At 70.1% G+C, this 57,216-nt stretch carries 47 protein-coding genes (2 of these 47 running past the window's edge); 35 read left to right on the top strand and 12 right to left on the bottom strand.

The window, feature by feature from the left end:
* On the bottom strand, positions 1-977 hold the 5' portion of the coding sequence (locus ACWTPI_RS04880) for a YjgN family protein (RefSeq protein ID WP_020204531.1). 97 nt of this gene lie to the left of the window's left edge; only the first 977 of its 1,074 coding nucleotides appear in the window; its start codon is at positions 975-977; the stop codon falls past the left edge of the window.
* 1,259 nt (positions 978-2,236) lie between these two features.
* On the opposite strand from ACWTPI_RS04880, the gene ACWTPI_RS04875 reads away from it, so the two are divergent.
* From ACWTPI_RS04875 to ACWTPI_RS04810, 14 genes are all read left to right on the top strand, one after another.
* The gene (locus ACWTPI_RS04875; protein ID WP_020204530.1) at positions 2,237-2,422 is read left to right on the top strand and encodes a Flp family type IVb pilin; all 186 of its coding nucleotides are present in this window, start codon (positions 2,237-2,239) and stop codon (positions 2,420-2,422) included.
* Between the two features lie 110 nt (positions 2,423-2,532).
* Complete coding sequence (locus ACWTPI_RS04870; protein ID WP_454731070.1) at positions 2,533-3,060, top strand: A24 family peptidase; 528 nt, start codon at positions 2,533-2,535, stop codon at positions 3,058-3,060.
* Positions 3,061-3,208: 148 nt separating this feature from the next.
* On the top strand, positions 3,209-4,060 hold the full coding sequence (gene cpaB / locus ACWTPI_RS04865; protein WP_059410725.1) for a Flp pilus assembly protein CpaB: 852 nt from the start codon (positions 3,209-3,211) through the stop codon (positions 4,058-4,060).
* Between the two features lie 68 nt (positions 4,061-4,128).
* Positions 4,129-6,036: a type II and III secretion system protein family protein gene (locus tag ACWTPI_RS04860; RefSeq protein ID WP_454731069.1), complete on the top strand. Its 1,908-nt coding sequence runs from the start codon at positions 4,129-4,131 to the stop codon at positions 6,034-6,036.
* A 14-nt stretch (positions 6,037-6,050) separates the two neighbouring features.
* Positions 6,051-6,371, top strand: a complete 321-nt coding sequence (locus ACWTPI_RS04855; protein ID WP_020204526.1) for a hypothetical protein — start codon at positions 6,051-6,053, stop codon at positions 6,369-6,371.
* A gap of 87 nt (positions 6,372-6,458) precedes the next feature.
* Entirely contained in the window at positions 6,459-7,670 is a 1,212-nt protein-coding gene (locus ACWTPI_RS04850) for an AAA family ATPase (RefSeq protein WP_059410723.1), read from the top strand.
* Between the two features lie 67 nt (positions 7,671-7,737).
* Positions 7,738-9,093 carry a CpaF family protein gene (locus tag ACWTPI_RS04845; protein WP_020204524.1) on the top strand — a complete coding sequence of 452 codons (1,356 nt, stop codon included), beginning with the start codon at positions 7,738-7,740 and terminating at the stop codon, positions 9,091-9,093.
* A gap of 31 nt (positions 9,094-9,124) precedes the next feature.
* Positions 9,125-10,099, top strand: a complete 975-nt coding sequence (locus ACWTPI_RS04840; protein ID WP_020204523.1) for a type II secretion system F family protein — start codon at positions 9,125-9,127, stop codon at positions 10,097-10,099.
* Between the two features lie 31 nt (positions 10,100-10,130).
* On the top strand, positions 10,131-11,087 hold the full coding sequence (locus tag ACWTPI_RS04835; protein WP_020204522.1) for a type II secretion system F family protein: 957 nt from the start codon (positions 10,131-10,133) through the stop codon (positions 11,085-11,087).
* Between the two features lie 69 nt (positions 11,088-11,156).
* A complete protein-coding gene (locus ACWTPI_RS04830) occupies positions 11,157-11,636 on the top strand; it encodes a TadE/TadG family type IV pilus assembly protein (RefSeq protein WP_020204521.1) in 480 nt (159 codons plus the stop codon).
* On the top strand, positions 11,636-12,274 hold the full coding sequence (locus tag ACWTPI_RS04825; RefSeq protein ID WP_020204520.1) for a TadE family protein: 639 nt from the start codon (positions 11,636-11,638) through the stop codon (positions 12,272-12,274). The genes ACWTPI_RS04830 and ACWTPI_RS04825 overlap by 1 nt, the downstream gene beginning before the upstream one ends.
* A gap of 34 nt (positions 12,275-12,308) precedes the next feature.
* A complete protein-coding gene (locus ACWTPI_RS04820) occupies positions 12,309-13,772 on the top strand; it encodes a vWA domain-containing protein (protein WP_020204519.1) in 1,464 nt (487 codons plus the stop codon).
* Positions 13,773-13,829: 57 nt separating this feature from the next.
* Positions 13,830-14,510, top strand: coding sequence for a methyltransferase family protein (locus ACWTPI_RS04815; RefSeq protein ID WP_059410722.1), 681 nt, complete (start codon positions 13,830-13,832; stop codon positions 14,508-14,510).
* 121 nt (positions 14,511-14,631) lie between these two features.
* A complete protein-coding gene (locus ACWTPI_RS04810; RefSeq protein WP_454731068.1) occupies positions 14,632-15,420 on the top strand; it encodes a metallophosphoesterase in 789 nt (262 codons plus the stop codon).
* A gap of 140 nt (positions 15,421-15,560) precedes the next feature.
* On the opposite strand, the gene groL is transcribed toward ACWTPI_RS04810, so the two are convergent.
* Positions 15,561-17,204: a chaperonin GroEL gene (groL, locus tag ACWTPI_RS04805; RefSeq protein WP_059410720.1), complete on the bottom strand. Its 1,644-nt coding sequence runs from the start codon at positions 17,202-17,204 to the stop codon at positions 15,561-15,563.
* 38 nt (positions 17,205-17,242) lie between these two features.
* Positions 17,243-17,533 (bottom strand): co-chaperone GroES, encoded by a 291-nt coding sequence (gene groES / locus ACWTPI_RS04800; RefSeq protein WP_017225479.1) that lies wholly within the window; start codon positions 17,531-17,533, stop codon positions 17,243-17,245.
* Positions 17,534-17,870: 337 nt separating this feature from the next.
* On the opposite strand from groES, the gene ACWTPI_RS04795 reads away from it, so the two are divergent.
* From ACWTPI_RS04795 to ACWTPI_RS04785, 3 genes are all read left to right on the top strand, one after another.
* The gene (locus ACWTPI_RS04795; protein WP_454731067.1) at positions 17,871-18,941 is read left to right on the top strand and encodes a zinc-dependent alcohol dehydrogenase family protein; all 1,071 of its coding nucleotides are present in this window, start codon (positions 17,871-17,873) and stop codon (positions 18,939-18,941) included.
* 616 nt (positions 18,942-19,557) lie between these two features.
* Entirely contained in the window at positions 19,558-20,256 is a 699-nt protein-coding gene (locus ACWTPI_RS04790) for a hypothetical protein (protein ID WP_454731066.1), read from the top strand.
* Between the two features lie 47 nt (positions 20,257-20,303).
* Positions 20,304-21,245 carry a GGDEF domain-containing protein gene (locus ACWTPI_RS04785; RefSeq protein WP_020206764.1) on the top strand — a complete coding sequence of 314 codons (942 nt, stop codon included), beginning with the start codon at positions 20,304-20,306 and terminating at the stop codon, positions 21,243-21,245.
* Here the strand turns inward: ACWTPI_RS04785 and ACWTPI_RS04780 are convergent.
* From ACWTPI_RS04780 to ACWTPI_RS04770, 3 genes are all read right to left on the bottom strand, one after another.
* On the bottom strand, positions 21,242-22,174 hold the full coding sequence (locus ACWTPI_RS04780) for a LysR family transcriptional regulator (RefSeq protein WP_454731065.1): 933 nt from the start codon (positions 22,172-22,174) through the stop codon (positions 21,242-21,244). The two genes, ACWTPI_RS04785 and ACWTPI_RS04780, sit on opposite strands and share 4 nt — an antisense overlap.
* An 82-nt stretch (positions 22,175-22,256) precedes the next feature.
* Positions 22,257-22,937 carry a 2OG-Fe(II) oxygenase gene (locus ACWTPI_RS04775; RefSeq protein ID WP_454731064.1) on the bottom strand — a complete coding sequence of 227 codons (681 nt, stop codon included), beginning with the start codon at positions 22,935-22,937 and terminating at the stop codon, positions 22,257-22,259.
* A 141-nt stretch (positions 22,938-23,078) separates the two neighbouring features.
* Positions 23,079-23,363: a winged helix-turn-helix domain-containing protein gene (locus tag ACWTPI_RS04770; RefSeq protein WP_020206761.1), complete on the bottom strand. Its 285-nt coding sequence runs from the start codon at positions 23,361-23,363 to the stop codon at positions 23,079-23,081.
* A gap of 628 nt (positions 23,364-23,991) precedes the next feature.
* Between ACWTPI_RS04770 and ACWTPI_RS04765 the strand changes: the two genes are divergently transcribed.
* The 4 genes from ACWTPI_RS04765 (at position 23,992) to ACWTPI_RS04750 (ending at position 31,368) form a co-directional block, all read left to right on the top strand.
* Positions 23,992-25,497 (top strand): efflux transporter outer membrane subunit, encoded by a 1,506-nt coding sequence (locus ACWTPI_RS04765; protein ID WP_454731063.1) that lies wholly within the window; start codon positions 23,992-23,994, stop codon positions 25,495-25,497.
* A 34-nt stretch (positions 25,498-25,531) separates the two neighbouring features.
* The gene (locus tag ACWTPI_RS04760; protein WP_454731062.1) at positions 25,532-26,764 is read left to right on the top strand and encodes an efflux RND transporter periplasmic adaptor subunit; all 1,233 of its coding nucleotides are present in this window, start codon (positions 25,532-25,534) and stop codon (positions 26,762-26,764) included.
* Positions 26,761-29,958: an efflux RND transporter permease subunit gene (locus tag ACWTPI_RS04755; RefSeq protein ID WP_454731061.1), complete on the top strand. Its 3,198-nt coding sequence runs from the start codon at positions 26,761-26,763 to the stop codon at positions 29,956-29,958. Before ACWTPI_RS04760 ends, ACWTPI_RS04755 begins: the two co-directional genes overlap by 4 nt.
* Before the next feature lie 241 nt (positions 29,959-30,199).
* Positions 30,200-31,368 (top strand): IS3 family transposase gene (locus tag ACWTPI_RS04750; protein WP_454732439.1). Its coding sequence is split into 2 segments (ribosomal slippage): positions 30,200-30,458 and positions 30,458-31,368, totalling 1,170 coding nucleotides; the frame shifts between segments, so codons are not numbered across the junction.
* 689 nt (positions 31,369-32,057) lie between these two features.
* Here the strand turns inward: ACWTPI_RS04750 and ACWTPI_RS04745 are convergent.
* Both ACWTPI_RS04745 and ACWTPI_RS04740 read right to left on the bottom strand, forming a co-directional pair.
* The gene (locus ACWTPI_RS04745; protein ID WP_454731060.1) at positions 32,058-32,429 is read right to left on the bottom strand and encodes a cupredoxin domain-containing protein; all 372 of its coding nucleotides are present in this window, start codon (positions 32,427-32,429) and stop codon (positions 32,058-32,060) included.
* 43 nt (positions 32,430-32,472) lie between these two features.
* Complete coding sequence (locus tag ACWTPI_RS04740) at positions 32,473-33,357, bottom strand: metallophosphoesterase family protein (protein WP_454731059.1); 885 nt, start codon at positions 33,355-33,357, stop codon at positions 32,473-32,475.
* A 191-nt stretch (positions 33,358-33,548) separates the two neighbouring features.
* Here ACWTPI_RS04740 and ACWTPI_RS04735 point away from each other — a divergent pair, with 191 nt between their 5' ends.
* Entirely contained in the window at positions 33,549-34,202 is a 654-nt protein-coding gene (locus tag ACWTPI_RS04735; protein WP_020206026.1) for an RNA polymerase sigma factor, read from the top strand.
* Positions 34,199-35,059, top strand: coding sequence for an anti-sigma factor family protein (locus tag ACWTPI_RS04730; protein ID WP_454731058.1), 861 nt, complete (start codon positions 34,199-34,201; stop codon positions 35,057-35,059). Before ACWTPI_RS04735 ends, ACWTPI_RS04730 begins: the two co-directional genes overlap by 4 nt.
* An 18-nt stretch (positions 35,060-35,077) precedes the next feature.
* Here the strand turns inward: ACWTPI_RS04730 and ACWTPI_RS04725 are convergent, their stop codons facing one another.
* On the bottom strand, positions 35,078-37,363 hold the full coding sequence (locus ACWTPI_RS04725) for a molybdopterin cofactor-binding domain-containing protein (RefSeq protein ID WP_454731057.1): 2,286 nt from the start codon (positions 37,361-37,363) through the stop codon (positions 35,078-35,080).
* A 10-nt stretch (positions 37,364-37,373) separates the two neighbouring features.
* Complete coding sequence (locus tag ACWTPI_RS04720; RefSeq protein ID WP_020206023.1) at positions 37,374-37,832, bottom strand: (2Fe-2S)-binding protein; 459 nt, start codon at positions 37,830-37,832, stop codon at positions 37,374-37,376.
* A 350-nt stretch (positions 37,833-38,182) separates the two neighbouring features.
* Between ACWTPI_RS04720 and ACWTPI_RS04715 the strand changes: the two genes are divergently transcribed.
* From ACWTPI_RS04715 to ACWTPI_RS04675, 9 genes are all read left to right on the top strand, one after another.
* The gene (locus tag ACWTPI_RS04715) at positions 38,183-40,168 is read left to right on the top strand and encodes a TonB-dependent receptor plug domain-containing protein (RefSeq protein WP_454731056.1); all 1,986 of its coding nucleotides are present in this window, start codon (positions 38,183-38,185) and stop codon (positions 40,166-40,168) included.
* A 27-nt stretch (positions 40,169-40,195) separates the two neighbouring features.
* Positions 40,196-41,536 carry an HmuY family protein gene (locus ACWTPI_RS04710; protein WP_454731055.1) on the top strand — a complete coding sequence of 447 codons (1,341 nt, stop codon included), beginning with the start codon at positions 40,196-40,198 and terminating at the stop codon, positions 41,534-41,536.
* A 22-nt stretch (positions 41,537-41,558) separates the two neighbouring features.
* A complete protein-coding gene (locus ACWTPI_RS04705; protein WP_454731054.1) occupies positions 41,559-42,593 on the top strand; it encodes a hemin-degrading factor in 1,035 nt (344 codons plus the stop codon).
* A gap of 20 nt (positions 42,594-42,613) precedes the next feature.
* Positions 42,614-43,453 carry a heme/hemin ABC transporter substrate-binding protein gene (locus ACWTPI_RS04700; RefSeq protein WP_454731053.1) on the top strand — a complete coding sequence of 280 codons (840 nt, stop codon included), beginning with the start codon at positions 42,614-42,616 and terminating at the stop codon, positions 43,451-43,453.
* Complete coding sequence (locus tag ACWTPI_RS04695; protein WP_454731052.1) at positions 43,453-44,442, top strand: FecCD family ABC transporter permease; 990 nt, start codon at positions 43,453-43,455, stop codon at positions 44,440-44,442. The genes ACWTPI_RS04700 and ACWTPI_RS04695 overlap by 1 nt, the downstream gene beginning before the upstream one ends.
* Before the next feature lies 1 nt (position 44,443).
* The gene (locus ACWTPI_RS04690) at positions 44,444-45,229 is read left to right on the top strand and encodes a heme ABC transporter ATP-binding protein (protein ID WP_020206017.1); all 786 of its coding nucleotides are present in this window, start codon (positions 44,444-44,446) and stop codon (positions 45,227-45,229) included.
* A gap of 66 nt (positions 45,230-45,295) precedes the next feature.
* Positions 45,296-45,910 (top strand): A24 family peptidase, encoded by a 615-nt coding sequence (locus tag ACWTPI_RS04685; RefSeq protein ID WP_454731051.1) that lies wholly within the window; start codon positions 45,296-45,298, stop codon positions 45,908-45,910.
* Positions 45,911-45,993: 83 nt separating this feature from the next.
* Positions 45,994-46,509 (top strand): hypothetical protein, encoded by a 516-nt coding sequence (locus ACWTPI_RS04680; protein WP_020206015.1) that lies wholly within the window; start codon positions 45,994-45,996, stop codon positions 46,507-46,509.
* A 198-nt stretch (positions 46,510-46,707) separates the two neighbouring features.
* Positions 46,708-47,298, top strand: a complete 591-nt coding sequence (locus ACWTPI_RS04675; RefSeq protein ID WP_454731050.1) for a biliverdin-producing heme oxygenase — start codon at positions 46,708-46,710, stop codon at positions 47,296-47,298.
* 155 nt (positions 47,299-47,453) lie between these two features.
* On the opposite strand, the gene ACWTPI_RS04670 is transcribed toward ACWTPI_RS04675, so the two are convergent.
* Complete coding sequence (locus tag ACWTPI_RS04670; RefSeq protein WP_059410700.1) at positions 47,454-48,902, bottom strand: sensor histidine kinase; 1,449 nt, start codon at positions 48,900-48,902, stop codon at positions 47,454-47,456.
* A complete protein-coding gene (locus ACWTPI_RS04665; RefSeq protein ID WP_029044243.1) occupies positions 48,889-49,557 on the bottom strand; it encodes a response regulator transcription factor in 669 nt (222 codons plus the stop codon). The genes ACWTPI_RS04670 and ACWTPI_RS04665 overlap by 14 nt, the downstream gene beginning before the upstream one ends.
* 939 nt (positions 49,558-50,496) lie before the next feature.
* Between ACWTPI_RS04665 and ACWTPI_RS04660 the strand changes: the two genes are divergently transcribed.
* From ACWTPI_RS04660 to ACWTPI_RS04650, 3 genes are all read left to right on the top strand, one after another.
* A complete protein-coding gene (locus ACWTPI_RS04660) occupies positions 50,497-53,886 on the top strand; it encodes a diguanylate cyclase (RefSeq protein WP_454731049.1) in 3,390 nt (1,129 codons plus the stop codon).
* Between the two features lie 489 nt (positions 53,887-54,375).
* Positions 54,376-55,686 (top strand): dicarboxylate/amino acid:cation symporter, encoded by a 1,311-nt coding sequence (locus ACWTPI_RS04655; protein WP_020206009.1) that lies wholly within the window; start codon positions 54,376-54,378, stop codon positions 55,684-55,686.
* A 207-nt stretch (positions 55,687-55,893) separates the two neighbouring features.
* Positions 55,894-57,216, top strand: partial view of a sensor histidine kinase gene (locus ACWTPI_RS04650; RefSeq protein WP_454731048.1) — the 5' portion only. 639 nt of this gene lie beyond the right edge of the window; only the first 1,323 of its 1,962 coding nucleotides appear in the window; the start codon lies at positions 55,894-55,896; the stop codon falls past the right edge of the window.

Raw genomic sequence — 57,216 nt, 5'->3', positions numbered from 1 at the left:
GCTGCCAGCATGGTCATGCTCTCGACCCGGTAGCGCGTCGAGCGCACCTTGGCGAACGGCATGAACAGGCCCAGCGTGAACACGGTGGCGATCAGGTTGGTGAAGAAGATGAAGAACAGCCGCCCGGCCCTGACCTCGCTGCGGAACGCATGCGGCGCCAGCGTGGTGTGGTTCCACACCAGGTTCTGCAGGCGCGCCATGAAGAACGGCCCGATCGACAGCAGCGCCACGTAGAAACCCGCCACCGCCGCCAGGAAGGCCATCGCCGCGCCGCCCGCGCTGCCGCCGAGGGCATGGCCGAGCACGCCGACGACGACCGCGGCGAGCACGCCCACCGCCACCATCATGCCGAAGGCGCGCAGGTACACGCCGTAGAAGCCGCCCGCGGCGGCATCGATGGCGAACGGCGCCGTGCCGAAGCGCGTGTGGTTGTGCTGGTAGCGCTTGAAGCGCTGGTGCGCCAGCGGCGCCAGCGCATAGAGCGTGAGCACTGCGAGCGCGGGCCACAGCAGGAACACCTTGTAGGCCTCGGCGTCGCCGCCGGTGAAGGCGAAGCGCAGGCCGCGGTAGCTGGAGTTCGCCATGCGAAAGCGCAGCGAGCGCACCAGCAGCAGCGGGAACACCAGCGCCAGCGCGAGGCCCAGCGCCAGCGACAGCAGCATGGAGACGTGGCCGGCGAGCTGGAACACCGCCGCCAGCGCGAACACGATGGCCCGGCCCTTGAGGATGGCCGTGGGGCGGCCGTGATAGTCGAAGCTGGCGTTGTCGAGCCGCGTGTTGCGGTAGAAGTACTGCATGGTGCGCACCTTGGCCCAGGGCGAGTAGATGCCCAGCGTGACGATCGTCAGCAGCGCATTGACGATCCAGATGCGGAAGTACTCCGAGCCCGAGCCGACGAACTCGAACCGCAGCGGATGCGGCTGCGCGGCGGGCGCGGCCGAGGCCGGCACCGGGAAATCGTTATTGCTGTCGTGCATTGCTGGCTTCTCCCTTGAATGCCGCAAACGGTACCCGTCGAGGCCCATGCGCCGGCGGAAAATCGGGCGACGATAGCCCACCGCCATCGTGGCGGCGAGCAATGTATCAGGACTGCAACCAAAATCGCCGTCACCGGGCCGATTTGTAAGAAGTTCCTGCCTCATCCAACAGAGCGAGAAAGCGCCGCCCCGGGCGTGCGCCGGCCCACGTTGGCCTGCCGCGCGACTACAGCGCGGCTACAGCTTTTGGCGCCGGCCTCATCCGGACGCGCGTTGCCCGCACCGCCGGCGGGCATGCGCGCGGCGCAGCGTGCGTTGGCCCACGCGGCCCGCTCCGGGCCCCGCCGTATCGCGCATGAAACCATTTGCGCGACGGTGCGGCGGCGGCTCCACCACCCGGATGCGCCTGCGCGCTTACCCGACCCCGCCGGGCACGATTTTGCCTGAAAACACGACGAGCGCGCCTTGTCATGCACTTGATCGCACCGCCAGGCGCCCGCCACGCCACTGCGCGGCCGGCCCGCGCGATCCGGCCGGGCACGGCAGCACCGCGCCACAGTAACACCAGGGAAACATCCTGTTACAAGAACCGCGTCAAGTTACAAGTAGCCCAAAAACATCACCAATCAAATCAATCACTTAAGTTCACTGGCATGTTCGTCGCTCTTATGCCCGTTACAAAGACCAGAGCGACCGGGAACAAGACAACACGGTACGCCGAGGATGCCAGGGCCAAGCCGGTGCAATCCGGCAGCCCCGGCATCACGACAAAGCATTGAAAACGGGGGTGAAGCGGTTGCCGTGACAGGGCAGCCGTTTCGCGGGGAGGTTTGGCGGCGGGCCGGCGCAATCTTTGTTTCCACGGCCCACGCCGCAGCGGCGACGAGCAACGCGCCGCGGCGGCGATCACAGGCAGTCTTGCAGCACTTTCAGGCGCGGACCGGTTCCTGAGGGAGGTCAGAACCGGTTCGCGGCACCTACCAGCGCAACAAGCCGCAGCAAGCGGCGACCGCGCCGGGTGAGGACCCGCGGCTGGCACCCAGCCACACGGTTCCCTGAAGACTGGTGGAGCCGGGAGGCCCGCCTTGTCGCGTAGCGCCACGGGGAGGCGGCGATGCTTGCATCGCTGCTGCGCCACCGCGCACGCGTCATCGAGGAATCCCCCTGGCTTGGCCACGGCCGGCACCACCGGCCGAATCTTGTGCCCGACTCTCAGCGGGCGCTTTTTCCCCTTGAACCATGACGTAAAGGAGAAGGACATGAACACCATGTTCGAAGGCATCAAGCGTTTTGCGCGTGAAGAAGACGGGGCTGCCGGCGTGGAATATGCGCTGCTGCTGGCGTTCGTGGCGCTGGTCATGATCGTGTCGGGCCCGGCCCTGGCCACCGCGGTCGGCAGCATCTGGTCGAAGATCCAGGCGGCGCTGACGACGGCGGCCGCCTGAGCCTGCCGCCCGCGCGTCCCGGCCGGATCCGAATCCGACCGGGCCGCGCGCCGCCTGCCCGCGAATGCCTCGGTATCACGCCGTCACGCGCTTCATGCAACGAGGATGCCATGAGTACCTTTGACCCTCTTACCAGCGGATACCTGCTCGCCCTGACCGGACTTGCCGCCGCCAGCGACATGCGCAGCCACCGTATCCCCAACTGGCTGGTCGCGGCCGGACTCCTGCTGGCGCTGGCGCTGCAGATGACCTTGCACGGGCCAGGCCAGGGCGCCCAGGCCTGGCTGACCGGCGCGCTGGCCGGATTCGCGCCCTACCTGGCGCTGTACCTGCTCGGCGCCGTGGGCGCCGGCGATGCCAAGCTGATGGCCAGCATCGGCGCCTTCGCCGGACCGCAGGCGGCGCTGGAGATCGCCATCGCGAGCTTCGCCGTGGGAGGGCTGCTCGCGCTGGCCGTCATGCTGATGCGCAAGCGGGTGAGAAAGACATTGTCCGGGATCGGCACGCGCCTGCTGTGGCTGCCGCTCGGCCTGCGGGCCAATCTGGCCGGCAGGGACAAGCTGACCACGGCGGCCCGCCTGCCCTACGCGGTGGCGATCGCGGGCGGCGTGGTGCTGGTGATGACGGGCGTGCTCTGACGAGCCGGGCGCACGCCCCCGCCACGAAAGACAAAGACAAAACAACAACGACGACGACGATGAACGGAACTGGCGCCAGGGCCAGGGGAGGCACTCGCGCCTCGCCGGCGGCGCCGATGCCTGGATCCACACTGGGGAGGACCATCAAATGAGAAACGTACGCGCAATCGTGATGCTGCTGGTGGCGGCGCTGGCCGGGCTGGCGGCGGTGGTGCTGGCCTCGCGCTGGATGATGCAGCAGAGCTCGGGCAGCGTCACCAAGGTGGTGGTGGCCGGCACCGACATCAACCTCGGCCAGCGGCTCGCGCCCGAGTTCGTCAAGGTCGTGGACTGGCCGCGCGAGAGCCTGCCGCCCGGCGCGCTGACCGACCAGAAGCTGATCGACGGCCGCGTGACCAAGGCCAGCGTGATGCGCGGCGAGCCCATCCTCGAATCCAAGCTCACGCCCGTCGGCACGCGCGGCGGCCTCTCCGCCGTGATCGCCGAGGGCAAGCGCGCCATCACCGTGCGCGTCAACGACGTGGTGGGCGTGGCCGGCTTCGCGCTGCCGGGCAGCTTCGTCGACATCATCGTCAACACGCAGAAAGACCAGGCCAGGAGCGAGGGCGCCACGCAGAACGAGCAGTCGATCTCCAAGATCGTGCTCGAGAAGATCCTGGTGCTGGCCATCGCGCAGGAGGTCAACCGCGACGAGACCAAGCCCAAGGTGGTCAATGCCGTGACGCTGGAAGTCTCGCCGGAAGAAGCCGAGAAGCTCGACCTGGCGCGCAGCGTGGGCACGCTCTCGCTGGTGCTGCGCAATCAGGTCGACCCGCGCCCGGTCGACACCGCCGGCGCCACCAAGCGCAGCCTGCTCAACGAGCCCGTGCTCAAGGCCGCGGTGGCCCCGGCGCCGGTGGCCAAGGTGATACAGGTCGTGCAGCGGCTGACCGAGAAGAAGATCGCCAGCAACTGCGTGGGCGTGATCAGCGGCATGCAGCAAAACCAGGAATGCTTCTAAGGCACGGACGCCGACGACGCCAGATGCCGGCCCCAGCCACTGGGGTCAACAACCGGGGGGAAAATCAAATGGACCGACACCATACCCAGGAGGGCAGCCCGCGCGGCCGCGCGCCGCGCAACGGCCCCTCACGCCTGAACCTGACCGCGCTCGCCGTGCTGTCGATGACCTGCGTCTGGCTGGGCAGCGAGCAGGCCCGGGCCGCCGATGCCGCGGCCGCCGGCACCGCCGGCGCGACGGGGAATGCGGGCGCGGCGGGCGCCGCCCAGGCACAGGCCGCGCAGGCAGCACAAGCTGCGCCGCAGGCGATGAAGCTCGCCGCCAACGGTCCGATCCAGCTCACCATCGGCGCGGCCAGCGTACCGCCGCCGCCGAGCGATGCCGGCCTCAGCCGCGGGCCCAATTGCATGGGCGCGGCGCGCGAGCCGCAGCAGATCGCGGTGCCGGTGGGCAAGTCGCGCATGCTGCCGCTGCCCGAGCCGGTGCGCACGCGCACGCTGGGCAATCCCGGCGTGGTGCAGGCCATGCTGGTGTCGCCGCAGACGCTCTACCTGCTCGGCCTGGATGTCGGCACCACCAACATGATCGTGCAAGGCAAGAGCGGCAACTGCACGGTCATCGACGTGACGGTCGGCGCCGACCCCGGCGGCCTGCAGTCGACCCTGCACGACCTGCTGCCCGGCGCGCGCGGCGTGCGCGTGTCCGCCGCCGCCGACAGCCTGGTGCTGACCGGCAACGTGCCGGACTCCACCGTGGCCCAGATGGTGATCGACATCGCCAACGCCTTTGTCGTGCGCCAGACGCGCGGGCCGCTGCAGGCGCCTCCGCAAGGGTTCGGCGCGCCCGGCCAGCCCATGCTGGCCATGAACGGCATGCCGATGGGGGGCATGGGCATGGGCATGGCCGGCACCGGCAACGCCGGCGGGCAGCCGCTGCGCAGCCAGCGCATCATCAACATGATGACGGTGGATTCGCCGCAGCAGGTGATGCTCGAAGTGAAGGTGGCCGAGGTGTCCAAGACGCTGATCGACCAGCTCGGCGCCGCGTCCAACCTCAACGGCGCCTTCGGCAGCTGGAGCTTCGGCCTGCTGGCCAACTTCCTCTCGGGCGGCGCGGGCGTGATCACCGGCATCAAGCACAACAACCTGCCGTTCAACTTCCAGGTCGACGCGCAGAAGGGCGACAGCCTGGTCAAGGTGCTGGCCGAGCCCAACCTGATGGCGATCAGCGGGCAGGAGGCGAGCTTCCTGGCCGGCGGCAAGGTCTTCATCCCGGTGCCGCAGGCCTCCAGCGCGGGCGGCACCACCATCACGCTGCAGGAAGAGACCTTCGGCGTCGGCCTGCGCTTCACGCCGACGGTGCTGGCCAACGGCCGCATCAACCTGAAGGTGGCGCCCGAGGTGTCCGAGCTGTCGCCCACCGGCGTCGCGCTCTCGGCGCCCAACCTGAGCGGCAGCACCATCCTGCCGCTGATCACCACACGCCGCGCGTCCACCACGCTGCAGGTGATGGACGGACAGAGCTTCGCCATCGGCGGCCTGATCAAGAGCAACGTCACGGGCAGCCTCAAGGCCCTGCCGGGCGCCGGCGAACTGCCGATCCTCGGCAACCTGTTCCGCAGCACCAACTTCCAGCAGGACAAGAGCGAGCTGCTGTTCGTGGTCACGCCGCGCCTGGTCAAGCCGCTGCCGGCCAACTACCCGATGCCGACCGACTCCTTCGGCAGGCCCACCCCGGGCGAGGTCTTCATCAACGGCAACATGGAAGGCCATCCGGACGTGGTCATGCCGCCGAGAGCGCCCGCCGGCGCGCCGCTGCCGGCGCCGGTCAGCGCGCCGGCCGCGCCGATGGCGCCCGCCCCGGCCGCGCCCACCACCAGCAAGGACCCGATGGCGGGCCCGCGCGACAGCGCCGACGCGGCCGCGCCGGCGCCGACCATCGCCGGCACGGCAACGCCTGCCGATGCCGCGCAATGAACAGGGGAAACATCATGGACATCCGCACACTCGCCGCCCGCTGCGCGCGGCTCGCCCTGGCCGCCGCCGCCGCGGGCGCGGCCGCCGGACTGGCCGGCTGCATGACCACCACGCCGGTGTACGACGCCCACTTCGGCGAAGCCGTGCGCATCGTGCGCGCCATGCAGACGCTCAATCCCGATGCCTCGCTGAACGCGGACCCCGTCACCGGCGTCGACGCGCGCAGCGCCACCTTCGCGATGGACCGCTACAACACGTCGTTCCGCAATCCGCCCGCGGACACGAATGCGTACGCGATCGGCGTCGGCACTTCGTCCGCTTCGTCGGCGCCCTGACCCGATGGCGGCACGCGGTGACATGCGGCGGCCCGCTGCAACGCCGCCGCGGGCCGCCAGGCACAACACAATCTGGGAGAAACAGTGATGGCAAAGCTCATTCTGGTCTCGGCCGACGAGGCGCGGGCCCGGCAGATGTCTTCGATGGCCGGCCAGGCCGCCACGCAAAGGCAGTTGCAGCTGGTCTGCGCCGACCCGGAGAAGGCACTCGGCATGGCCGGGCTGATCCATCCCTCCGACTTCCTGATCCTGCAGGCCGACGACTTCAGCGCCGACGTGCTGGAACGCCTGCGCCAGCGCTTCCCGGAGCCCGGCGACGTGCCCTGCATCCTGGTCACGCCGTCGCCGTCGGCCGAGCTGCTGATGCGCGCCATGCGCATGGGCATCCGCAGCGTGCTGCGCTGGCCGCTGGACCCGCGCGAGTTCAACGGGGAACTGGAGCGGCTCGCGGTCAAGCCGCTCAACGGCAGCCACGCCGAGGCGCGCACCTTCACCTTTGCCTCCTGCAAGGGCGGCAGCGGCACCACCTTCGTCGCCGCCAACTTCGGCTACGCCATCGCCGCCCGGCGCGGCAAGCGCGTGCTGCTGGTGGACCTGGTGCAGCAGTTCGGCGACGGCGCCTTCCTGGTCACGGACAAGGCGCCGCCGGCCACGCTCGCGGACATCTGCCAGCAGGTCGAGCGCCTCGACCTGGCGCTGCTCGATGCCTGCATCACGCATGCGCACCCGAACTTCGACGTGATCGCCGGCGCGGGCGATCCGGTCAAGGCGGGCGACATCAAGTCCGCCCACCTGGAAAACATCCTCGACCTGGTGCGCCCGGCCTACGACGTGATCCTCTTCGACATCGGCCAGGACATCAACCCGTCCTCGATCATGGTGCTGGACCACAGCGACACCATCTACCCGGTGCTGCAGCTGAGCCTGCCCTACCTGCGCGCGGGCCGCGGCCTGATGGAGATCTTCCGCTCGCTGGGCTACCCCGCCGACCGCCTGCACCTGGTGATCAACGAGTTCGAGAAGCACTCGCCGGTGAGCGTGCGCACGCTGGAAGAAACGCTGGGCGGCAAGGTCGCGCACATCCTGCCGTCCGACCTCAAACCGGCCCGCGACGCCAGCAACCAGGGCGTGCCGGTGCTGCAGCTCGCCGAGCGCAGCCCGATCGCGCGCGCGCTGGCGCAGATGGTGGACACGGTGTTCCCGGACACCGCGAAGCAGGAGGACGGCCTGCTGCGGAAGCTGCTCGGCCACGGCAGGGAACGCGCCGGGCAGGCCATGCCGGTGGAGCGGCACGCCTGAACGGATCGCGGCGACGGCCGCCCCGGCAACCCAGATACCGGCGCGCGACGCGCCACGGAGAAACGAGATGTCACTGCGCGAACAACTCTACGAGAAGGCCGGCGAAACGGTGGCCGAGCGCGTCGGCCCCGCCGCCCCCACCGCGAACGCCGCCTACCAGCAGCTCAAGATGGAAATCCACGAAGCCATCATCGAGCGCGTGGAACTGGAAAAACTGCAGCGCCTCGCGCCCGACCAGGTGCGCCGCGAGCTGGCCCTGCTGGTCGAGCGCATCATCGACGAGCGCAACATCCCGATCAACGAGAGCGAGCGCAAGCGCCTGGTGTCGGACGTGCGCGACGAGATGCTCGGCTTCGGCCCGCTCGAGCCGCTGCTGACCGACCCGACCGTCTCCGACATCCTGGTCAACACCTTCAGGCAGGTCTACGTGGAGCGGCGCGGCAAGCTCGAGCTGACCGACGTGACCTTCCGCGACGACGCGCACCTGATGAAGGTCATCGACAAGATGGTGTCGCGCGTGGGCCGGCGCATCGACGAATCGAGCCCGATGGTGGACGCGCGCCTGCCCGACGGCTCGCGCGTCAACGCCATCATCCCGCCCTCGGCGGTGGACGGCCCGCTGCTCTCGATCCGGCGCTTCTCGGTCAATCCGCTGATGGTCAAGGACCTGGTGGAGCTGCAGACGCTCACGCCGCCGATGGCGCAGCTGATCGAGGCGATGGTCAAGGCCAAGCTGAACATCCTGATCTCGGGCGGCACCGGCAGCGGCAAGACCACCATGCTCAACATCCTGTCGGGCTTCATCCCGGCCAGCGAGCGCATCGTCACCATCGAGGACGCGGCCGAACTCCAGATGCGCCAGAACCACGTGCTGCGCCTGGAGACGCGCCCGCCCAACATCGAAGGCCGCGGCGAGATCACCCAGCGCGCGCTGGTGAAGAACGCGCTGCGCATGCGCCCCGACCGCATCATCCTCGGCGAAGTGCGCGGCGCCGAGGCGCTCGACATGCTGCACGCGATGAACACCGGCCACGAAGGCTCGCTCGCCACCATCCACGCCAACACCCCGCGCGACGCGCTGACCCGGCTCGAGAACATGATCAGCATGGCGGGCCTGTCGCTGCCGCCGCGCACCATGCGCCAGCAGATCACCTCGGCCATCACCGTGATGCTGCAGGTCTCGCGCCTGACCGACGGCCGCCGCAAGCTGATGAGCGTGCAGGAGATCACCGGCATGGAGAGCGACGTGGTCAACATGCAGGAGATCTTCACCTTCAAGCGCACCGGCGTGGACGCCGAGGGCCGCGTGAAGGGGCACTTCTGCGCCACCGGCGTGCGGCCGCACTTCTGCGAGCGCCTGCAGGCCTTTGGCGTGAACGTGCCGGAACGGCTGTTCGAGCCCTCGATGCGCTTCGAGGTATGAGCCGCGCGCGCACCGTCCAGGAGATCACGCCATGAACCAGACCTTCGCGGCCTTCGGCCTCTCGCTCTTCATCGCCATCGTGCTGGCGGTGGTGGCCGGCTACCAGTGGTGGCAGAGCAAGCACAGCGCCGGCGCGCGGCGCCTGGGGCGCCGCGTGCGCGCGGCGGTCCAGGCCGGCTGGCAGGAGCAGTCGTCGTCCATCATGAAGGAGCGCGCCCTGAGCAGCTCGGCGTCGTTCGCCAGCCTGCTGCGCCTGCTGCCGCGCATCCACGCGCTCGACCGGCTGCTGATGCAGTCGGGGCTCAACTGGACGGTGTCGACGTTTCTCTGCTTCAACCTGCTGCCCGCGCTGGCGATCTGCGCGTTCGGCATGCTGATGGGCCTTCCCGCCCCGGCGGTGGGCATCGCCGCCCTGTGCTCGACGGCGGCGCCGCTCTGGTTTGTGCTCCGGCGCCGCAGTCGCCGCCTCCAGCTGATCGAGACGCAGCTTCCGGAAGGCGCCGACCTGATCAGCCGCGCGCTGCGCGCCGGGCACTCTTTCTCCAGCGCGCTGGACATGGCCGGCGACGAGCTGCCCGATCCGCTGGGCGCGGAGTTCCGCCTGACCTTCGACGAGCTGAACTTCGGCGCGTCCATGCACGACGCGCTCAACAACATGGCCGCGCGCGCCCCGCTGCCGGACCTGCGCTACCTGGTGATCGCCGTGCTGATCCAGCGCGAGTCCGGCGGCAACCTGGCGGAGATTCTCGGCAACGTCGCCCGCATCATCCGCGAGCGCATGAAGCTGCTGGGGCAGGTGCGGGTGCTCTCGGCCGAAGGGCGCTTCTCCGGAATCATCCTGGCCGTGCTGCCGTTCGCGCTGGCCGGGGCCATGTACCTGCTCAACCCCACGTTCCTGGATCCGCTCGCCAACGATCCCATCGGGCCGTGGATCGTGGGATATGCCGTGCTGCTGATGCTGCTGGGCCTGCTGTGGATGCGCAAGATCGTGCGCATCCACATGTAGCCGCCGCCAGAAGAACCGGGAGAGACACATCATGCCAATCGAGCAAATCCTGATCCTGATCCTCGCCTTCGTGGTGGCGTTCGGCGTGACGCTGGCCGCCATGATGCTGTTCCAGCCCGACATCCTGCGGCGCCGCATCTCGCAGGTGAGCAAGTCGGCCGCGGGCGCGGACAGCGTGCCCTCGGTGCTCCAGGACGACTGGATGCGCAAGCTGGAACGGCTGTCCAGGCCGCTGGCCAGGCTCGCCCTGCCCAAGGAAGGCTGGGAATCCTCCACCATCCGCATCCGTTTCATGAATGCGGGCTGGCGCAGCCCGTCGGCGATCGCGGTCTACTTCGCCGCCAAGACCGTGCTGGCGGTGGCATTCCCGCTGCTGGTGCTGCTGCTCACGCGCGGCGTGGTCAGCGAGGACAACCCGCGCCTGCTGCCGGCGGCGCTGCTGGCCGCCGCCATCGCCGGCTTCTACCTGCCGGACCTGGTCCTGCGCCGGCGCATCCGCGTGCGCAAGCAGGCGATCTTCGAAGCGTTCCCCGACACGCTCGACCTGATCACGGTCTGCGTCGAGGCCGGGCTGGCGCTCGACGCCGCGCTGCTCAAGGTCGTCGAGGAATTCCGCGGCGAGAACAGCGCGCTCGGCGAAGAGCTCGAGCTGCTGGTGCTGGAACTGCGCGCCGGCCTGTCGCGCGAAAAGGCCCTGCGCAACTTCGCGCTGCGCACCGGCGTGGAGGACATCGACATGCTGGTCAGCATGCTGATCCAGGCCGACCGCTTCGGCACCAGCGTGGCCGACTCGCTGCGCGTGCATGCCGACACGCTGCGCACCAAGCGGCGCCAGCGCGCCGAGGAATGCGCGGCCAAGATTGCCGTCAAGCTGCTGTTTCCGCTGACGCTGTTCATCCTGCCGTCGCTGTTCGTGGTGCTGCTCGGCTCGCCGGCCATCCAGTTCTACCGCTCGCTGATCCCGTTCATGATGGGCAACAACCAATAGGCAACCCAGGCCGCGCGGCGACACAGCGGGCGCGCCAGGCGGGCACAACCCAGGACAGGAGGACCTACCATGCAACCTTCGGCCATCTTCGGGCGGCTGCGCCAGCGCGGCGCCAGCGCCGTCGAATTCGCGCTGGTGGCGCCCGTGTTCTTCCTGGTGTTCTTCTCCATCATCGACTTCAGCATGATGATGTTCGCCAACCTCGCCATGCAGAACGCCGTGCGCGAGGGCGCGCGCTTCGCCATCACCGGCCAGAACACCCTCGATCCGGCCAACGCCGCCCAGCAGCGCTACCAGGCCGTGCTGGCCAGGATCCACGACGCCTCGCTGGGCATCTACGACATGTCGAACGCGACCGTGACCACCTGGGTCAACGGCAGCTCGCAGGCCAGCGGCAACACGATGTTCGGCGGCGCGGGCGACCTCGTGGTGATCCAGGTCAACTGCGCCTGGCCGCTGGTCACGCCGATGGTGGCCGCGTTCTTCTCCTCCACGGGCGGCAAGTACACGTTCAGCGTGGCCGCCACCATGCGCAACGAGGCCTTCTGATGAACCGCATCCGCCCCCTTCCGCGCAGGCGCGCCGCGCGCGGCATCGCCAGCATCGAGTTCGCCATCCTGCTGCCGATCTTCATCTTCCTCACGCTGCCGGTGATCGACTTCGCGCGCGCCATCCAGGCCAACCTGATCCTCGTCAACCTGACGCGCGAGGGCGCCAGCCTCGCCTCGCGCAGCGCCTCCTATACGCCGCAGGACATCATGGTCGCGCTGGCGCAGACCACGCCGCCGCTGAAGATGAGCCAGCGCGGCATGATCTACATCACCAAGATCATGGGCGACAACGAGTGCAACAAGAGCGGCTCGAACTGCGCCGTGCGCAACATCGTGCTCGAGCAGTACCGCTGGGCCGGGGGCTGGTCGCTCGGCGGCTCGGCGCCGGACAGCAAGGTGTGGAATTGCGGCGGCGGCACCGGCCAGTGGCAGAACGACGGCAGCTGCGGCGGCATGCCCGCCGGCGGCAGCACGTCGCCCACCGCGAACGCCATGACGGGCCTTCTCACCGACGGCCAGATCGCCTACGTGGTCGAGTCCTACTACAACTTCGACATGCTGTTCAAGGGGCTGACCATCGGATTGCTCAGGATGCCGGACATCGGCCCCAACCTGTATTCGGTCACGTCATTCTGACTGCCGCCGCGAGACCACGACGCAAGGAGCCGCCATGAGAAGCCCCGCAACGACACTGCGAACCGCGCGCGCGCCGGGCACCGGCAGGCAGCGCGGCCAGATCACCCTGATCGCCGCCATGACGATGATCGGCCTGCTCGGCGCGGCCGGGCTCGCGGTCGATGCGGGCATGGCCTACGTGACCAAGGCCAAGCTCAACGCCGCGGTGGACTCCGCCGCGGTCGCGGCGGCCCGCGCCGTCACCAACGGCACCACGCAGTCCGACCAGGCGGCCGCGGCGCGGCAGGCGGCGCAGGATTTCTTCGACGCCAACTTCCCGAGCGGCTACCTGCAGGCCGTGCCGGCGATGGCGACGCCGAGCGTGCTGTTCGACACCCCGACCTCGGGCGCGGTCACCATCAATGTCTCGGCGTCGGCCACCATGCCGCTCACGCTGATGAAGGTGCTCGGCTTCAACAACGTGGCGGTCGCCGCGACGGCACAGTCGATCCGCCGGGATCTCGACCTGATCTTCGTGATCGACGCGTCGGGTTCGATGTCGCCTGTGTGGAGCACGGTCAAGTCCAACGCCAACAGCTTCCTCGACCAGTTCAGCCCGTCGTCGGACCGCGTCGGACTCGTGCATTTCGCCTCGGGCGGCCTGTCCGACATCCCGATCAGCACCACCACCCGGGGCTTCAACCGCCCCAACATGCAGAACACCATCAGCAATCTGGCCAACGGCGGCAACACCAACTACGCCGAGGCGCTCTACCAGGCGCGCGCGCAGCTCGACAGCATCACCAGCAACCGCTCCAGCCTGCGCGTGGTGGTGTTCTTCTCCGACGGCCAGCCCAACACGCTGTCGGCCAGCTACAAGATGGGCACGGTCACGACCACCGCCGTCACCACCAACTGCAACCGCAACTGCACGACCACCACCACGACCAGCGCGCCGGTGCCCACCAACACGGTATGCGCGGGCGGCATCACGGCCACCTCGCCCGGCAGCAGCCTCAGCGGGTTCTACGTCATCTCGCAGCAGAACACCAGGATGTCCGGCGCCTGCGCCAGCCTCAGCACGACCACCACCACCGGCGACACCAACAACGGCCGCCGCAACGGCACGGTGACGACGACGGTGACGCAGCCGATGGCGATGCCGCAGTGGTACAACGCGCACAACGCCGCCGACCAGCAATACGCGATCTACCCCACCAGCGTGCCGTACACCGTCACGTCGGCCTATTCGGCGCAGAACGTCTACTACGCGGCCACCAACGTGCCCATCGAAATGGCCTCCTACCTGCGCGACAACAACGTCTACATCTTCACGCTCGGGCTGGACGGCAACGGCGGCTTCGACGAGGGCCTGCTCAAGAACATGGCCAACACCACCGACGCGCCGCTCTACAACAAGAACCAGACCTCCGGCGTGTACTGCTACGCCAAGACCATCGACAACCTGAAGCCCTGCTTCTCGAAACTGGCGTCGGAGATCCTGCGGATCTCCAGATAGGCAGCACACAGCGCGCATCGACGCGCACCGAAGCACACACGACACGCCGGAGGCATCATGATCGACAGCAAGTCCATCCCACTCGCACGCGCGCTCGCGCGCGACCCGCTGCCGCCGCTGCTGCGCCTTCGCGACGCGGCGCTGGAAGCCTGCCTGCGGGGCAGCACCGCCTTCCTGCTGGGGATGTTCGCCTTCGCTGCGATCAAGCAGTGGATGGCCGACCCGACCCGCGTCACGCTGCTGCTCATGGTGGTGGCGGAGTGCCTGACGCTCGGCCTGTCGCTGGTGGTGCGCGCGCCGGCGCGGCGCGACTGGAATCCCGTTGCCGTGCTGTGCTCGCTTGCCGGCACCTATTATTTCCTCGCCTTCCAGCTCGCGCCCGGCACGCGGGTCGTGCCGGAGGCGATCGGCGCCGGCCTCCAGATCGCCGGGCTGGGGTGGCAGATCTTCGCAAAGGCGTCGCTGCGCTATTCGTTCGGCATACTGCCGGCCAACCGCGGCATCGTCTCGAGGGGAGCCTACCGGTTCGTGCGGCACCCGATCTATCTCGGCTACTTCGTGACCGACATCGGCTTCCTGCTGGCCAACTTCGGCATGCAGAACCTCCTGGTGTTTGCCGGGCAATTCCTGCTCCAGGGCATCCGGATCATCCGCGAGGAGAAGCTCCTGTCCGACGATCCCGCATACCGCAGCTACAAGCGCAACGTGCGCTCCCGCATGATCCCCCGCGTCTTCTGAGCGCGGCGCGTCAAACAGGCCGGCCCGGCATGCGGCCGCGCTTGACCGCGGCCGCCCTTTTCTGAAGAATCCATGCGGATACGCACGCCCCGCCCCGGCGCGCGCACGGCATGGAGACAGCATGAAGATCCGCATCCTCAGCGACCTGCACCTCGAGCACGACTTCCCCGCAGCCATGCCCGCCTGCCCCGCCGACCTGGTGGTGCTGGCCGGCGACATCGCCAACGGCCGCACCGGCGTGGACTGGGCCGCCGGCGCCTTTGCCCAGCCGGTGGTCTACGTGCCGGGCAACCACGAATACTACGAGAGCTCATTCGACGCGGCCGACGCCGCCATGACCGACGCCGCGCGGGCCTCGGCGAACGTGCATGTGCTCAACGGCGCGGTGGTGTACTTCGACGGCGCCGGCGGCGAGCGGGTGCGCGTGATCGGCACGACCTGGTGGAGCGACTACGCGCTGTTCGGCACCGGCCGGCGCGAGGAGGCGATGCTGGCCTGCGCGGCCCGCATGGTGGACCACCGCCTGATCGAGACCGACGGGGACGACGGCCAGCGGCGGCGCTTCACCACGGCCGACGCGCTGGCGCTGCACGAGTCGGCCAGCGCCTGGCTGGCGGCGCAGCTCGCCGCGCCGTTCGGCGGCAAGACCGTGGTGGTGACGCACCACGCGCCCGACCTCGGCAGCCTGGACCCGCGCTATTCGCACGACGTGGTGTCGGCCGGCTTCATCTCGCGCCGCCCGGACCTGGTCGCGCAGGCCGACCTGTGGGTCCACGGCCATACGCACACGGGCTTCGACTACCGGCTCGACGGCGCGCGCGTGGTGTGCAACCCGCGCGGCTACGTGCGCCGCCAGACCGGCGAGCCGGAGAACCCGGCCTTCGACTGGTGCTTCACGGTGGAGATCTGAGCGTCCGCGCGAGTCCGGGCCAATCCACGTAAGACGCCGCCGCCAAAGACAAAAACCCCCGCCGGCTCGCGCCAGCGGGGGTTTTTGCTACTGCGGGTAATGCGGGTAAAGCAGGCTGCCTGTGCGGCGGGCCGGCAGATTTACATCATGCCGTCCATGCCGCCCATGCCACCCATGCCGCCCGGCATTGCCGGAGCCGACTCGTCCTTCGGCAGTTCTGCCACGGCGCAGTCGGTGGTCAGCATCAGCGAAGCGACCGAAGCGGCGTTCTGCAGCGCGGTGCGCGTCACCTTGGTCGGGTCCAGCACGCCCATTTCCACCAGGTCACCGTACTCGCCGGTGGCGGCGTTGTAGCCGTAGTTGCCCTTGCCTTCGATGACCTTGGCCACCACGACCGAGGCTTCTTCGCCGGCGTTCAGGACGATCTGGCGCAGCGGCTCTTCCATCGCGCGCAGCACGATCTTGATGCCGGCGTTCTGGTCGGCGTTGTCGCCGGTCAGGTTGGCGATGGCAGCGCGGGCGCGCAGCAGGGCCACGCCGCCGCCGGGGACAATGCCTTCTTCCACGGCTGCGCGGGTCGCGTGCAGTGCATCTTCCACGCGGGCCTTCTTTTCCTTCATTTCGACTTCGGTGGCTGCGCCGACCTTGATCACGGCAACACCGCCGGCCAGCTTGGCCACGCGTTCTTGCAGCTTTTCGCGGTCGTAGTCCGAGGTCGCTTCTTCGATCTGGGCGCGGATCTGCTTGACGCGCGCTTCGATCGAGGCTGCGTCGCCGGCGCCGTCGATGATGATGGTGTTTTCCTTGCCGATCTCGATGCGCTTGGCTTGACCCAGTTCCTGCAGGGTCGCCTTTTCCAGCGTCAGGCCGATTTCCTCGGCGATCACGGCGCCGCCGGTCAGGATGGCGATGTCTTCCAGCATGGCCTTGCGGCGGTCGCCGAAGCCCGGAGCCTTGACGGCGGCGGTCTTCAGGATGCCACGGATGTTGTTCACCACCAGGGTCGCCAGGGCTTCGCCTTCGACGTCTTCAGCGATGATCAGCAGCGGGCGGCCCGACTTGGCCACTTGTTCCAGCACCGGCAGCAGGTCGCGGATGTTCGAGATCTTCTTGTCGAACAGCAGGACGAACGGGTTGTCGAGGGCGACAACCTGCTTTTCCGGGTTGTTGATGAAGTACGGCGACAGGTAGCCGCGGTCGAACTGCATGCCTTCCACGACTTCCAGCTCGTCGGCCAGCGACTTGCCGTCTTCGACGGTGATCACGCCTTCCTTGCCGACCTTGTCCATCGCTTCCGCGATCAGCTTGCCGATCACTTCGTCGCTGTTGGCGGAGATCGAGCCGACTTGCGCGATTTCCTTGCTGGTGGTGGTGTTCTTGGTCAGCTTCTTCAGCTCTTCGACCGCGTTCAGCACGGCCTTGTCGATGCCGCGCTTCAGGTCCATCGGGTTCATGCCGGCGGCAACGTACTTCATGCCTTCGCGCACGATCGACTGGGCCAGCACGGTCGCGGTGGTGGTGCCGTCACCGGCGTTGTCGCTGGTCTTGGAAGCCACTTCCTTGACCATCTGCGCGCCCATGTTCTGCAGCTTGTCCTTCAGCTCGATTTCCTTGGCCACGGACACGCCGTCCTTGGTCACGGTCGGGCCGCCGAAGCTGCGCTCCAGCACGACGTTGCGGCCCTTCGGGCCCAGCGTCACCTTCACTGCGTTGGCGAGAATGTTCACGCCTTCGACCATCTTGGCGCGGGCGGCGTCGCCGAACACTACGTCTTTAGCTGCCATGTTCTGAATCTCCTAAATCTGTACGGATGGGGGCGTGATTACTTGTTCACCACGGCCATGATGTCTTCTTCGCGCATGACCAGCAGTTCCTGGCCATCCACCTTCACGGCCTGGCCGGCATACTTGCCGAACAGCACGCGGTCACCCACCTTGACGTCGAGCGCGATCGAAGCACCCTTGTCATCCTTCTTGCCGGGGCCCACGGCCAGCACTTCACCTTGATCAGGCTTTTCGGCAGCATTGTCGGGAATCACGATGCCGGAAGCGGTCTTGGTTTCATTGTCCAGACGCTTGACGATCACGCGGTCGTGCAAAGGACGCAGATTCATACGGACTCCTTGGTACAAAAAGTGATTTTACGTTCACAAAACTGGCCGCTTTGGCTAGCTGCCAGCAGAATCGGAAGGCTGAGAGAGCGCTGTTAGCACTCTAACCCAACGAGTGCTAATTATAGGGACGGGGGTTTACGTTTTCAAGTCAGCGACTTGATACGTGTTTACCCTTGGATCGCGCGAATTTGTTGGCCGGCCACGCCGGCGCCGCCACAGAGGGCGCTTCCGCACGCATGCAGATCTGCATGGACGGGATGCCGATAAGTTGATTTATCTTCATCCGGGCATGCACAAGAATGGGACATCCACCACGACATTGCCAACGGAGTCCCCCATGTCCCAAGCCACCATGCAGGCTCTGATCGCGGAGCGCGCCAACGCGCCGTTCCGGGTTGCCAGCCTGCCCAGGCCGCAGGCCGGCCCCGGCGAGGTGCTGGTCCGCATCCTCGCCAGCGGCGTCAACCCGCTCGACACCAAGATCCGCGCCGGCAACGCCGCGCATGCGCGCCAGCCGCTGCCGGCCGTGCTCGGCCTCGACCTGGCCGGCGTGGTGGAGGCGGTCGGGCCGGGCGTGACCCGCTTCGCGCCCGGCGACGAGGTCTACGGCATGACCGGCGGCGTGGGCGGCGTGCAGGGCTCGCTGGCGGAGTATGCCGCGGTCGACGCCGACCTGCTCGCGCGCAAGCCGGCCCGGCTCTCCATGCGCGAGGCGGCCGCGCTGCCGCTGGTGTTCATCACCGCGTGGGAGGGGCTGGTGGACCGGGCCGGCGTCCAGCCCGGGCAGACGGTGCTGGTGCACGGCGGCGCCGGCGGCGTGGGGCATGTCGCGGTGCAGATCGCCCGAGCCGCCGGCGCGCGGGTCCATGCCACCGGCTCGGCCGCCAGCCGGGACATCATCGAAGGTTATGGCGCGACCGCGATCGACTTCGCCGCCGTCACGGTCGAGCAGTATGTCGGCCAGTACACCGGCGGAGAGGGCTTCGACGTGGTCTACGACACGGTCGGCGGCAAGGTGCTGGACGACGCCTTCCTCGCCGCGCGCACCTGCGGCGGCCACGTGGTGAGCTGCCTGGGCTGGGGCACGCACAGCCTGGCGCCGCTGTCGCTGCGCGCCGCGACATACTCGGGCGTCTTCACGCTGCTCCCGCTGCTGACCGGCCGCGGCCGCGCGCGCCACGGCGCGATCCTGCGCGAGGCGGCGCGCCTGGCCGACGCCGGCAAGCTCGCCGTGCGCGTCGACCCGCGGCGCTTCGGCCTGGACGACGCCATCGAGGCGCACCGCGCCATCGAGACCGGCACGGCGCGGGGCAAGCTCGTGGTGGAAATCGCGCGGCGCCAGCGCGCGCCGGCCGCCGCGGAGGTGGCGCGCGGCGCGCGAGTCAAAACGGGGAACAAAGGCGGATAACCGGCCCATTTCCCGTGAATCGGAATCGGATCATGGAAATTCCCTGTTTTTGGTTCGTCATTTTCATGGAAAACCCTTTAAGAAAAATTAAGACAAATCTCATCAAATAAACAGGGATCGGACGATGCCGCACCGGCCCCCTGTCAACCGCCTTCGACGCCTTCGCCATCCGGACGCGGACATTCCCCCGCGCTTTCGCCGTATTGCCGCCGCATCGCCGCCGCATCGCCGCCTCCGCCCGACGACTGCCGCGCAGGCAACGGCCGTCTTCCGGCATCGTCATCGTTTAAGAACAATCCCAATTTCGCGCGCCGTATTTCTCGCGCCGGTCGCCGCCGCGCCACCGATGCCGCATAAAAACAAATCGCTTTACTCTTCGCCGCCATCCCCATCTAATTGAGAGCGGCGCGCGGATATTCCGGCGCCGTCACTGTTTACCGGCCTGGATTGCCGGTTCAGCCGCGAATGCCGCCGGCAAATCCCATGCGGAGCCCCACCGCGTGCCGCCCAGTCAAGATCGGAGGAGATTCATGGCACGCCCAGTCCCACCCCCAATGCTTGTCCGCGATGCCAGTGCCGCGCAAGCTGCCGCCAGCCGGCGCGCATGGCCGCGGCCATGACCGAACGCGGCCACGGCGCCCGCGACCGGCGCAGTTCGCGCCGCGCGCCGGCCGTGCTCGGCGCGGCGCGGCACGATGCGCTGCAGGCGCTGGCGAACGCCGGCATCGGCGTGGCCGGCGCCAGGCTCGCCTGCCTGCTGGGCCGCCACGTCACGCTGTCGATCCCGCGCATCGGCGTGGCCGACCCGGAGCGGCTCAAGGAGGAAATCGAGCGGCGGCTCGGCGCCATGCGCGGCATGGTGGCCTTCCGCCAGAGCTTCCGCGCTGACATCGCCGGCGAGAGCCTGGTGTTCTTCGCGCGCGACGGCGCGCGCGAACTCTGCGAGGCGCTCTACGGGCGCCAGGACCTGGCCGGCGAGTGCGGCGAGTGCGGCGAGAGCGGCCAAGGCGGCGGGACCGCGCTGCGCGGCCTGCTGCCCGAAGTGGCGAACGTGCTCGCGGGCGCGTGCGTCTGCGGCCTGCTCGGGCAGCTCGGCCGCGTGCCGGCCTTCTCCGTGCCGCGCGAGACCGACGCGGCGCAGATCGTCGGCGCCATCGCCAGGTCGGGCAATCCGGCCGCGGGCAGCGCGCTGCTGCTCGACCTGCACGTCCGCATCGAGGACCGCCGCTTCCGGGCCTGCCTGGCCGCGCTGCTGGCGCGCAGCGCGTTCGGGCGGCTGTGCGCGGCGCTCGACGCGACCCTCGACAGCCTGTAGCACGGCGGCATCCGCCCGCAGCATCGGCAACGCCCGGAGCCCCCGACATGCCTCTCGAACCGTCCCAGCAGGCGCGCCTGCACGAACTGGCGCTGGCGCGCATGGGCTGCGGCGTGTTCGTGGTGGACCGCGAGCACCGCATCGCGCTGTGGAACCACTTCATGGCGGACCGCAGCGGCGTGAGCGCGGAGGCCGCGCTGGGCCAGCGGCTGCTCGGCCTGTTTCCCGAGCTGCCCGCGGCGTGGCTGCGGCGCACGCTCGAATCGGTGTTCCTGCTGAAGATCAGCGCGTTCACCTCGTGGGAGCACCGGCCCTACCTGTTCCGCTTCCCGCACGACCTGCCGGTCACGTGCGACTTCGAATGGATGCGGCAGGACTGCGAGTTCCTGCCGCTCATGGAAGGCGACGAGGTCATCGCCGTGTGCGTGACCATCCTCGACGCGACCGAGCTCGCCATCGCGCAGCGCGCGCGCGACGAGGCCGTCGACGCGCTGCGCGAGGCATCGATCCGCGACGCGCTGACCGGGCTCTACAACCGCCGCTATATCGAGGACCGCCTGCAGGAGGAATTCCACCGCTGGCGCAAGTCCGGCCGCGCGCTCTCCGTGCTGATCTTCGACCTGGACCACTTCAAGCGCATCAACGACGACCACGGCCACCCGGGCGGCGACGCGGTGCTCAAGGCGGTGGCGCAGCGGGTCGCCGCCTGCCTGCGCGACCGCGACGTGGTGGCCCGCTACGGCGGCGAGGAATTCGCCGTGCTATTGCCGAACACGGCGTTTGCCGACGCCATCGCGGTGGCGGAGCGGATCCGCGGCGCCATCCGCGCCGAGACGGTGCGCTACGCCGGCCACGCCATCGCCGTCAGCGCGAGCGTGGGCGTGGCGCAGGCCTGCCACGCGACCGCCAGCGCGGACCAGCTCGTGCACCAGGCCGACGAGGCGCTCTACCGCGCCAAGGCGGCCGGCCGCAACCGGGTGGCCTTCTAGCCGGCGGGAGGGGTGGAAGGAGGGGCGGAAGGATGAGCGGAGGAATCGGCGGCAGGAGCGGCACCGGGCGGCGCGCCGCCATCGCCAAGCTGCTCGAACGCGGCGTCGAGGAACGCGCGCAGCCGGCCTTGCCGGCGCAGGTCGCGGTGGTAGCCCACCCACACGTCGCGGCCCGGCGGCGGCTCGCCCAGGTCGACCGCCCGCAGGCCGCCGACGCGCTCGGCCAGCAGGCACGGCAGCACCGCCAGCCCGGCGCCGGCCGCGCACAGCCGGGCCTGCGCCTCGCGGCTGTTGCTGCCGAACGCCACCCTGGCCGCGGGCAGCAGCCGGCGCATCCAGGCCACGTCCGGCAGGTCGGCGAAGCCGGTGTCGAGCGTCAGCAGCGCGTGGCCCTCGCCGCCGCCCGCGCGCGGCGGCGCCACGCCGGGCGCCGCGTAGAGCGCGTACTCCATGCGCATGAGCTTGCGCTGCACCACGTCGGCCTCGTCGAAGGCGCGGATGCGGAACACCAGGTCGGCCTCGCGCCGCGCTAGGCTGAACAGGCGCGCGTCCGTCACCAGTTCCACCGCCACGCGCGGATGCGCGCGGATGAAGCCGGCGATCACCGGCGTGAGCATGTGCACGCCGAACCAGTCCGACGACGAGACGCGCAGCATGCCGTCGAGCTCCCGCCCGCGCCCGGACAGCTGGCGCGCGAAGGCCAGCGCCTCTTCCTCCATGCGCTCCGCGTGCGCGAACACGGCGGCGCCCTCGGCGGTCAGCACGAAACCGTCGCTGGTGCGCTGGAACAGCGTCTGCCCGAGCGCCTGCTCCAGCGCCCTGAGCCGGCGCCCCATCGTCGGCTGGGTCTGCCCGATCGCGCGCGCCGCGCCGCCCAGACTGCCGGCCCGCGCGATCGCGAGGAAGATCCTGATGTCGCTCCACTCCATCCGCCTGCACTCCCCGGTCGAATCGAAAAGCCGGACGCCGCGCAACGACGGCGGCGGCAACGGGCGCCTCACGCCCGGCGGGCTAGGCCGCGTCGGTGCGGAACCAGCCGGTGAGCGCCCAGCGCGTGCGCCGGCACGGCAGCACCTCGTGCGGGATCAGGTCGCTGCGGAACACCGCCAGCCGCGCCAGGCGCGGCAGCACGCGGTGCGGTGCGGCGCCGGGGGCGCCGGGGGCGCTATCGGGCGCGCTGTCGGACGCGCTGTCGGACGCGTTCTTGGCCACGTCGCCGCACGCATCGTCGGGCGGATAGATCGCCAGCTCGCCGCCGTCGTGCTCGCCCCACTCCGCATTCAGATAGAGCACCAGCGAGATCTGGCGGTCGCGCATGGCGCGGTGCTGGTCGAGGTGCTTCTTGTATGCGGTGCCGGCCGGATAGTGCGAGAAGTGGAATTCCTCGCGCCGCAGGCCGAGGAAGTAGCGGGCGTTGAGCGCCCGGCGGAATCCCTCGGCCCAGGCCTGGAACTCGCGCACGGCCGGGCCGGCCGGGGCGTCGTCGAGCCACAGGATCACGTCGCCGCGGATGCCCGGCTCGCGCGTCGTGCCCTCGCCCCGGCCCACCCGCGCCAGATGGAACAGCCCGGCCTCCCAGGCCGCGCGGCTCTCGCCGTGCAGGCGGGTCGCCAGCGCGCGGCCGATCAGGTCGTCGGAGACCGCCCAGCCTTGCGCTTCAAGGTCGGCAAACAGGTTTTCCAGCTCGGACATGGACAAGGAGATGCAGGAATGGATGGGATGAGGCGGGCGGCGCAAGGCGGGGCGGCACCGCCGGGGCGAAGCCGGCCGGAGCGGCGCGACCGCGCAGGCGCCACCGCCGGCGGCGATTATACGGCGCGCCGCCGCGCCGGCCTACATGCCGCCGCTGTCGAGATATTCCAGCGCCATGCGCACCGCGCGGCGCGCCTTGAGCGCGTAGACGACCTGGCGGTCGCGGATGATCAGGGCCAGCACGTCGGCCTGCGTCATCTCGCGGAAGTGGTGGCTGGCGCGCGCCAGGTTCAGCCCGGCCACGCTGGCCAGGTCGCTGGCGGGCATGCCCGCGTCGCCCGCCTCCAGCAGCGCGCGGCAGATGGCGGCGCGCGCCGGCACGGTCAGCAGCGCATAGGTGAGTGTGCTTTCTTGATCGGTCTCCATAACCCCGCCTTCCCGCTGGTCGTCCGGATCGTCGCTGCGCGCCGGCCGGCGGCCCGCCCGACACCTACTTTCTACGCGGCGGCCCAGGCAAAAGCAACCTGCCGGCGCGCGCCGCCGCACAATTACACAAGATTACAACAGCCCGGCGCGCGCGCCCGGACGGGCCGCGTCAGGCCGCGCGGCAAGACAATGCGCGTGGCGAATGGTTCCTGCCAGCCGCGCGCAGCGCGGCGCTGCCGCACCGCACAAGCCCTCGCCCGCTGCAAGATGCCGTAACAGGGCCGCGAACCGGCGTCGCGGCCCCGGCGCCCGGTGTCGTGCACGCGGCACATCGCGGCGGCGGCATGCCGCGTGCGGCGCGCAACGCCGTAAACCAATGAAATATTCGGTAATGCGCGGCGCGTTTCACCGCGCCGCGCGCGGCACTATCCTTGCGATAAGCAACTTCGCGGCGCCCCGCGGGCGGCGCGCATCCGTCCATGCCCGACGGCATCCCGGTCCCCCGCCACCCTGCCGCCCTGCCACCGTGTCCCCGGGCGAGACACACCGCGAAGCGTTGCAGGACAGTGCAAAAAACCGGCATCACCCATGAAGGCTCGTCCATGACGCCCGACCGTCTACCCCGCCCATGAAGACAGCGCGCCCGCTTGCGCCGCGCAAGCTCTGCATCGCCCTGGCCTGCGCCTGGCTGGCCGGCTGCGCCGTCGGCCCCGACTACCAGCGCCCGCCGGCCGACGCGCCGGCCGCCTACCGCGAGGCCACGCCGCCCGACCACCAGTGGAAGATCGCCGAGCCGCGGCCGGTGGACCTGGACCACGACTGGTGGAGCGGCTTCGACGATGCGCGCCTGAACCAACTGGTGGCGCAGGCCAACGCGGCCAACCAGACCCTGCGCCAGGCCGAGGCGCAATACCGGCAGGCGCGCGCGCTGGCGCAGGCGGCGCGCGCCGGCCTGTTCCCGACGCTCGGCGCCGGCGCCTCGGTGGGCCGCGCGCGCAGCAGCACGCTGGGCATGGCGTCGGTGTCCAACACGCATTCCGCCAGCCTGGACGCCAGCTGGGAAGTCGACCTGTGGGGCCAGGTGCGGCGCACCATCGAAGCCGCGCGGGACAACTCGCAGGCCAGCGCCGCGGATCTGGCCGCGGCCCGGCTGACCATCCAGGGCGAACTGGTGCAGGACTACGTGCAGCTGCGCGTGACCGACGTGCTCAAGGCGCTGTTCGCGCGCACGCTGACCGCCTACGAGGCATCGCTCAAGCTCACGCAGAGCCAGTTCCGCGCCGGCGTGGCCACCTCGGGCGACGTCGCGCTGGCGCAGGTCACGCTGGAATCGGCGCGCGCGCAGGCGATCGACCTGGACGTGCAGCGCACCCAGCTCGAGCACGCCATCGCCGTGCTGGTCGGGCGCGCGCCGGCCGAATTCTCGCTGCCGCCGGCCGAGTTCGCCATGCGCCCGCTGGCGGTGCCGCCGGGGCTGCCCTCGGCGCTGCTCGAGCGCCGCCCCGACATCGCCGCGGCCGAGCGCCGCATGGCCGCGGCCAACGCCAACATCGGCGTGGCGCGCGCGGCGTACTTCCCTTCGCTGGTGCTGTCGGCCGTGGGCGGCGGCAGCAGCGGCAGCCTCGCCGACTGGTTCGGCCCGCCCGGGCGCGTGTGGTCGCTCGGCGCGGCGCTGGCCGGCACCATCTTCGACGGCGGCCTGCGCAACGCGCAGAACGACCAGGCCGTGGCCGCCTACGACGGCGCCGCGGCCGTCTACCGCCAGACCGTGCTCGGCGGCATGCAGGAAGTGGAGGACAACCTCTCCGCGCTGCGCGTGCTCGACGACGAAGTGGTGGTGCAGGACCGCGCGGTGGAAGCCGCGCGCACCGCCGAGCGCGTGAGCCTGGCGCAGTACCGCGCCGGCACGACGTCTTACCTGACGGTGGTAACGGCACAAGCCCTTTCGCTGTCCAATGAACGTAGCGCGATCCAGGTGCGCGGCCGCGAGCTGGCCGCCAGCGTGGGGCTGATCAAGGCGATCGGCGGCGGCTGGAGCAGCGATGCGCTGGCCCGGGCCGATGGCACGGGCGCGAGCGGCGGCGACAGTACCGCCGGCGCCACCCCGCCCTCGCCCGCCCCGGCCCACCCCTGATTTGCATCGGCAGACTTACTTTCCAAGGCATTCCATGGCGACTCAGCCCTCCCGCCGCAATCCCTTCCTGATCGGCCTCGCCGTGTTCGCGCTGGCCGTGCTGGCCTGGTTCGCCAGCGGCCCGCTCAAGCACATGCTGGCGCCGCGGCAGGCGGCCGCGCCCGCGCCCGCGGTCGCCGTGTCCAGCGCGCTGGCCAGGCGCGAGGACGTGCCGATCGGCCTGACCGGCGTCGGCACCGTGCAGGCGATGGCCACGGTGACGGTCAAGTCGCGCGTGGACGGCCAGCTCGACCGCGTCGGCTTCGTCGAGGGCCAGGACGTCAAGGCCGGCCAGCTGCTCGCGCAGATCGACCCGCGCACGTTCCAGGCGCAGCTGCAGCAGGCCCAGGCGCAGAAGGCGCGCGACGAGGCGCAGCTCGCCAACGCCCGCGTGGACCTCAAGCGCTTCGAGGGCCTGATCCTCGAAAACGCCACCACGCAGCAGACGCTCGACACCCAGCGCGCGCTGGTGGCGCAGCTCGCCGCCACCGTGAAGAACGACGACGCGCAGGTCAACGCCGCGCGCGTGCAGCTGGACTTCACCACCATCAACGCGCCGCTGTCCGGGCGCGTGGGCGCGCGCCTGGTGGACCCCGGCAACATCATCCACGCGGCCGACGCCAGTGGCATCGTGGTGATCCGCCAGATCGACCCGATCGACGTGGTCTTCACGCTGCCCGACGGCGACTTCCAGCGCATCAACCACGCCATCCAGACCAGCGGCACGCCGCTGGCCGTGGAAGCGATGGAGCGCGAGAGCGGCAAGCCGCTCGGCCGCGGCAGCCTGATCCTGCTCAACAACACCATCGACACCACCTCCGGCACGATCCAGCTCAAGGGCCGCTTCCCCAACCCGACCCACACGCTGTGGCCGGGCCAGTACGTCAACGCGCGGCTGGTGCTGGGCGAGCGCGACCAGGCGCTGACCATCCCCGCGCCGGCGGTGCAGCGCGGCCAGGCCGGCACCTACGTCTACGTGGTGCAGGCCGACCACACCGTGGCCTCGCGCCCGGTCGAGGTGACGGAGATCCAGGACACGCGCGCCATCATCGCCCGAGGCCTGGCCCCGGACGAGCGCGTGGTGGTGGACGGCCAGTACAAGCTCAAGCCCGGCGCGCGCGTGACCGAAAGCGCGCCCGCCGGCACCGTGGCCAGCGCGGGCAGCGGACCTGCCGCCGCGCCACCCGCCACCCCGGCCGCGGCCGGCGCCGGGAACGCACGGCCATGAGCATTTCCGCCAACTTCATCAAGCGCCCGATCGGCACCTCGCTGCTGGCGCTGGCGCTGCTGCTGGTCGGCGTGGCGGCCTGGCCGCTGCTGCCGATCGCGCCGCTGCCGCAGGTCGACTTCCCCACCATCCAGGTCTCGGCCTCGCTGCCCGGCGCCAGCCCGGAGACGATGGCGTCGAACGTGGCGCAGCCGCTCGAGCGCCAGTTCTCGCTGATCGCCGGCCTCACGCAGATGACCTCGGCCAGCGCCCAGGGCAACGCGCAGATCACGCTGCAGTTCGACCTGAACCGCAACATCGACGCCGCCGCGGTCGACGTGCAGGCCGCCATCAACGCCGCCAGCGGCCAGTTGCCGAGCAACCTGCCGACACCGCCGACCTTCCGCAAGATCAACCCCGCGGACTCGCCGATCCTGGTGCTGGCGGTGCAGTCCGACACCCTGCCGCTGACCGAGATCAACGACTACGCCGACAACGTGCTGGCGCAGCAGATCTCGCAGATCTCCGGCGTGGGCCTGGTCAACATCGGCGGCCAGCAGAAGCCCGCGGTGCGCATCCAGGTGGACCCGCAGAAGCTGTCCTCGATGGGCATGAGCCTGGAAGACGTGCGCGGCGTGATCGCCTCGACCACCGTCAACCAGCCGACCGGCGCCACCGACGGGCGCACCAAGGCCTTCAACGTCTACACCAACGACCAGCTCACCAAGGCCGCGCCGTGGAACGACATGGTGCTGGCCTACCGCAACGGCGCGCCGGTGCGCGTGCGCGACGTGGGCGTGGCGGTGGACGCGCCCGAGAACGTCAAGCTGGCCGGCTGGGGCTTCGCCGGCGCGGCCGCGCCCGCGGACAACACCTTCCACAACGGGCGCGCCATCATCCTCGCCATCACCAAGCAGCCCGGCGCCAACGTGATCGAGACGGTGGACCGCATCCGCGCCGCGCTGCCGCGCCTGCAGGCCGCCATCCCGCCCACCATCAGCGTCAACACGCTGGTCGACCGCACCCAGACCATCCGCGCCTCGGTGGCCGACGTCGAGTTCACGCTGGTGCTGACCATCGCGCTGGTGGTGATGATCATCTTCATCTTCCTGCGCAACGTGGCCGCCACCGTGATCCCGAGCGTCACCGTACCGCTGGCGCTGCTCGGCACCGCGGGCGCGATGTACCTGCTCGGCTACAGCCTGGACAACCTGTCGCTGATGGCGCTCACCATCGCGGTGGGCTTCGTGGTGGACGACGCCATCGTCATGCTGGAGAACATCTACCGCCACGTCGAAGACGGCATGACGCCGATGGAGGCCGCGCTCAAGGGCGCAGGCGAGATCGCCTTCACCATCGTGTCGATCTCGGTCTCGCTGGTGGCGGTGTTCATCCCGCTGCTGCTGATGGGCGGCATCGTCGGGCGGCTGTTCCGCGAGTTCGCCGTGACCGTCACGCTGACCATCGGGGTGTCGGTGATCGTCTCGCTCACGCTCACGCCGATGCTGTGCTCGCGCTACCTGACGCCGCCGCGCGGGCACCAGCACGGGCGCCTCTACCAGTGGTTCGAGCGCGGCTTCGACACCATGCTGGCCGGCTACAAGCGCGGGCTCGACGTGGTGATGCGCCACCAGTTCATCACGCTGTGCGTGTTCATCGGCACGGTGGCCACCACCGTGGCCCTGTTCGTCTACATCCCCAAGGGCTTCTTCCCGCAGCAGGACACCGGCTTCATGTTCGGCTTCGCCGAGTCCGCCCAGGACGCCTCGTTCAAGTCGATGAACGCGCGCATGGTGCAGCTGGCCGACGTGGTGCGCGCCGACCCCGACGTGATGGCGGTCGGCATGACCGGCGGGCAGAACACCATCAACACCGGCAACTTCTTCATCAGCCTGCGGCCCAAGGACCAGGGCCGCACCGCCAGCGCCGACGAGATCATCGCGCGGCTGCGCCCGAAGCTGGCGCAGGTGCAGGGCGCCAACCTGTTCCTGCAGGCCGGCCAGGACATCAACGTGGGCGGGCGGCTGTCGCGCACGCAGTACCAGTACACGCTGGTGGACGCCAACCTCGACGAACTCAACCAGTGGGCGCCGCGCATCCTGGAGCGCCTGCGCGGCCTGCCGGAGCTGACCGACGTCGCCTCCGACCAGCAGAACGCCGCCGCCGCCGCGCGCCTGACCATCGACCGCGCGCGCGCCTCCAGCTTCGGCATCACGCCGGCGCTGATCGACGCCACGCTGTACGACGCCATCGGCCAGCGCCAGGTGGCGCAGTACTTCACGCAGATCAACAGCTACCACGTGATCCTCGAAGCCACGCCGGCGCTGCAGGAAGACCCGACCCTGTTCTCGAAGCTCTACGTCACCTCGCCGCTGACCGGCGAGCAGGTGCCGCTGTCCACCTTCGTCAAGATCGACACCAACAGCACCGCCTACCTGTCGATCAGCCACCAGGGGCAGTTCCCCGCCGTCACCATCTCGTTCAACCTGGCCAGGGGCGCGGCGCTCGGCGACGCGGTCAACGCCATCAACAGCACGCTCGCCGGCATGGGCCGCCCGCAGACGCTGGGCGGCTCGTTCCAGGGCACCGCCCAGGCCTTCGGCGCGTCGCTGGCATCGCAGCCCTACCTGATCGCCGCCGCGCTGATCGCCGTGTACATCGTGCTCGGCCTGCTGTACGAGAGCTACATCCACCCGCTCACCATCCTCTCGACGCTGCCCTCCGCCGGCGTGGGCGCGCTGCTGATCCTGCTCGCCGGCGGCTACGACCTCACCGTGATCGCGCTGATCGGCATCATCCTGCTGATCGGCATCGTCAAGAAGAACGGCATCATGATGGTCGACTTCGCGCTCACGGCCGAGCGCGAGCACGGCATGACGCCCGAGCAGGCCATCTACCAGGCCTGCCTGCTGCGCTTCCGCCCGATCATGATGACCACCATGTGCGCGCTGCTGTCCGGGCTGCCGCTGATGCTGGGGCATGGCGCCGGGTCCGAGCTGCGCAGGCCGCTCGGCTACGCGATGGTCGGCGGGCTGGTGTTGTCGCAGGCGCTGACGCTGTTCACCACGCCGGTGGTCTATCTGTATCTGGACCGGGCGCATTATTGGTATGTGAAGCGCAAGGAGCGCCGGGCGCGGCGCAGGGCGGGGTTGGCGCCGCATGACGAACCTGGGGCGCCCGTTCCGCGTGTGTTGGCGGGTGGGGAGGGGGATTGAGGGGGTTTTTGGGTTTTTTGATTTGGCTTCGAAGGTAAAGGCTTTAATGTCGAAGGCTTAACTTCAAAGTCAAAGGCTTAAGATCAAAGGCTTAAAGTCAAGATCTTAAAGTCAAAGTCAAAGGCTTTCGCGCCCCCGGCGCGACCTACTTTCTTTTTTCCGAAAAGAAAGTAGGCCTGTGGTGGTCTAATGATCCTGGACACTTCAAAAGGTAGACTTCCGGTCAACTAGAGAGGTGATGATGGGACGCAGAGATTTCTCCGACGAGTTCAAGGCCGACGCAGTGAACTTGGTGCTAGAGCAGGGATATTCAGTGACCAATGCCGCCAAGGCACTGGACATTGGTGAGACAGCGCTTCGTCGTTGGATTGGCAATCGCCAGGCGAAGCCGGTACCGACCACAAGTGACCCGACGGGCTTGACGCCCGACCAGCGCCGCATCCGGGATCTGGAGCGGCAAGTGGCCCGGCTGGAGCGTGAGCGCGACATCCTAAAAAAGTCCACGGCCTTCTTCGTCAAGGAACTCGATCGCAATACGAAGTGATCGAACAGGCGGAGAAGGTCTGGCCGGTGGCGGTGGTGTGCGAGACCCTGGGCATGCCGCGCAGCACCTACTACGCGTGGAAGGCCCGGCAAGCCAAGCCGCGTGCCCAACGTGAGGCGCTGATGGGTCAGGTCCAGGCGATTCATGAGACGAGTGGGCAAAGCTACGGCAGCCGCCGCATGTCGCAGGAGCTGCGCAGACGAGGCCATGCTGTCGGACGCCATCGAGCCAGAGGATTGATGCGGGAAGCCCAGGTCGCGGTCCGGAAGGCTCGCAAGCATTATTACTCGAAGGGCGGGAAGTCCTCGGCCATAGCGCCGAACCGATTGAACCGGCAGTTTGTCGTCGCGCAACCGAACCGGGTGTGGGCTGGAGATGTGACCTTCATCTGGACGCAGCAAGGCTGGCTGTACCTGGCCGTGGTGATGGACCTATTCTCGCGGCGGGTGGTGGGTTGGGCTTACTCGAATTCGGCCGACACGCGGCTAGTGGTGAGGGCACTGAGAATCGCGCTGTCGAGCCGGCAGCCGGCCGAGGGCCTGATGTTTCACTCGGATCAGGGCAGCCCGTATGCCAGCCATGCGTTCCAGGAATTGTTGCGCGAAGAAGGGATCACACCGAGCATGAGTCGGGCGGGCAACTGCTGGGACAACGCGGTCGTCGAGCGTTTCTTCTGCAGCCTGAAGGGCGAGCGCATCCGCGACCGGATCTACTGCGACCGCGCGGAGGCACAGGCGGACATCACGAACTACGTGCTGTTCTTCTACAACCAACAGAGATTGCACTCGGCCGCGATGAACATGCCGCCTGCCGAGTACGAGAATTTAAAGATAGAAGTGGCCAGAAAAGTGTCCAAGATTACTTGACCACCACAGCCAAGAAAGCGGACTGCCTGGCCGGCAGGGGCAGAAACGTTGGGGTTTCTGGTGTTTCTGGTTTCGTCGTGGGGTCTGCGGTTCTGCTGGCATCCTGCCGTTACCGGCGCGAACCACCGCGACTTTGCTGGCGGTGTTGGTTTCGTGGTCAGACCTATGATGGCGAGTGCACTGCTTGTTCGGCTATCTGCCGTTACCGGTTTGGGCGGCCACGACATAGCATCCTCGTGGTTTCGTGGTGGGCGCGGTGGCCCCAGCGCGGGTGTGCGGGGTTGCTGGAACCGGGATTGCTGGGCCACTGCGCCCACCACGAAACCAGCACCGTCCCTATGCCGTGGGCATCCGCCCCGGTCGCGGCAGCAGCCTGAAGGGCCTGGGCCGCCGCCATCATGCAGCGCCACCACGAATCCAATTTCGCTTGCGATGCCGCAGGCAAGCAAACCGGTAGCGTCAGCAGTCTCATCGAAGCCGACGCCCGCACCACGAAACCAGCACCAGTCATAAAGTCTGAGCGCCCAGCCCCCCTGCAAGGGGTCTGCTTTCTTTGGTTACTTTCTTTTCAGACAAAAGAAAGTGACTGGCAGCCCCGCGCAGCGGGGATGTCATATGGCCGTTGGATTCAAGCACCAACAACCGCCCGAGCCTAAAGACCCACAAACACACAAGCCCCAAAAAAAACCTCACATAACCTCAATCACCCCATTCATAGTCTCATGCCCCGACCCACAAAAAATATCGCATAAAAACCCAAACGTCCCCGCCTTGGCGGGCGTGGCCGCCAGCCTCACCACCTGCCCCGGCGGCAGATCGGCCCGAATCCCCAGATCCGGCACGCTGAACCCCATCACCACATCCTGCGCGGTCAGCTCGAACACCACCGGCTCGCCCACGCGCAGTGAGATGCGGTCGGGCGTGAAGATGAACTTGCGCGCATGCACCTTGATCACGCGCGGCGCGGCGGCGGTGCTGTGCAATAGCGGCGTGCCTGCCGCCAGCGCCAGCAGGCAGCGCAGGGCGCGCCGGCGGCCGGGTTTCGTTTCTGTCTTCGTCATGGCGGGACTCCTCGCGTCCGTGCGTTGCCGTGGCTGATGCCGTTCAGCCGGCCACCGGCTTTTCGTCGATGCCGAACTCGCCGCCGGGCCGGCCGGCCTGCACTTCGCGCCAGCCGAGGCCCTGGTAGGGCCGGGCCGGGTCCCACGGCACCGGCTGGCGCTGGGGCTGGGAGCCGGCGGCGGGCAGCGGGAACATCAGCGAGCGCGCCGCGTGGTGGGCGATGTGGCCGGTCATGTGGTGGTGCTCCTGGTGGATGTGGCCGTAGAACACCGTGACGTTGGCATGGGGCATCAGGCGCTCGATCACCTGCGCGCCGTCGCGCGTGGCCCAGTCCCATTGCGGGTAGAGGTCGAACAGCGGGCGGTGGGTGAACACCACGATGCGCGCGTCGCGCGGCTGGCGCGCGAGGTCGTCGGCGAGCCAGCCGAGCTGGGCCTCGCCGACGCGGCCGGCGGGGTCGGAGACGTTGTCGAGCACGATGAAGTGCATGCCTTTGTGGTCGAACACGTAGTGCGTGGGGCCGAACAGTTCCTGGTAGGCGGCGCCCTGGTCGAGGCTGGCGTCGTGCTCGCCCGGCATCAGGTGCACCACCGGCACCTTGAGCCCGGCGACGATGGCCTGGAACTCGCGCATGCGGCGGCGGCGCTCGGCGGCGTCGTCGGTGGTGTGGGTGAGGTCGCCGGTGAACATCAGGAAGTCGGGCGGCTGCGGCAGCGCGTTGACGGCGGCCACGGCCTTGGGCAGCGTGCCGCGCGCGTCGGGGTTGGGCGGGCCCTGGAAGCCCCAGTGCGCGTCCGACAGCTGCACGAAGTAGAACGCCTCGTCGCGCCCGGCGGCCCAGCCGGGCAGGGCCTGCGCGAATACCGCGCCGCCGGCGCAGGCGGCCAGGCCGAGAAAGTCGCGCCGCTTCCATGATCGTTGCTGCATTCCGGCACCTCCGTGACAGATGTGATGTGGGGATGCCTGTCATACCGATGCCGCGCCGCGTTTATTCCGGCCGCGCGGTGGATTTATTTTTCGCGCGCGGGCCGGAAAGCGGGAATAAACTCGACGCGTCTCCGGTATACGGGATCGCGCGCACGGGCCTTGCCGTGCGCGCGCCCAGCCAAAGGAGTGACGTGGACGCTGCCGACCGGCGCCGCCGATTCGACGAACTCGTGCTGCCGCATCTCGATGCCGCCTACAACCTGGCGCGCTGGCTCTCCGGCAGCGCCACGGAGGCCGACGACGTGGTGCAGGAGGCCTGCCTGCGCGCGCTGTGCTTCTTCGACAGCTTCCGCGGCGACCAGCCGCGCGCGTGGCTGCTGGCGATCGTGCGCAATACCTGGTTTACCGCGTGGCGCAAGCGCCAGCAGCCGGGCGAAGGCGCCAGCGCCGGCTACGACGACGCGCATTTCGACGGCGCCGCGCTGCCCGGCTGGCAGGACGGCCACGGCGACAGCCCCGAGCAATGGCTGCTGCGCGCCGAGGACGTGCGCCTGCTGCACGTGGCGCTGGCGCGCCTGCCGCTGGCGTTCCGCGAGGTGCTGGTGCTGCGCGAGCTGGAGGACCTGCCCTACCGCGACATCGCCGCCATTGCCGAGATTCCGCTGGGCACCGTGATGTCGCGCCTGGCGCGCGCGCGCAAGCTGCTGGCGGCGGCGGTGCTGGCGCAGCGCGCGCAGGAAATGCAGGGCGCGCGCGCGGCGGGCGGCGCGGCGCCGGCCACCACGACAGGCAGGAGCGCGGCGGCGCCGCTTCCCGCCGCTTCCCGCCGGGGAGACGGGCCATGAACTGCGATGAGATCGGCATGCTGCTGCAAGCCTGCGCGGACGGCGAATCCGGCGCGGGCGACACGCTGCGCGTGGAGCGCCACCTGGCGCAATGCCCCGAGTGCCGCGCGCGGCTGGCGCGGCTGCGCGAGATGCGCGCCGCGCTGCGCGCGCACGCGCCGTACCACCGCGCCAGTCCGGCGCTGCGCATGCGGGTGCTGGCCGCGCTCGACGCGGCCCCGGCGGACGGCGCCGCCGCGGCGCTGCCGCGCGGCACGCCGGGCGCCGCCGGCTGGTGGCGCTGGTGGCAACCGCTGCGCCGCCATTTCGCCTGGGGCCCGGCCGCCAATGCCGCGATGGCCGCGGTGACGGTGGCCGCGCTCGGCATCGGCGTGGCGCAGTACGCGCTGCGCGACGCCGCCGAACCGACGGTGGCGCGCGAGGTGGTCAGCAGCCACGTGCGCGCGCTGCTGTCCGGCCACGCCATCGACGTGGCTTCGTCGGACCGCCATACCGTCAAGCCGTGGTTCAACGGCCGGCTCGATTACGCGCCGCCGGTGCGCGATCTCGCCGCGCAGGGCTTCCCGCTGGCCGGCGGGCGGCTCGACTACGTGCATGGCCGCGCGGTGGCGGTGCTGGTGTACCGCGACAGCCAGCATCCCATCGATATGTTCGTGCTGCCGCTGGCCGACGAAAAAAAGGCGGCCGGGGCCGATCCCGCCGCCCTGCCGCCCGCCATCGAATCGCACCAGGGCTACCAGCTGGCCCGCTGGGAAGCGGACGGCATGCGCTATGCCGCCGTCACCGATGCTTCCGCCGACGACCTGCTGCGCTTCACCCAGGCCTGGCGCGCGGCCGCGGACGGCCGCGCGCGCTGACCGGGCCGCGCGCGCCGCTCAGGCCAGCACGAACGGCAACTGCCGCTGGCGCTTGCCGGTGAGCGTAAACAGCGCGTTGGCCACCGCCGGGGCGATCGGCGGCACGCCCGGCTCGCCCAGGCCGGTGGGCGGGTCTTCGGAGGGCACGAAGAACACGTCCACCGGCGGCGCGTCGGGCATGCGCACGGGCGGATAGTCGGGGAAGTTGCTGTTCTTCACCACGCCGTTCTCGATCTCGATGGCGAAGCCCGGCCGCAGCGCGGCCAGCCCGAAGATGCACGCGCCCTGGACCTGCGCCTCGGCGGACATCGGGTTGACCACGCGGTTGGCATGCACGCCGGCCGTGACACGGTGCACGCGCGGCTCGTTCTTCACCAGCGACACCTCCGCCACGTAGGCCACCACGGTGCCGAACGACTCGTGCACGGCCACGCCCCAGGCCTGGCCCTTGGGCAGGCGCCGCTTGCCGTAGCCGGACTTCTGCACCGCCAGCTGCAGCGCCGCGCGGTGGCGCGCGTGCTTGGCCTCGTCGAGGCGCGCGAGCCGGAACGCCACCGGGTCCTGGCGCGCGCCCGCCGCGATCTCGTCGATCAGGGTCTCCTTGACGAAGGCCGTGTGCGTGTTGCCCACCGAGCGCCACCACAGCACCGGCACGTCCACCTGCGGGTGGTGCGCGCTCAGGCGCAGCGGAAAGCCGTAGTCGTTCTCGGCGATGCCCTCGACCATCGTGCCGTCGACGCCGCCCTTGACCGCGAAGGCCTCGAACGGCGTGCCGGCGAGGATCGACTGCCCGACGATGGTGTGGTCCCACGCCACCACCTGCCCGCGGGCATCGGTGCCGATGCGGGCGTGATGCAGGTGCAGCGGGCGGTAGTAGCCGCCGCGGATGTCGTCCTCGCGGCTCCACATCACCTTGAGCGGCTCGGCATGGCCGTTCCGGATCCAGGCCTGCAGCACGTTGGCCGCCTCGACCACGTAGTCGGAGGTGGGCACCGCGCGCCGGCCGAAGCCGCCGCCCGCCATCATGGTGCTGAGCGTGACCTGCTCGGGCTTGAGCCCCAGCGTGCGCGCGATGGCGGCCTGGTCCACGGTCTGGAACTGCGAGCCGACCCAGACCTTGACCGAGCGCACCGTCTTGCCCGACAGCTCGGCCTGCATGGTGCAGTTCAGCGGTTCCATCGGCGCGTGGGCGAGATAGGGAAACTCGTAATAGGCGTCGATGGTGCGCGCCGCGCCCGCGAGCGCGCCGACGTCGCCCGCCACCGCCACCGCGCCGGGCTGCGCGGCGAGCTTGCGGTAGTCGGCGAACAGGTCCTTGGACGTGACCTTCGAGCCGGCGTCTTCCCACACGATCTCGAGCGCGTCGCGCCCCTGCCTGGCGGGCCAGTAGCCGTCGGCCACCACCGCCACGCCGGTGCCGCCGCGGTCCACCGGCACCAGCATGACGTCGGCCACGCCCTTGATCGCGCGCGCCTTGTCGGCGTTGAACGATTTCACCTTGCCGCCGAAGCGCGGCGGGCGCGCCACCAGCGCCACCTTCATGCCGTCGAGGCGGGTGTCGATGCCGAACGCGGTGGTGGATTCCAGCTTGCCGCGCGCGTCCAGGCGCGGCGTGGGCTTGCCGATGATCCTGAACTGCGCGGGGTCCTTCAGCGCCACCTGCTGCGGCACCGGCAGCGCCATCGCCGCCTGCGCCAGCTCGCCGTAGGTGGCGCGGTGGCTGCCGGAAGTCACCACGCCGAGCGCCACCTGGCAGCTGGCGGGATCGACCTGCCATTGCCTGGCCGCCGCGGCCACCAGCATGGCGCGGGCGCGCGCGCCGAGCTCGCGGTATTGCTGGAAGGAATGGTTGAGCGCGGAGGAACCGCCCGTCATCTGCATGCCGAAGGCGGGGTCCTTGTAGGCGTCGCCAGCGGGCGCCAGCGTGGCGCGCACGTTGCGCCAGTCCACGTCGAGCTCCTCGGCCAGCGCCATCGGCAGCGCGGTATGCACGCCCTGGCCGAATTCGAGGCGGTTCACCGCCACCGTGACCGTGTTGTCCGGCGCGATCAGCACGAAGGCCTGCGGCGCGGAGGGCGGCGCCTTGGGCGCGCCGCCTTCCTGCGCCTGCGCGGCGGACAGCGGCAGCACGCCGAGCGCCAGGCCGCCGCCGGCAAACCCGGCGAGCTTGAGGAAACTGCGGCGGCCGAGCGTGGCCGGAGATTCGGCGGCGGCGGCGGCGGCGGCGGCGGCATCGACGGTGCCGGTGACTGCATCCGTGCGCCAGCCGTTGCCGACCAGCGCTTCGAGATTCTGGATTCGCATGATGGTCTCCCTATGCCAGCGCGCGCGCCGCATCCTTGATGGCGGCGCGGATGCGCTGGTAGGTGCCGCAGCGGCACACGTTGCCCGCCATCGCCTGGTCGATGTCGGCGTCGGTCGGGTGCTTCTTGTTGCGCAGCAGTCCTGTCGCGCTCATGACCTGGCCGTTCTGGCAGTAGCCGCACTGGGCCACGTCATGCTTGATCCAGGCGTCGAGCACCGCGCGCCCGACCTTGTCGCCGGCCACGCCTTCGATGGTGGTGATGCGCACGCCCTGCGCCGCCGAAACCGGCGTGACGCAACTGCGCGTGGGCTGGCCGTTTACGTGCACCGTGCACGCGCCGCACGAGGCGATGCCGCAGCCGAACTTGGTGCCGGTCATGCCGAGGCTGTCCCGCAGCGCCCACAGCAGCGGCGTGGAGGGATCGACGTCGACCTGCAATGGCTTGCCATTGATGTCTAGGGTGGTCATTGGGGGGAACTCCTTGGGTCTGTTTGCCCTGGTCCGCGCAAGGCGCGGCCGGCCGGCGGCACCGTCCACCGCCCGGTGGGCGCGCGCCGCAAAGCCCCCTGAGGATAGTGCAAAAGCCGCGCACGTGCCGTACGCCGCACCGGAGCGGCGCCGCCGGGCCGGCATGCGTGCCAGCCGCCGCCGCGCGGCCGGGCACGCACCTTCTTTTGCAGGGACATGCCGGCCTGCGCCGGGGAAACAGCACTGGTGAAACTGCATTAAGCAATCTTAACGGAAGATGCAGACGAGAATCATTATCATTCGGCATCCCTTTGTATCTACCGGATCTGTCGCGGCCGGTTCCGCCCCCCATGCGTCTGAAATACCTTGCCGTCGTCGCCAGCACCCTACTTTCCGCTACGCCGCACGCGCGGGCGCAACAGGCCGCGCCGGGAGACCCGCTGCCGACGGTGGTCGTCACCGGCACCCGCAGCGAGAAGACGCTGGACGAGACGCCGATCCGCACCGAGGTGGTGGACCGCCAGGAAATCGAGCGCACCCATGCGCGCACGCTCAAGGACGCGCTGGAGAACGTGCCCGGCCTGCAGCTGCGCGAGATCCACGGCAAGTCGGGTTATGAAGTCACGCTGCAGGGCATGACCAGCGACCAGGTGCTGATCCTGATCGACGGCCTGCCCATCACGGCCAGCACCGGCTCGACGGTCGACGTCTCGCAATACCTGCTCACCGAGGTCGACCACGTCGAAGTGGTCAAGGGCGCCAGCTCGGCCCAGTACGGCAGCTCGGCGATGGGCGGCGTCATCAACGTGATCACGCGGCCGGTCGCCAAAGGCCTCTCGGGCGCGGTCACCGCCGATACCGGCACCTACGGCGGCCAGAACGCCGACGGTTCGCCGGGCGTGCTGCATGGCAATGTCCGGGTCGAGGGCGGCACCGAGCAGTTCCGGGCGCGCATCAGCGCGGACGCGCTGGACAACAAGGGCTACGCCGTCGACGCGGACGACTGGACGCGCCACGGCGACAAGGTCCGCCGCGGGCAATACGCGGGCCGGCTCGAATGGCTCCCCACCGCGACGGGCAAGTTCTGGCTCGACGCCAGCGCCTACCGCGAGACGGACGAGCAGCGCTACCAGTATTACGCGCCGCCGAACTACGTGCCGCAGCGCAAGACCGAGGACATCGACCGCAACCGCTACACCTATGGCGGGCAATGGGGATTCGCCAACGGCGTGCGCGCCCGGCTGGCCGGCGTGCACGAGACCTACGACAGCACCTCCCGCGAATACTCGAACGGCTTCCAGACCGCCACGCGCGACTCCTCGCAGCAGACCGACCATGTCTCCGCTCAGTTCGACATGCCGGCGTGGTACCGCCAGCTCTGGCAGTTCGGCGGCGACTTCCACCGCGAGACGCTGAACCAGAACGTCAACGGGGCGTCGGAGCTGACCGGCGCCGGCAGCGCCGAGCGCCACGCGGGCGAGCTCTACGTGCAGAACGACATCCTGTTCAACGACACCTGGGAAATGATCGTCGGGCTGCGCGGCCAGCACGATTCCGACTTCGGCAGCCACTTCGCGCCCAAGGTGGGCCTGCGCGCCAACCTGCTCTCCAGCGACACCTGGAAAGGCGTGCTGCGCGCCAACTATGGCCAGGGCTACCGCGTGCCCAACCTCAAGGAACGCCACTACCTGTTCGACCACAGCTCGCTGGGCTACATGGTGCTGGGCAACCCGGACCTGAAGCCGGAGTCGTCGAACAGCTTCCAGTTCGGCGGCCAGCTCACCTGGCGCGAGCGCGTGACGCTCGATGCCAACCTGTTCTACAACCGCGTCACGGACCTGATCCAGACCGACATGACCAACTTCTCGATGGTCAACGGCATCGCGGTCTATACGTACCGGAACGTGGCGCGCGCCCGGACGCAGGGCGCCGAGACGTCGCTGCGCTGGCGCGCCACGAACCAGCTCAACCTGACGGCGGCCTACACCTTCACCGACACCGAAGACCTCAACACCGGCACCGAGCTGACCCGCCGGCCCCGCCACATGGGCCGCGCGGGCATCGACTGGCGCGTCTTTCCGTCCACCGAACTGTCGACCCGCGCGCGCTTCCAGAGCAGCGAGCTGACCGACTCCGCCGCCGCCGCGCGCTCGCCGGGCTGGGCCACGCTCGACCTCGTGCTGAACCAGAAGATCGGCCGCAGCGTCACCGCATTCGCCGGCGTCAACAACCTCTTCAATCGTCAACGCGATTTCGCGAATGCCAGTGACTTCGGGCCTGTGGCGGGGCGCTTTATCTACCTGGGCGCGCGGTTCAACGTCGACGTCGCCCGCTAACAAGAAATCAATGGGGAAACACGCATCATGATGAATGACACTCTCTCACTGCGCCGCCGGCTGCCCGGCGCGCTCGGCACGATCACGCTCGCCCTGGCGCTGGCCGCCTGCGGCGGCGGCGGCGACGACGGCACCACCACCACCGGCGGCACCGGCGGCACGGGGGGCAACGGCACCACGGGCGGCGGCACCACCACCCCGCCCGCGGCGACCACGGCATTCACGCAGTCGGCCGAATGGACCTTCGCGCTGCCGGCGGCCAGCGCGTCGCTCTGCTACGACTTCAACACCAAGGCGGAGACGGCCTGCACCGGCACCGCGTGGGACCTGAAGGTCAAGACCGACACGGGCGGGCGCACCGCCACGCTGTGGACGAACAGCGGCACCACCGGCACCGGCAACGGCGGCGCCTTCGGCAGCCCCTTCGACCACACCTGGACCGCGCTGACGGCGTGGAAGAACGCGACCATCGACCCGGTCAACGGCGCCCTGCCCGCCGCGGTGTTCCTGAAGGATTCGGCCAGCGGCGTGTTCGCGGGCAGCAACGACATCGGTTCGGCCGTGTTCGAGTACGGCGTGACCGGCGCGGCCACCGACCACTCGCTGTATCCCACCTTCCGCACGTTCCTGATCACCACCAACAGCGCGCTGCCCGATACCACCGGCACCGTGGCGGCGCCCGTGTTCGCGCTGCAGATCACCGGCTACTACGGCGGCCCGGGCGGCACCACCTCTGGCTATCCGAGCTTCCGCTTCGTCGACCGCAGCGCCCCGGGCACCGTGTACACGGCGACGGTCAACGCCTCGGCCGACTGGGTCTACTACGATCTGGTCAACCGCGTGGAAACCACGGCCACGGGTCCGTGGCACATCGCGTTCAACCGCTACAACGTCAAGCTCAACGGCGGCGAATCGGGCACCGGCACGGTGGCCGGCTTCCTGGGCAAGACGCCCGCCGGGTTCTATGACGCGTCGAACAAGCCCGTGGCATCGGCGTTCACCAACGTCAACAGCGTGACCACCACGCTGGCCGACCTGACCGCCGCCGATATGAGCCTGCCCACCGCGGCCAGCCAGTGGAAGAAGGATGCGACGGCATCGCTGCTCAATCCCACCTACACCGGCGCCTACCCGAACCCGCTGAACTACGGCTGGTACTCGTACTTCCCGACCGCCGCGGCGGCCGCGGCGAACGGCCTGCCGGCGGTGGCCCACCTGATCAGCGCCAATCCGGACGCCGGCGGCCTGATCCGCGGCGGCGAGGGGGCCACGTATGCGCGCTTCCACCTGACGAAGATCGCCTACGCCGACCCGAACTCGAACAGCAGCCAGCAGACCTGGACGATCAACTTCGACGTCCAACCCTGAACCCTCCCGGACCCGCATGGAAATGGAACGACAAAGCATTGACGCGCTGCGCCGGCGGCACCAGGAACTGGCCGCGGCCCAACCGAAACTACGCATCCGGGACCGCGCGCGGCATCTCGGGGTGAGCGAGGCCGAACTCGTCGCCGCGGGCTGCGGCGTGCAGACGCGGCAGCTCGGGGGCACGGCGCAGCAGTTGTTCCGCGACCTCGGCATGCTCGGGCCGGTGATGGCCTTGTCGCGCAACGACCATGCGGTCCACGAGCGGCACGGCCAGTACCAGGGCATCGAAGCCGAGGGGCCCGTGGGCATCGTGCTCGGGCCCGACATCGACCTGCGCATGTTCTTCGGCGCCTGGCGCTACTTCTACGCGGTGACGGAGAACGGCCGCGACAGCGTGCAGTTCTTCGACAAGGCGGGCGAGGCGGTGCACAAGGTCTACCGGACCGATGCCACCGACGCCGCGGCGTGGCAGGCGTATGTCGACCGGCACGCCGTGGACGCGGTGGCGCCGGTGGTGGTCGAGGCCATCGCCGCCGTTGCCGAAGCCGACCTGCCCGCCGACGCCGGGGCCATGCGCGAGCACTGGCGCGGCCTCAAGGACACGCACGATTTCTTCGCCATGCTGCGGCAGTTCGGCGTGTCGCGCCTCGGCGCGCTGCGCAGCGCGGGCAGCGACCTGGCGCAGCAGGTGGACGACGCGGCCATCGAGACCGTGCTCGGACGCGCCGCCGGATCGGGCCTGCCGATCATGTGCTTCGTCGCCAACCGGGGCATCGTGCAGATCCATACGGGGCCGGTGCACAAGCTGGTGCGTACCGGTACGTGGTTCAACGTGCTCGACGACAAGTTCAATCTGCACCTGAACACCGGTGCCGTGGCGTCGAGCTGGGTCGTCAACAAGCCCACGGTGGATGGCTGGGTGACGTCCCTGGAACTGTTCGGCGCCAGCGGCGAGCTGATCGCGCAGTTCTTCGGCGAGCGCAAGCCCGGCAAGCCGGAGCTGGGCGCGTGGCGGGCACTGCTCCAGTCGCTCTGCCCGGCCGCGCTGGCCGCCTGATGCGCATGCCGGAGTCAACGATGAAACTGCTGCGTTCCGCGCTGCTGCCGCTGCTGTGCGCGGCGGGCATGGCCCAGGCCGCGCCGCCCGCCCGCGTGGTCGGGCTGGGCGGCGCCGTCACCGAAATCATCTACGCGCTGGACGCGGACCGCGCGCTCGTCGGCGCGGATGCGTCGAGCATCTACCCCGCCGCGGCATCGAAGCTGCCGAAGGTGGGCTACTACCGCACGGTCTCGGTGGAAGGGCTCGCCAGCCTGAAGCCGGACCTCGTGCTGGCTTCCGACCAGACCGGCCCGCCCCAGGCGCTGGAGCAGATCCGCAAGCTCGGCAGCAAGGTCGTGATACTGCCATCCGCGCCCACGATCGAGGCGCTGGACCAGCGCATCCTCGGCGCGGCCGCGGCGCTGGAAATCCCCGGGCGCGGACAGGCCCTGGTCGAGCGGCTGCACGCCGAACTGCACGACATCCGCCCCGTCGGCCAGCCGGTGCGCGTGCTGATCGTCAGCAGCCATACCGGCAAGATGCAGGCGGTGGGCAGCGACACCGCCAGCGATGCGATGCTCAGGCTCGCGGGCGCCACCAACGTGCTGGCCGAGCAGACCGGGTTCAAGCCGTTCTCGGCCGAGGCCGCGGCCGCGCTGAAGCCGGACGTGATCGTGACGACCACGATGTCGGTGGGCGCCAGCGGCAGCGCCGACGCCTTCCTGGCCCAGCCGGGCCTCAACGCGACCCCGGCGGCCAGGAACCGGCGCATCGTCGTCATGGACGACCTGCTGCTGCTCGGCTTCGGCCCGCGCCTGCCGGAAGCGCTGCGGCTGCTGCAGGCGGGGCTGACCGCCCGGCAGCCGGCGGCCCGCTGATGCGCGTCCACCGGCCGGGCGTGTTCGCCGCCCTGTGCGTCATGCTGGTATTCACCGCGCTCTGGGCGGCGGCCAGCGGCGCATTGTCGATCCCGCGCGGGCGGCTGCTGCCGCTGCTGTGGTCGTCCGCCGCGAGCGGCGACGATGCCATGTGGCGCAACGTGCTGATCGAGGTGCGGCTGCCGCGCATCGTGCTGGCGGTCACGGTCGGCGCCGCGCTGGCCTTGTCGGGAGCGGTCATGCAGGCACTGTTCCGCAATCCGCTGGCCGAGCCGGGCCTGATCGGGATTTCGCTGGGCGGCGCGGCGGGCGCCGTGGCGGCCATCGTGCTGGGCGCCGAGGGCCTGGCCGGCGTCGCGCCCGCGGCGTTCCTGGGCAGCCTTGCCGCCACCGCGCTCGCCTACCGCCTGGGCTCGCGGCGCGCGGGCATGGCCAATCTCCTGCTGGCGGGCATCGCGATCAACGCGATCTGCGCCGCCGTCGTCGGCTTCTTCACGTACCAGGCCAGCGACGTGCAGCTGCGCAACCTCACGTTCTGGAACATGGGCAGCCTCGCCGGCGCGACGTGGCCCATGCTCGCGTGGCTCGTGCCGCTGGTCGGCGTGCTGTGCGCGCTGCTGCTGCGCGACTGGCGCGCCATGAACGCCCTGCTGCTGGGCGAGCGGGAGGCGCAGCACCTGGGCTTCGACCTCAAGCGGCTGCGCCGCCGGCTGATCGTGCTGACGGCGCTGCTGGTGGGGCCCATCGTCGCCGTCACCGGCACGATTTCGTTCATCGGCCTCGTGGTTCCGCACCTGGTGCGCATGCCGCTGGGCGCCGATCACCGCTGGCTGCTGCCGAACACGCTGGCCGGCGGCGCCATCGCCATGACGCTGGCCGACTGGCTTTCCCGCACTGTGGTGATTCCGGCGGAACTGCCGATCGGCATCGTGACGAGTCTCGTGGGCGGGCCGTTCCTGCTCTGGATGCTGACGCGAAAGGGGGCATGACGTGCTGGTTGCGCGCAAACTCAGTTGCCACCGCGGCCGGCGCCTGGTGCTGTCCGACATAGACCTGAGCCTGCCCGCGGGCGAAGTGCTCGGCGTGCTCGGCGCGAACGGCGCCGGCAAGAGCACGCTGCTCGGCACGCTGGCCGGCGAGATCGCCGCGCCCGCCGCGGCGGTCACGCTGAACGGCCGCGGCCTGGCGGACTGGTCCGTGCGGGAGCTCGCCCGCACCCGCGCCGTGCTGCCGCAGTCGCCGGGCCTGAGCTTCGACCTCGACGTCACCGAGGTGGTGGCGATGGGCGGCTATCCGTTTCCCGAACTCGATCCCCGCGCCATCCGGGCGCTGATCCGCCGCGCGCTCGGCCTGGCCGACGTGACGCACCTGGCCGCGCGCGACTATCAAAGCCTCTCCGGCGGCGAACAGCAGCGCGTCCAGTTCGCCCGCACGCTGGTGCAGGTGCTGGCCTGCCGCCCGCCGGACGGCTACCGCGCCTTGCTGCTCGACGAGCCGATCTCCAGCCTCGACCCGCGCCACCAGTTGCTGATGCTCGACAGCATCAGGACGCTGAGCCGCACCGATGGCCTGGCGGCGCTGCTCGTGCTCCACGACGTCAACCTCGCCGCGCGCTGGTGCGACCGGCTCCTGCTGCTAGCCGACGGCCGGGCCGTCGCGTATGGCGAGCCCGCCGCGGTGCTCACGGAAAGCCATCTCGCCAGCGTCTACGGCATCGCCGCCAGGGTAATGGCGTCCCCGGTGCACGAAGGCGTGCCGTTCGTCGTCTTCGGCTGACCAGCGGCGGAACCAGGACGATTCGCCGTCAGCCGACGCGTTCCCGCCATGTTCAGGAGCCCCCGCATGCCTGCCCGTTTCCCCCATCTGCTGCAAGACGCCATCGCGCTGGTGCCGCCTTCGCTGTCGTTTGCCGCGCTGGTGCTGCCGCCCGCGCTGCTCTGGACGGTGCTGTCGGACCTGCTGTACCGCCGCATCGCCAACCGGCTGGTGCTGGCGCTGCTGGCCGCGTGGACGGTCCACACCGCGTGGATGGTTTTCCAGGACGCGCGGTCGGTGGCCTGGCCGGAGCTCGGGCGCAGCGCGATGGCCGCCGCGATCGTGCTGGTGGTGGGCTACGGACTGTTCGCGATGCGCTGGGTCGGCGCGGGCGACGTGAAGCTGGTGGCGGTGCTCTGCCTCTGGCTGGAGGGCAACGTGTCGACGTTCCTGCTGGTCATGTCGCTGGCCGGCGGCGTGCTGGCACTGGGCATGCCGGTCCTGCGCATGGCCGAGCGGTGCGCCGCGTGGTGCAGCGCGCGGTGCGCCGCGTGGTGCGCCGCGTGGTACGCCAGACAGCCGGGCTCGTGGCTGCGCCGGCCGCCGCCCGCCCCGGCGGCGCTGCACGCCCATGCGCTGCCCGGCATTCCGTACAGCATCGCGATTGCCGCCGGCGCGGCGTTCGTGCTGTTCCTCGGCTGACGCCATGCACGGGTGCCTTCCGACATGGCGCGCCGCCGCCCGCCGCCCCGCGGCAAGGCGGCGGTTGCGCGAGGAGCGCGGCCATGCGTAGCCGTTTCGCACGCCGGCATGGTGGCCGTGGCGCGCTGACCGTCGAGGCCGCGTTCGCGCTGCCCGTCATCATTGCCGGCGCGATGATGTTCACGGAGCTCGGGAACATCGGGCTCGCCATCGTCATGGGCGGCACGGCGCTGGAGCGCGCCATCGGGCAGTTCCGCACCGACCCCGCCGGATCGCTGGAGGCGCGGCAGATGGAGCAGCGCGTGCGCGTGCGCATGGCGGCCGCCGGGCATGGCTATCTGCGCGACGGCGACATCGCCACCGTGGCCGTCGAGAGCTTCACCTCGCTCGACACCATCGGCGGCGGCAATGCGGCGCACGGCGCCATCGCCGCCGGCCGGGCCGTGCCGGTCTGGCGCATCACGGTGGAGATCCGCAAGGACTTCATCACGCCGCTGCCGCGCCTGCTGGGCACGAACGGCACCGCGTTCCGCTACCAGTACCAGCAGTTGCTGGGCCACCTGCCCGGGCAGGCGGGCGACGCGCCGGGCGCGCGGTGAACCGGGCGCGCGACGAGCGCATCCGGCGCGCGCGCGGACTGCGACACGCGGACTATATGAAGCAAGATTAACGTGTCTTGCGCGGCGCGATCACGTAAAAAGAAGCCTTGCACATGCCTGCCGCCGCGCGCCGCGATCGCGCCCGCCATCCGCTATCCGCCATCCGCTATCGCCGTTCAATTCCCGGAACCCTCCCCGATGACCACCTCCACCGAAGTCCGCCCCTCGCTGTCTTCCCGGCTCAAGCATGAGACGGCCGCCCAGCACGAGCGCATGCACACGCTGATGGAAGCCGCCGATCCGTTTGCCAGCCGCGACGGCTATGCCCGTTTCGTTGCCGCGCAGTATCTGTTCCAGCGCGATGTCGAGCACCTGTTCGAGGACGCCGCCGTGCGCGCCGCGGTGCCGGATCTCGACGGCCGCGGCCGCGCCGCCGCGTCGCAGGCCGATCTCGCGGACCTGGAGCGCGAGTTGCCGCAAGCCGATATCGCCAGCGCCGGCGTTGCCATGCCCGAGGCGCTGGGCTGGCTCTACGTCTCCGAAGGCTCGACGCTCGGCGCGGCGTTCCTGTTCAAGGCCGCGCAGGAGAAGCTGGGCCTGTCCGCCGAATTCGGCGCGCGCAACCTGGCCGCCTATCCGCAGGGCCGCGCCACCGCGTGGCGCAATTTCGTCGCCGCGCTGGACAGCGATGCGCTGGACGCGCGCACGCACGACGCCGTCATCGCGGGCGCCAACGCGGCCTACGACCGCTTTGCGCGCCTGCTTGCGCGCACGTTCGAGACCGCCTGACCCATGCGCGGCAGCCATGTCACGGCGGTGTCGGTCGACGACCGCCGCCGGGTGATCGCCGCCGCGCGGGGCCTGCCGGATGTGGTGGCGTCCCGAGACGCCGGCGCAGCCCCGGCGCGCCGCCTAGCGCGCCATGCCGCCGGCCGTGGCGCGCGTCACGTCCTGAGCGCGCTCTTGAGACCCGTGCGGTCGTTCCAGTGGCGGCGGTCGAGCAGCAGCACCGCCAGCAGCCCGGTCGGGCGGTTTTCCTCCAGCGAGAGCTGCGCGCCGTGGAGCCTGGCGATGGCATTGACCAGCGCCAGGCCAAGTCCGCTGCCCGATTGTGACGATTGCGACGATTGCGACGTGCCGCCCGAGGTGCCGCCCAGGCGGCGGAAGCGCTCCACCGCCTGGCCGCGCAGCGCGGCGGGAATGCCGGGACCGTTGTCCGCCACGCCCAGCGCGATGCCGTCGCCGCGGCGGTGCGCCAGCAGCACCAGCGTCTCGCCGCCGGGCGCGTACTTGATCGCGTTTTCCAGCAGGTTCGACAGCGCCTGGAACAGCAGCGCGCGGTCGCCGTAGAGCTCGCGCCCCGGCTCCGCCTCGATGCGCAGCGCCATGCCCGAGATCGCCACCAGCGGCGCGTAGTATTCGGCCAGGTCGTCGAGCAGCGTGCGCACCTCGAACCATTCGAACGCGTGCTCGCAGCGGCCCGCGTCCACCTCGCCGATGCGCAGCACCGCGCGCACCATGCGCTGGATGCGCTCGCCGTCCTCGAGCGCGCCCAGCACGTCCTCGCGCATGGGGTCGTCCACCTTCTCGGCCAGGTTGGCCAGCCGGTTGTAGATGCGCGTGAGCGGCGTGCGCAGTTCGTGCGCCAGATGGCTGCTGACGCTCTTGACCTCTTCCATGAGCCGGTTCACGCGGTCGAGCACGTGGTTGATGTCCTGCCCGAGCAGGTCGAATTCGTCGCCGTCGGGCCCGCACGGCACCGTCGCGTCGCGCTCCCCGGTCACGTAGCGGCGCAGCGCGCTGCGGATCCGGTCCACCCGGCGCATGCTTTGCACGCTGGTATAGAGCCCGATGGCCAGGCTCGACAGCAGCACCGCGAACAGTCCGGCGCCGGCCACCAGCGGAATCACGCGCAGCCGCTCGCGCATCGGCAGGATGTCGTACCCGCTGAAGAACACGCCGCCGTCCGCCAGCGGCACCTGCACGCCGAACAGCTGCGCGAGCTGGGCGCTGGCGTCGCCCACGGTGACGTTGCGCCACTGCAGCGCGCACGGCGGCTCGCACTGCAGCGCGGCCCTCACCTTCGGGTCGCCGAACAGCAGCGCGCCCGAGGGCGACAGCACGAACGACTTGTTGCCTTCGCGCTCGCGGGTGTCCTCGTGCGCGAGCGCGAACGCCAGCCCCTTGGCTTCGGCGAAATGATGGCTGCGCTCCTGGGCGCGGAGGTCGGCCAGGACCATGTCGCGCACGTGGCTGTGCAGCAGCGCGTCGATCTGGTGGGCGCTCAGCAGTACCGTGCCGACCGCCACCAGCAGGAACAGGAACGCGACCAGCGAGGCGTGGCGGAAAGTGCGGGTCTCGAGCAGGTGGGCAACGCGCTCAGCCCAGGACATAACCGACTGCGCGCACCGTGCGCAGCAGCGAGCGCGGGAAATTCCGGTCGATCTTGCTGCGCAGCTTCGAGACATGGACGTCGATCAGGTTCGTCTGCGGATCGAACTGGTATCCCCAGACCTTTTCCAGCAGCATGGCGCGCGTGACCGTGCGGCCGGCGTTGGTGGCCAGCACCTGCAGCAGCGCGAATTCCTTCTCGGTCAGGTCGATGGCCTGGCCGCTGCGCGACACGCGCCGCTCGCGCCAGTCGATGCACAGATCCTCCAGCCGGGTGATCCAGTCCGCGTCGCCCGGCAGGGCGCGCCACTTGGCCAGGCCTTCGAGGCGCAGCAGCAGCTCGGTGAAATCGAACGGTTTTCCGAGGTAGTCGCCGGCGCCGGCGCGCAGCCCTTCGACGCGGTCGCTGGGCTGGTCCACCGCGGAGAGCACCATGACGGGCGGGTGGGGATGATCGGCCAGCGCGCGCAGCACGCCGATGCCGTCGATGCCGGGCAGCATCCGGTCCAGCAGCACGGCGTCGAATGCCTCGGATCCGATCAGCTCGAGCGCCTGTTCGCCGGTGTCGGTCACGCGGCAGTCATGTCCTTTCTGTTGCAGCCTGGCGCTTAGCCACTGGCTGACCCGCTGATCGTCCTCAACAATCAGAACACGCATGACAGTTCCCCCTTCCCAATGCGCGCTTGCCGCGCCAACTGACCCTTCCATCCGGCGGCTCGGATGTCTTATGTACCAGCCACGTGCCAATTCTACATGAGACGCATTCGCATTTGTGTGCAAACCACGACAAAAGCTAGGGTTAACGTGAGGTTGTCTGGCCCGAATGCGCCGGCCACGCGTCGCACACGTGGCGCGCGCGTGGCGCACACCCCGGGCATCGCCGGCGCGAAGCGGCCCGCGGCTCCCTGCGCCGCCGTCTCTGTCGGCATTATTCAGGAATCGGGCAGCGGCAAGCATTAACTTTGCTTAACGCCGCGCCATCGCGCCGCGCGCGCGGCAGCGCCGTCGGCGCGGACGCGGACCGGCCCGGCCGGCCGGGGCTTGCCGCGCGAGCGCCGGCGGGCCGAAGGCGGCGGCGCCGAAGGCGATGGCGCCCCGGGCCGGGACTCGCTTCACGACTCGCTTCACGACCCGCTCCACGACCCGTTGCGCGGCGGCCTCCGTCCGCTCATGTCATCGCAGCGATGCCGGCCCGCGTCTTCGCGACGTCCGTCGGGGTACCCCACATCGGCGGGGAAATGCCTGAAACGGCCGCGGGAGACGGACGGCGGCGCAGCCGCGGGCGAGCGCGGCGCGGACGCGCCGCGGCTGTCTCCGAGCGCTCTCCGGGCGCCCCCGAATCCGCCGCCGGCCGTGCGCCGGCGCGGCCCGCAGCGCCGCCGGGGATGCCGGGAGCCGGCCGGCAAGCGAGGGGGCCATACAGGAAATCGGCGCGGCATGCCAGTCCGAACAGCGCCGGCAGAGTCATTTTTCTCGGCTCGTGCTGCCGCCATATGGACGCTATATTGATCGATTAGGCTGGGCCACGCGTGCAACCTGCGTCAGCCCGGCGGCCATCGCCATTGCAAGTTCTCCTATCCAGATCGCAGACGCGACATGACGCCACAACCGGAAGTCCGTTCCTTGCCCACTCCTTCGCCGCGCTGGCAGCGCGCGGCGCTGGCCGCCCTCGGCTTCTTCCTGCTGGCCGTGGCCGGCATCGCCGCGTCGCGCTTTCCGGGCAACGTGGCCATGCTGTGGCTGGCCAATGCGTTCGGCCTCGGCGTGCTGCTGCACCGGCCCCGCCGCGACGCGCCGGTGCTGCTGGGCGGCATGCTGGCCGCGGGCGTGGCGGCCAACGCGGCGATGGGCGACCACCCCGCCATCGCGCTGGCGCTGGCGCTGGGCAACGTGGCCGAGATGGCCTTCTCCGGCTGGCTGGTGCGCGCCATGACCGCCGGCGCCACGCTGACCCGCCCCGGGCCGCTGGCGCGCTTCGGCCTGACGCTGGGCGCGGCCAGCACGCTGGGGCCGGCGGTGGGTGCCACCATCGGCGCGGCCACCGTCGCCACCGCCTACCGCGGCGATTTCGGCGCGGTCTGGTGGACCTGGTGGACGGCCGACGCGATGGGCGTGGTGATGCTGCTGCCGCTGATGGTGTCGATCACGCGCGAGCGCGCCGCCGAGACCTTCGGCCGCGCCGGCCGGCGCCGTTTCGCGGCGCTGCTGCTGCTGTGCCTGGTGGTGGGCGCGGGTGCGCTGCACAAGAGCAACGAGCCGTTCGTGGTGATGGCGCTGCCGCTGGTGCTGGCGGCGCTGCTGACCAACCCGTTCGCCACCGCGCTGCTCACGCTGCTGTCGATCTGCGCCACCACCGCGGCGACGCTGGCCGCGAGCGCCTTCGGCCGCGGCGCGGGCGAGCCCTTCGTGCTGCAGCCGATACAACTGTCGACCGCGCTCATCATGCTGTTCCCGGTCTGCATCGCCTTCCTGCTGGAGCAGAACCGGCGCGACCGCAGCGAGCTGCGCGGCAGCGAGCGGCGCTTCCGCCAGGCGATGGAGCATTCGGCCATCGGCATGGCGCTGGTGGGCCTGGACGGCCGCTGGCTGCAGGTCAACCGCGCCATCTGCGAGCTGTTCGGCTACGAGGCCAGCGAGCTGTTCGAGCTGCCGTTCCCGCTCATCACGCACCCCGACGACCTGGGCCCGGACCTGCACCAGGTCGAGCGCCTGCTGGCCGGCGAGATCGACGCCTACCGCATCGAAAAGCGCTTCCGCCACAAGGACGGCAGCTACCGCTGGGCCCTGCTGGCGGTCTCGCTGGTGCGCGACGAGGACAGCGGCGCGCCGCTGCATTTCATCTCGCAGGTGGAAAGCATCGAGGAGCGCAAGACCGCGCAGCAGAAGCTCGAGGCGCTGACGCGCCGCACCCAGCTCGCGGTGGAAGCGGGCGGCGTGGGGATCTGGGAATGGGACATCGCCAGCGGCGCGATCGCCTGGGACGCGCGCATGCACGCGCTGCACGGCACCGACCCGGCCGCCGGCGCCCCCGACTTCCAGCGCTGGACCGGCATGGTGCATCCCGACGACATCGAGCGCGCGCGCGCCGAGATGCGCGCCGCGGTGCGCGGCGTGCGCGCCTTCGACACCCAATACCGCATCCAGCACGCGCGCGGCGAGGTGCGCCACATCCGCGCGCTGGCGATGGTGCTGCGCCGCGACGACGGCACCGCGCTGAGCATGATCGGCACCAACTGGGACATCACCGAGCAGCACCGCCTGACCGAGGCGCTGTTCGAGGAGAAGGAGCGCCTGCACATCACGCTGAGCTCGATCGGCGACGCGGTGATCTGCACCGACGCGGCGATGGCCGTGACCTTCATGAACCCGATCGCCGAGCAGCTCACCGGCTGGAGCATCCAGGCCGCCGCCGGCCAGCCGCTGGAGACCGTGTTCCGCATCGTCGACGAGCACAGCAACGAGCCCATCGCCAGCCCGGTGGCGCAGTGCCTGCGCACGCTGCGCCCGGTCTACCTGCAGGACGGCGCGGTGCTGCAGAGCCTGACCGGCGACCGCCACGACGTGCAGGACTCGGCCGCGCCGGTGCGCACCGCCGCGGGCGAGGTGATCGGCGCGGTGCTGGTGTTCCAGGACATCACCAGCGCGCGCGCGCTGCAGCGCGAGCTGGCGCACTCGGCCTCGCACGACGCGCTGACCGGCCTGCCCAACCGCATCTGGTTCGAGAAGCGCCTGCGCGAGGCCTGCGACGCGGCGCGCCTGCAGCAGCAGCACCATGCGCTGTGCTTCATCGACCTGGACCGCTTCAAGATCGTCAACGACACCGCCGGCCACGCCGCCGGCGACGTGCTGCTGCGCGAGCTCGGCCACGTGATCCGCCACCACGTGCGCCCCGACGACCTGCTGGCGCGCCTGGGCGGCGACGAATTCGCGCTGCTGCTCAAGGACTGCTCGGTGGACCAGGCCGAGCGGGTCTGCCAGAAGATCATCGACGCCATCCGCGGCCAGCGCTTCCCGTGGGAGGGGCGCGTCTACGACGTCGGCGCCAGCATCGGCATCACCGCCATCGACAGCGAGACGCCGCCGGTGGGCGAGCTGATGAGCCGCGCCGACGTGGCCTGCTACGCCGCCAAGGCCGCCGGGCGCAGCCGCGTCTCGGTGTACCGCCGCGACGAGAGCGACGCGCAGCGCCACCACCAGGAGCTGCAGGTGGCCGCCGGCATCCACTCGGCGCTCGACGCCAACCGCTTCCGCCTGTTCGCGCAGGAGATCCGCGCGCTGCAGCCGCACGAGGCCGACCTCCCCGAACTCCACATCGAGATCCTGGTGCGCATGGTGGACGAGCAGGGCAAGCTCATCATGCCCGGCGCCTTCATCCCGGCCGCCGAGCGCTACGACCTGATGGGCCACGTCGACCGCTGGGTGATCCACCACGTGCTGCGCGAATTCGGCGCGCGCCTGGCGGCGGTGCCGGGGCTCTCGGTGGCCGTCAACCTGTCGGCCAATTCGCTGGGCGAGCCGTTCCTGCTGCCCTTCCTGCATGCCGAGCTGCACGAATCGGTGCTGCCGGCCAGCCGCATCCGGCTGGAGATCACCGAAACCGCGCTGATCAACAACATGGCCGCGGCCAGCCGCCTGGTGGCCGAGATGCGCAGCGCCGGCTGCACCGTGGCGCTGGACGACTTCGGCGCGGGCCTGTCGTCGTTCGCGTACCTCAAGCAGTTCCCGGTGGACTACCTCAAGATCGACGGCAGCTTCATCCGCCACCTGGCCGCCAGCGCGGTCGACCGCGAGATCGTCAGCTCGATCAACGACATCGGGCACCGGCTGGGCATCCTCACGGTGGCCGAATCGGTGGAGGACGAACAGACCCTGCACACCCTGCGCGCGATCGGCGTGGACTACGCGCAGGGGTATGTGATCGGGCGGCCGATGCCGCTCGAGGATTTCCTGGAACGCTGCCGCACGGTGCCGGCCGACAACGCCTGACGCGCGCGGCCGCGCGCCCGCGTTCCTCCGGCCGCCCCTTCCTTTCCCCCTCCCGGCCATGCGCGCCGGGCGCCACGCTGCGCCCGGCCGCCCTCCGCGCCGCCCGCGCATCCGGAAATCCGAACGCCGATCACCCGCGCTTGCACGGAAATCCGAACCGTGCGCCGGAAGCACTTCGAATTCCCCTTGTTTTTCAGTGACTTAGGCGAGGCCGGCGGGGCCGGCGGCATGGCACGCCTCGTGCGGTGTATGCGCCCGCCCGGACGACGATCCGGGCCGGCGGCGCGGCGCCCCCCGGTGCCGCGCCGCGCCCACACAACAACGGAGGAAACAATGACCGCGCCCGCCTTGCCATCCCCGCCTCGCTGACGTCCCCCGGCCCAGGCCGCGCGACGCCGCCCCCGGGGTCGACGCGCCAGGCCCGAAGCCTGCCAGTCCCCGCATAAAACAACCGCCCGGCGAGCCGCCGGGCGCACGGCCCGACTTCTGATGAAACTGAACCGACTGCCCACCCTGATTTTCATTGCGATGCTGCTTGGCGTGCTGGCCGGCGCGGCAGCCAACCACCTCGCGCCGGACCCCGCCGCCGCCAAGTCCATCGCCGGCTACCTGTCCATCCTCACCGACGTGTTCCTGCGCATGATCAAGATGATCATCGGGCCGCTGGTGTTCGCCACGCTGGTCAGCGGCATCGCCGGCATGGGCGACGGCCGCGCCGTGGGCCGCATCGGCCTGAAGGCGATGGCGTGGTTCCTCGCCGCCTCGATCACCTCGCTGCTGCTGGGGCTGGTCATGGCCAACCTGCTGGCGCCGGGCCAGGGCATGAACCTGGCGCTGCCGCCGGCGGACGCCGCCTCCAACCTGAAGACCGGCGCGCTGAGCCTGGGCGACTTCGTCACTCATATGTTCCCGAGGAGCTTCGTCGAGGCGATGGCCACCAACGAGATCCTGCAGATCGTGGTGTTCTCGCTGTTCTTCGGCTTCGCGCTGGGCACCGTCAAGGACGGCGCGGGCAAGCCCCTGCTGGCCGCCATCGACGGCCTCGGCCACGTCATGCTCAAGGTCACCAACTACGTGATGGCGTTCGCGCCGGTGGGCGTGTTCGGCGCCATCGCCGCGGTCATCACCGCCGAGGGCCTGGGCGTGCTGGTGGTCTACGCCAAGCTGCTCGGCAGCGTCTACCTGTCGCTGGCGCTGCTGTGGGCGGCGCTGATCGCCGGGGGCTACTTCTTCCTGGGCCGCGACGTGTTCCGCCTGCTCGGGATGGTGCGCGCGCCGCTGATGATCGGCTTCGCCACGGCCAGCAGCGAATCGGCCTACCCCAAGGTGATCGAGCAGCTCGGCCGCTTCGGCGTCAAGGAGCGCATCACCGGCTTCGTGCTGCCGCTGGGCTACTCCTTCAACCTCGACGGCTCGATCATGTACAGCTCGTTCGCCGCGCTGTTCGTGGCGCAGGTGTACGGCATCCACCTCTCGCTCGCGCAGCAGGTCACCATGCTGCTGGTGCTGCTGGTCACCAGCAAGGGCATCGCCGGCGTGCCGCGCGCGGCGCTGGTGGTGGTGGCCGCCGTGCTGCCGATGTTCGGCCTGCCCGAGGCGGGCATCCTGCTGGTGCTGGGCATCGACCACGTGCTCGACATGGGCCGCACCGTCACCAATGTGCTTGGCAACGCCATTGCCACCGCCGTCGTCGCCAAAAGCGAAGGCGCCATCGGCGCGCCGGTGCCCGAAGAAGCGGACGACCCCGCTGCCGACGGCAACCGCGGCCTGACACCCGTTCAGGTCCTGGCCGGCAAGTAACACCGCCAGCGCGCCAGGGCCCGGCCGCCGATCAGGCGGCCGGGCCCTTTTTGTTTTGCGGCCGGCGCCGCGCGTTGTGGTAAAAGACGGGGTTGCTGCGGGCGGCGCCGTTGCGGTGCCATGCCGGCGGCACATTTGGCCCGACCACACGCCACCCCTGCCATCCATCGCCATCCGCAGCACACGCAAGCCTTCCCCGCCCGCTCCATGACCGGCCCGTTCCGTTCGCACGCCACCCCGCCCGCCCGCCCGCGCGACACCGCGCAGGACGCCTGCGCCAGCTACGGCCGCGCCGGCCGCCTGCGCCGCTGGGTGCCGCCGCTCGCCATGCTGGCGCTGGCGATGCTGGTCGGGCTGGCCGGCGCGCTGGGCTACCGCTACAGCTACGACGCCGCGCTGGCGCGCCAGGGCGAGCGCGGCCAGGTGCAGCTGCGCCTGTACAGCCAGGCGCTGTCGAGCGAGCTGGCCCGTTACGACTACGTGCCCAGCCTGCTGTCGCTCGAAGACAAGATCGCCGCGCTGCTGGCCAACCCGGACGACCCGGCCCGGGTCGAGGCGGCCAACCAGTACCTGGCCGCGCTCAACGCGCGCGCCGGCACGCGCGCGGTGTTCGTGCTCGACGCGCGCGGCCGCGTGCGCGCGGCCAGCAACTACCAGCGCCCCGACAGCTACATGGGCGAGGACCTCAGCTTCCGCCCGTATTTCGGCGACGCCGCCGACGGCCAGCTCGGCCGCTTCTACGGCGTCGGCACCACGCGCAGCGAGCCCGGCTACTACCTGTCCGCGCCGCTCGGCGACCGCCACAAGCCGCGCGGCGTGGCGGTGGTCAAGGTCGGCCTGGAGCCGCTCGAGAACCGCTGGCAGGGCGCCGACGCGCAGATGCTGCTGACCGACGAGAACGGCGTGGTGATCCTGGCCTCGGACCCGTCGCTCAAGCTCGCCGCGCTCAGGCCGCTGTCGGCCGAGCAGCGCGTCCGCCTGCAGCGCAGCCTCCAGTACAACCGCGCCCCGCTGCCGCAGCTCGAACTGGCGCCGGTGCGCAAGCTGTCCGACAGCGACGCGCTGGTGCGCCTGCGGCGCGGCCCGCCGATGCTGGCGCAGAACGCGGAGCTGGTCGGCACCGACTGGCAGCTCACGCTGCTCACCAACACCTCCCAGGCGCGCCTGGCCGCGCTCAACACCGCCGCGCTGGCGGGCGTGCTGACCGCCTTCGTGCTGCTGCTGGCGGCGGCCTGGAACGTGCGCCGGCGCATCGCCGGCGAGCGGCTGGCCGCGCGCGCCGCGCTCGAGGCCGCCAACAGCGAGCTGGAGCGCAAGGTGGCCGAGCGCACCGCCGACCTGTCGGCCGCCAACCAGCAACTGCAGGCCGAGGTGGCCGAGCGCATCCGCGCCGAGGCCACCCTGCGCCAGGCCCAGGACGGCCTGCTGCAGGCCGGCAAGCTGGCCGCCGTGGGGCAGATGTCCACCGGCATCGCCCACGAGCTCAACCAGCCGCTGGCGGCGCTGCGCACGCTCTCCGGCAACACGCAG

It is taken from the genome of Cupriavidus ulmosensis, from assembly GCF_977008105.1.
This window is presented reverse-complemented; position numbering and strand designations above follow the sequence as displayed.

Bases quoted from the DNA above. Each gene is read 5' to 3' on its own strand.
- ACWTPI_RS04875 (WP_020204530.1), top strand. From the start codon at position 2,237: ATGAACACCATGTTCGAAGGCATCAAGCGTTTTGCGCGTGAAGAAGAC.
- ACWTPI_RS04870 (WP_454731070.1), top strand. From the start codon at position 2,533: ATGAGTACCTTTGACCCTCTTACCAGCGGATACCTGCTCGCCCTGACC.
- cpaB (WP_059410725.1), top strand. From the start codon at position 3,209: ATGAGAAACGTACGCGCAATCGTGATGCTGCTGGTGGCGGCGCTGGCC.
- ACWTPI_RS04860 (WP_454731069.1), top strand. From the start codon at position 4,129: ATGGACCGACACCATACCCAGGAGGGCAGCCCGCGCGGCCGCGCGCCG.
- ACWTPI_RS04855 (WP_020204526.1), top strand. From the start codon at position 6,051: ATGGACATCCGCACACTCGCCGCCCGCTGCGCGCGGCTCGCCCTGGCC.
- ACWTPI_RS04850 (WP_059410723.1), top strand. From the start codon at position 6,459: ATGGCAAAGCTCATTCTGGTCTCGGCCGACGAGGCGCGGGCCCGGCAG.
- ACWTPI_RS04845 (WP_020204524.1), top strand. From the start codon at position 7,738: ATGTCACTGCGCGAACAACTCTACGAGAAGGCCGGCGAAACGGTGGCC.
- ACWTPI_RS04840 (WP_020204523.1), top strand. From the start codon at position 9,125: ATGAACCAGACCTTCGCGGCCTTCGGCCTCTCGCTCTTCATCGCCATC.
- ACWTPI_RS04835 (WP_020204522.1), top strand. From the start codon at position 10,131: ATGCCAATCGAGCAAATCCTGATCCTGATCCTCGCCTTCGTGGTGGCG.
- ACWTPI_RS04830 (WP_020204521.1), top strand. From the start codon at position 11,157: ATGCAACCTTCGGCCATCTTCGGGCGGCTGCGCCAGCGCGGCGCCAGC.
- ACWTPI_RS04825 (WP_020204520.1), top strand. From the start codon at position 11,636: ATGAACCGCATCCGCCCCCTTCCGCGCAGGCGCGCCGCGCGCGGCATC.
- ACWTPI_RS04820 (WP_020204519.1), top strand. From the start codon at position 12,309: ATGAGAAGCCCCGCAACGACACTGCGAACCGCGCGCGCGCCGGGCACC.
- ACWTPI_RS04815 (WP_059410722.1), top strand. From the start codon at position 13,830: ATGATCGACAGCAAGTCCATCCCACTCGCACGCGCGCTCGCGCGCGAC.
- ACWTPI_RS04810 (WP_454731068.1), top strand. From the start codon at position 14,632: ATGAAGATCCGCATCCTCAGCGACCTGCACCTCGAGCACGACTTCCCC.
- groL (WP_059410720.1), bottom strand. From the start codon at position 17,204: ATGGCAGCTAAAGACGTAGTGTTCGGCGACGCCGCCCGCGCCAAGATG.
- groES (WP_017225479.1), bottom strand. From the start codon at position 17,533: ATGAATCTGCGTCCTTTGCACGACCGCGTGATCGTCAAGCGTCTGGAC.
- ACWTPI_RS04795 (WP_454731067.1), top strand. From the start codon at position 17,871: ATGTCCCAAGCCACCATGCAGGCTCTGATCGCGGAGCGCGCCAACGCG.
- ACWTPI_RS04790 (WP_454731066.1), top strand. From the start codon at position 19,558: ATGACCGAACGCGGCCACGGCGCCCGCGACCGGCGCAGTTCGCGCCGC.
- ACWTPI_RS04785 (WP_020206764.1), top strand. From the start codon at position 20,304: ATGCCTCTCGAACCGTCCCAGCAGGCGCGCCTGCACGAACTGGCGCTG.
- ACWTPI_RS04780 (WP_454731065.1), bottom strand. From the start codon at position 22,174: ATGGAGTGGAGCGACATCAGGATCTTCCTCGCGATCGCGCGGGCCGGC.
- ACWTPI_RS04775 (WP_454731064.1), bottom strand. From the start codon at position 22,937: ATGTCCGAGCTGGAAAACCTGTTTGCCGACCTTGAAGCGCAAGGCTGG.
- ACWTPI_RS04770 (WP_020206761.1), bottom strand. From the start codon at position 23,363: ATGGAGACCGATCAAGAAAGCACACTCACCTATGCGCTGCTGACCGTG.
- ACWTPI_RS04765 (WP_454731063.1), top strand. From the start codon at position 23,992: ATGAAGACAGCGCGCCCGCTTGCGCCGCGCAAGCTCTGCATCGCCCTG.
- ACWTPI_RS04760 (WP_454731062.1), top strand. From the start codon at position 25,532: ATGGCGACTCAGCCCTCCCGCCGCAATCCCTTCCTGATCGGCCTCGCC.
- ACWTPI_RS04755 (WP_454731061.1), top strand. From the start codon at position 26,761: ATGAGCATTTCCGCCAACTTCATCAAGCGCCCGATCGGCACCTCGCTG.
- ACWTPI_RS04745 (WP_454731060.1), bottom strand. From the start codon at position 32,429: ATGACGAAGACAGAAACGAAACCCGGCCGCCGGCGCGCCCTGCGCTGC.
- ACWTPI_RS04740 (WP_454731059.1), bottom strand. From the start codon at position 33,357: ATGCAGCAACGATCATGGAAGCGGCGCGACTTTCTCGGCCTGGCCGCC.
- ACWTPI_RS04730 (WP_454731058.1), top strand. From the start codon at position 34,199: ATGAACTGCGATGAGATCGGCATGCTGCTGCAAGCCTGCGCGGACGGC.
- ACWTPI_RS04725 (WP_454731057.1), bottom strand. From the start codon at position 37,363: ATGCGAATCCAGAATCTCGAAGCGCTGGTCGGCAACGGCTGGCGCACG.
- ACWTPI_RS04720 (WP_020206023.1), bottom strand. From the start codon at position 37,832: ATGACCACCCTAGACATCAATGGCAAGCCATTGCAGGTCGACGTCGAT.
- ACWTPI_RS04715 (WP_454731056.1), top strand. From the start codon at position 38,183: ATGCGTCTGAAATACCTTGCCGTCGTCGCCAGCACCCTACTTTCCGCT.
- ACWTPI_RS04710 (WP_454731055.1), top strand. From the start codon at position 40,196: ATGATGAATGACACTCTCTCACTGCGCCGCCGGCTGCCCGGCGCGCTC.
- ACWTPI_RS04705 (WP_454731054.1), top strand. From the start codon at position 41,559: ATGGAACGACAAAGCATTGACGCGCTGCGCCGGCGGCACCAGGAACTG.
- ACWTPI_RS04700 (WP_454731053.1), top strand. From the start codon at position 42,614: ATGAAACTGCTGCGTTCCGCGCTGCTGCCGCTGCTGTGCGCGGCGGGC.
- ACWTPI_RS04695 (WP_454731052.1), top strand. From the start codon at position 43,453: ATGCGCGTCCACCGGCCGGGCGTGTTCGCCGCCCTGTGCGTCATGCTG.
- ACWTPI_RS04685 (WP_454731051.1), top strand. From the start codon at position 45,296: ATGCCTGCCCGTTTCCCCCATCTGCTGCAAGACGCCATCGCGCTGGTG.
- ACWTPI_RS04680 (WP_020206015.1), top strand. From the start codon at position 45,994: ATGCGTAGCCGTTTCGCACGCCGGCATGGTGGCCGTGGCGCGCTGACC.
- ACWTPI_RS04675 (WP_454731050.1), top strand. From the start codon at position 46,708: ATGACCACCTCCACCGAAGTCCGCCCCTCGCTGTCTTCCCGGCTCAAG.
- ACWTPI_RS04670 (WP_059410700.1), bottom strand. From the start codon at position 48,902: ATGTCCTGGGCTGAGCGCGTTGCCCACCTGCTCGAGACCCGCACTTTC.
- ACWTPI_RS04665 (WP_029044243.1), bottom strand. From the start codon at position 49,557: ATGCGTGTTCTGATTGTTGAGGACGATCAGCGGGTCAGCCAGTGGCTA.
- ACWTPI_RS04660 (WP_454731049.1), top strand. From the start codon at position 50,497: ATGACGCCACAACCGGAAGTCCGTTCCTTGCCCACTCCTTCGCCGCGC.
- ACWTPI_RS04655 (WP_020206009.1), top strand. From the start codon at position 54,376: ATGAAACTGAACCGACTGCCCACCCTGATTTTCATTGCGATGCTGCTT.